The following is a 52,149-nucleotide window of genomic DNA, read 5'->3' on the forward strand; positions in this document are numbered from 1 at the left end:
ATTTTTTCCTTATAACTGATATAATTCTTGTTAAACTTCTATGCATTTTAATCCTATACTCCTCAACGATTTCAAAACCAACCTCATCTATCATTGGTTTTAAGTCAATGTAATGTGGAGATGCCATACATAAATAAGCGTCGTCTTTCATATTATCATAAATTGCATGGAAAAATTCTTTAAAAATTTCTTCACCATCGACATCGCCTGTGGAAGTAGAAATTCCATAAGGAGGGTCAGTAACTACACTATCTACCTTTTCATACATTTTAAGTTCACGAACATCTAAATGAAAGGTCCTATAATCAGCAATCCCATAATAATCTAAATTAACAGCAGTCCCATTTTGCATTTTCCAGTAAACATCGGATCCTACCAGTTTACATCCGATTAATCCTGCTTCAATTAATATCCCTCCAGTTCCACAGAATGGATCTAATAATAATTGACCTGGTTTAATTCTAGATAGATTAACCATACACCTAGCTAATTTCGGATTCATTGAACCTGGATAGAAAAATGGTCTTTTATGAGGTTTACTATTTTCAAAATGTTTTTTATTTAATTTCATTCTCTCAATAGCAATATATAAATCATCGCCATGGGCAACTACTCTTATAAGTGTTTTAGGTTTGGATAATGATACTTTAATATTTTCACAATTATCTAAAATCAATGTTCCAAGTTCCCTTTCACAACCTACAGTGTCTACTTCGGAACGAATTCTTTTAACACGCACTGCAAATGTTTCGTCAATATATTCAGACCAATCAATACTTTCAACGTCACTGCCTAAAGTAGCTGCATGAGATTTAATAATCATTTCATGGATTTCATGAGTATAACCTAATCTTCTTGTTAAGATTTCATAGTAGCCATATAGCTTTTCGCAAGGAATATTTCTTAAGATTACTATTCCTTCAGTTACATCATCAACTTTAGCTTCAATATTTTCACATTCCATTACCGCTTTTAATTCAGCCAATGGCAATTCAGGATGTTCTTGTGATTGTATACATAATAATTCCATTAAAATTCACCTAAATCCAAATATATTCACTACTTTTTTAAAAAGAAATTTTGGAATAATCTTAAATATTAAACCTCTTTTAATAAATTCCCGAACAAGCACAGACTGATTGTCCATATCCCCATATTCAGATATTATTCTTTCACAATCATTTTTTTTTAGTTTATCAAAAAAGTAGTCAATGTCCTTAACATCTAATAAATTAAGTGTCTTTTGCACTTTAAACTGATAGTTAAATTCTTTTGAGTATTTTTTTCTAAATTCATCTTCATATCCTTTTAATATACTAAGGTCATCTTTTAAAATTGCATCGACAATATATTTGCTGGCTATTTTGCAGCTGTCAAATGCCATCAGTAATCCTCCGCCGGAGGTGGGTTTTATCTGAGATGCTGCATCACCTATTAAAAGTGATCTAGATTTAACTAATCGATTTTTATGATCATATATTGGAATAAAACCTTTATATTTTTCAATTATTTCAAATTCTTCAAAATTTTCATTTAAAAACTCATATAGAATTTCATCCTGCCTCTTGTGAGATTGACTGAAAAATAAACCTACACGATAGAGATTATTCTTTAGCGGAATAATCCATAAAAATCCCGGCAGAATATTTTCCAGCAAATAAGTATCTACATAATCATTTATCTTTTTATCTGATTTTCTGAAATTATTCATATTTTCATCGTCTATTCTAACAAGCATCTGTGATGCGGGATAGCTTTCTTGTTTATTTCCTATAATTTCAGATATTTTGGAGTCATATCCATCGCAACCAATGATGATTTTTGAAGTTATGCAATCTTTTTTTGAAAAATATACTATTCCATTTTCAATATCTCCATCAACCACTTTTCGAGTGACTAATTTTGCACCATTTTCTATAGCTCTTTTTAATAAAAATTGGTCATAAGCAATCCTGTCAATTATATATGCAACATTTTCATCTTTTTTAACATTTAAAATATGATTTTGAGAGTGAAGAAATGCTCCCTTAACTGTGTTTAATATTACTTCATCAGGTAATTCATTATACTCAAAAATATGCATGCTTAAGATTCCTGCACATTGTAGAGGATAACCAATTTGTTTTTTCTTATCTAAAATAGCTACATTTAATCCGTTTTTAGCTAGGCAATATGCTATTGTTGAACCTACAGACCCTGCTCCAACTACCACTACATCAAAATCGAAATTCATTATAATACCTTATTTCTTAAATTTATCAAAATGTCTTCGGATGACTTTTTCGGAAGAGTCTGCATCTTCTGCATCATTTGTAGCAGGTTCTTCAACAACTTCGTCATAATGAATTTCGTTTTCATTGTTTTGGTAGTAATCTTGACTACTATAAGAATAATCATCTCTTATTTGATTATAATAATCATCTTGTTGAGAAGTGTTTAGAGGTTTGCCATATCCTGTATCATAAGGTTCATATTCATACCTATGCGGCAAAGGCTCATTGTTTTGAAAATCTTCTGGGTAATAGTCATATTCCCTTCTAGGAGAAACATTTCTCTCATGAGTTATCGGAGTAATCGGTTCGTATTCATCATAATAATAGTCTTCATAATGTTCCTGTTGAGGAAATCTTTGTGGTGGAGCTTGGAAATTTCTTGCCTCATTGATTTGGGAAAATATTATATCTTCAACTTCTGAAGGGTTTGAGATATTTTTTAACTCCAATAAGTTGTTATCATAAGCACTGAATACCTTTATTGATCCAATATTGAAAATTTTTGCAAAAATGCTTTGAGAAGTATTTAAGTCCTGAATGGTTCCATAAGGCATGTAATTTTTTTTAGTGGACAATACTCCAGATTTAATAATGATTTTGCTATCGGTTAAAATATATTCCTTTGAGTACCATCCAACTAATTGCCAAATAATATAAATAACATCAATAAGAATAAGAAGAAAAAATGCAATGGCTGCATATCTAGTTAAGGAAAGCTTAACATAGGATATTAAATATACTTGCATTCCCCCTATAAACTCAATAACTGCCGGTGAAATGATTAAAATTAAAACTAGTATGATAATCCCATAAATAGCTTTTTTACAACCTAAAATCATATTAGGTTTAGTTTTATAAAGGACCCTATCACCAGATTGTCCATCATTATTAAATAACATAATTATAGATTATAATTTATTTTAAATAAATGTTTAGGGTCTGTCAAAATTTAATTGCAGAATAATGTTTATTGAGCAATTTAGCATGAAAAGATTTAATATTCCTTTAATGCTCAAAAAATTGGAAAAATATTATGCTGAAATTCAGAATACCTAATACCGCTAGTGAAAAAAAGATTTTAAAATAAGCCTCAGCTCGCCCATCATTCATCACATATCAGAGCTCATAGGGTTCATCATAGGCCTATTATTTTTAATTAAAGTTATCCGAACATTACGCCAGCTTCTGTTTTGAACAATTCGTCTTCTTTAGTTTTACTCATGACCTTATCGATAGCATCCATAAAATCATCTATAGTAACTTTATCACGTTTTTCACGAATTGCAAACATACCTGCTTCAGTACATACTGCCTTTAAATCTGCACCAGATAATTCATCAGTTAACTCAGCAAGCAAGTCAATTTCTGCTTCATCATCTAACGACATGTTTTTAGTATGAATTTTAAGAATTTCACGTCTTCCATCAATATTTGGAAGGGGAACTTCAATGAATCTGTCAAAACGGCCAGGACGTAATAATGCAGGGTCCAGGATATCCGGTCTGTTGGTTGCACCAATAATTCCGATATCTCCTCTGGATTCAAATCCGTCAAGTTCTGCTAAAAGTTGCATTAGAGTTCTTTGAACTTCTCTGTCTCCACTAGTGGAACTTTTAAGTCTTTTAGCTGCAACAGCATCTAATTCATCTATGAATATGATTGCAGGAGCTTTTTCTTTTGCAAGTTCAAAGACTTCACGAACAAGTCTTGCCCCTTCTCCAATGTATTTTTTGACAAATTCGGAAGCTACAATCTTAATAAAAGTAGCATTGGTTTCATTGGCTACTGCTTTTGCAAGCAAAGTCTTACCTGTTCCAGGAGGTCCATATAATAAAATTCCTTTAGGCGGTTCAATACCGATTTTTTCAAATAGTTCAGGTTCTGTTAAAGGAAGTTCAACAGTCTCTTTTACTTCAATAATCTGTTCCTCTAAACCACCGATTTTTTCATAAGTTATATCCGGTTTAGTTTCAATTTCCATTCCAGAAACATTTGCATCTTTTTCAGACGGTAAAACTTCAACAATACCGAAAGTTTGTTGATTTAATGCTACTCTAGAACCCGGTACTAATAATTTTTCATCTAAGAATTTTGAGTAGTTAACAAGAAAACTAGGCCCAGTACTGCTTTTTACAGTCATTCTATTATCATCTAAAACTTCAGTTATAGTAGCCAGTACTAAAGGGGGAGATCTAAATCTATCTACTTCAGAACGTAATGATTTAGTTTCTCGTTCTAGTCTAATTTTTTCATTTTCAATTAGGACTTTATCCTTTTCTAATTTCCTAACTTTCCACATTAAGTTACTTTTAGCTTTGGATTTATCTTCTCTTAAAGAAACTATCTCCTCTTGTAGAGATTCTACTTTTTCGATTAATTGTTCTTTTGACGAATTTTCCAAATCATTAAAATCATCCATGTGAATCATCTCCAGTTAGTTTAATTTTTATACAACATGTTACTTTAATAACAATTAGTAACTTTAAAGTATTTAAAGGTATTCATTTTTACTGATACTAACAATCATTATATAAGACAATTAATATATAATTAATTAAAAAATATGAGGAACTGATTAAGATGGAATGTGAAATCTGTGGCAAACCTGTACCTGAAAACAATCCGATAAAAGCAAAAATTGAAGGATCAGTTATGATTGTTTGTAAAGAGTGTGCGAAACTTGGTAAAATCCAAAAAACACCTCCTAAACCAAAATTTGCAAAACAAAATAAAGCAAAAAGACCTGCAAAAAATAGAAATAAATCATATGCTAAAAGTGAAGAATCCACTGAAGAGTTAATTGAAGACTTTAGTATTGAAATTAGAAAGGCCAGAGAATCAAAAAATTGGTCTCGTGAGGATTTAGGTAAAAAAATCAATGAAAGAGTTTCTGTTATTTCAAGAATTGAAACCGGCAAAATGACTCCTGATAATAAACTAACTAAAAAACTAGAAAAAACATTGGATATAAAATTACTTGAAAAAATAGACAATATCGATTTAAATCAATTTATTAACAGTTCATCTGGAGAAAGAAGTTTAGGAAATATTATGAAAATTAAAAGAAAATAGCTATTTATAGCTATTTAATTTATCATTTTTAATGTGCCTTTCTTTTTTATTTACTTTATAATCAATCATCCCATCATTAACGGCTTTGTGTGAATGATATCCCTGGAAATCTTGAGCATTATTCAAAACATATTCCAATTTAGAATAAGCACCATATTCATGACTTACAACTACGACATGAGCGGGAGGATGGATTTTTTTAACTTGTATAATGCTTAAAGTAGTATCTTCTTTTACAAAAAATGCAGCGGCAACATTAGAGGTTGTTTTAAGTTTTGAATTTAAAATTCCTTCTACTAATGAATCTGCAAAAGCAGCATCAACTACTTTAGGCTTTGATGTTAAATTCAAATTACCATGACGTTCTATATCTGCAATTGCATTAAGTAATTTAGAATTATTTTCACCACGAATCAATATTAACGCCATAATAATCACCTATTTTGGAAAGATTTCAACAACCTTGATCTGAATACCACTAACAATATTAAAATAATACCTACTGCAGTTTGAATGCTTCCAAGAATATTTAATATATTACCATCAATTGGCAGGTCCCAAACCGGAGCAGACCGGTCTCCTGGAAGTGCAGTATAGTAAACACCAACTGCTTTAGATCCTTGTTTTACATTAATATCTTTAGGTTCCACATGATCAACGCCCATTAAAAGACCATTATTAATACCTCTATTAATAGATCCTGCAATAGCAGATGCATCATAACCATATTTTGCAACAGATGCTTCTACAATTTCAGTAGTAGTAGATGCTAATCCCGGCTTATCACTTCCATAAACTGACACACTAACTGAATTTTGACTTACGGTTAAGGCAGAACCTAGTGCTTCATATGCATAAACAGTTCTTAATTCTCCACCACAAACCGGACACTTATCATAAGCTTCCGCTGCAGGAAAACCCATAGCCCATCCACAGTCATCACAAACCTTGGAGTATTTTTCATCCATCGGATAACCTGATGTGTTCAAATCTTTAGGAGTGAACATGTCTGAAGTCGAAATTCCAGATACTAAGTTTACTCCACCACCACCATATTTTTCACCAGAATCTTTAGCTACTTCCCCCATAGCTTCAGAGAGAATTGTAGTGGCAGGATATCCATCTCGAATCATCTTTCCAATATTCATTGCAGTTTCTTTTCTAACGCTATCTGCAGTACCGTATAATGGGTTTCCTGCAGTATTCCTTAAGTGAATAATAGCTCCTTTTTCACCAGGCTGTAGTGTAGCTACACCACTAGTATAAGGAGTTACTTTAATTTCATTACTTGAATCATCTACTGTGATAACGTATGCATTAAATGATCCGCCAATAGCCGCCCCCATACTTGGACCGCCAACTAACAAACGAGCACCTTTGTATTGAGATGCTAATGAAGCTGCTGAAGCTGCAGATGCATTGTTTTCTAAACTTGCTACAGCATCCACAATAGAGTCCAACCTTGTATCAGAACTACCAGTACCTCCAGAAAGTACTGCAAAATGATTATTTTTAGACATTAAAAATGTTGACTGAAACATGTTGTCTGCAAAAGACATACTTCCTGCAGCAGCACCATTTGGATCTTCACCTGAAGGGTCAGTGATAACAATAATGTTACAAGTAGCCGCGACACTACTCATAGTCATTAATGCAATAATTAAAAAAACAATCGATACATGAAATGCCTTATAATTCATCCACTCACCCCAGTTGTTTTATTTTCTAATTCAACAGAAGAAAAGTCTTCTATAACTGTTACTGTAACAACACCCGTATTTTTATCTACTTGAACATCTGCAGCAGTAATTGGTTGTACAGATGTTCCGGGCACTGTTGACCGTGTTGCAAATTCCTGCGCCGTTTGTATCGCATCCTGCAGCGAAACTTCTCTTTTAGAAGTTTTTAAAATATCACCATAAATTACACTACCATCCCTAAAACCAGCTTGCATAACATTATATCTAATCGTATCTACAGGTACAATATCATTACCTTTGATAATTACACCAGAAATAGGAATTCCGTCATTAATATCCTCAGATGATGCGAATGCAACATATGTGATTAAACGACCACAAAGAATCAAAATAAACGCCAATAATAAAATTATTAATGTGTCTCTCCTAATCTTTATAAACATGATTATTTCCTCTTGTATCAATATTCTCAATAAAAGAATAAATTATACATTTATTATATTAATTGATATGATATTTAAATTTATATTATATTGTCTAAAAGTGACTTAGCCGGGTCCATTCCTTGAGCGCCAATTAATAAAATAATATCTTTTTTATCTGCTTTTTTATAAACTTCCAATAAACAATCATTTAAATTATCAAAATGAGTAAATTCAATGTTATTTTTATTTAAAGTATTGAAAAAAACTTCTCTCTCTTTTGGTTTGACAAAATTCGATTCATTTACTACATCATTACTGGAAGACAAGTACACATTGATATTTCCAGTCATTGACTCGACTAATGCATCGGCATTTAACTGATTGATTTCAACTCCTCTTGAACCTCTTATTGCACAAACTAATTGTAGTTTTTGGTTTTGAGGCAGTAATTTAAGAGTTTCTGAAATTGTTGCCTTAATCCCATCAGGATTATGTGCAAAATCATCATAAATCAATGGTGCATCATTTAATTTAGCAAAACGTCTGTTTAATGCCTTATAAGTTTTAACTCCCTCAACAATATCATCCATATCAATATTTAAAGATATGCAGGCACCAATAGCTGATAAAATATTTTGTATGAAATGATTGCCTTTGAATGGCAATTCATCTATGGATAAAATTGAATTATTCCTGTAAACTATATCTTCACCATCAAAGTAAACTGCATTCTCATCATCAATTTTAGACATTGAAGTATAAAATGGATTTTGAACCTCTAAACTTCTAACAAGTTCATCATCATGATTTAAAATAGTAATTCCATCCCCAATAGCTTTCGGAACTGCTTTAATTTCTTCAAAAACATCATCAATTGAGTTTACAAGACCGATATGATCCATTGCAACATTAGTTATCACACCTACCTGAGGGCTAATGGCTTCACTCATTAATGCAGCATGACTTTTCATTAAATTATTTAACCAACCCTGAACTTCAGACACCTCAATAACTAGATAATCCAAATCACCATTTTTAGATACTTCATCATATACCAATTTAGATACCATTGGATCAATTAGAGTATTGAATTCCGATTCACTATCAGTATTAGTGAGTACATGATAACCAGCATTATTTAAAATATGATAAATTAAATGTGAAGTTGTTGATTTTCCATTGGTTCCGGTTATTATAATATTTGTGGAACCCGGAGAATATTTTCCAATAGTATGTGCAAGTGCATAAGCATTTGCAAGTTCTATTTTATCAGTAATGATTAATGGGAAATTAAGTCGTTCTGCCAATTCAATAGCACCGTCCTTTGGAGTTTGTGTAATGAGACATGCAATATTTTTATTAAATGCCATTTCAACACCAACTGCATTAATCCAATGGCGTATGACAATGTCTCCAGTATGTGCTTCATTTAAGAAAGTAAATTTACCGGTAAAACCATCTATAGAAAAGAATTCATTATTGCCTATGATTTTACCATCAACATAATCCGCTAAATCTTTAATATATTTTAACTCTTCACTTCTTGTAATCTTCAGTACAAAGTTTTTAGCGACTTCCATATCTTTTATAACAATTAATGGGAAATTTAATCTTTCAGCAACTTCAATAGCTCCATTTCTAGGTTCAGGAGTTACAAGGCAGGCAATATTTCTATCGAATGCCATTTCAACACCAACCTGATCGATCCATTCCCTTATGACAATGTCACCAGTATGTGCCTCATGTAAAAAAGTAAATTTGCCTGTAAATCCATCAATTGAAAAAAACGCATCATTTCCATAAAGTTTTCCATTTATAGAATTGGTCAAATCTTGAATATTCATAAAAATCACCTATAAAAATCACCTAAATAAATTAGAATAAGTACATCTTTAAAAGAATACCTAAGATACATAATAATACTGTAAAACCTAAATAACTTGATACAATTTTTACCTCAGACATACCGTAATGGTTTAAAGTATGATGAAGAGGCTCAACTGGTAATTTAATAATATGTGCTCTGTGCAGCAAACTAACTACAACTGAAATAACCGGCACGCCTAATGCAAGAACACCGAAGTACGGTATATCACATACTAAAACAGCCGCGGCATAGCCAGTACCTAACACAAATGATCCAACATCCCCCATGAATATTGATGCAGGATGTTTGTTAAATACTAAAAATCCTAAACATAACCCTGCAATTATTAAAAACAGAGGTATGATTGTAGCCGGTCCAAATAAATAACCATAAACACAACATGCAATTGATGCAATTCCAACAATACCTGCGGCAAGACCGTCCATACCATCAATCAGATTAACAGAATTGATAGATCCTAAAACTGCAATAACCACGACAGGAATAGCAAATATACCTAATTCAAAACCACCCAATGTAGTTACGACACCAGTTAGTCCTAAAAATAATCCTAAAACAATTTGACAGAGGATTTTTTCTGATTCTTCAGGTTCTGTTTTAATTGGAACTTCACCAATTACCTCAACTTTACCTGATTTAAGCAAATCATCAACTTCGGCTTTTGCTTTAGGAGTTGCAACACGAACTTCTTCATTAGGTTCGACATCCAATCTTCCTAAAGTTATAACCTCATTAGACGTATTGACAACAATCTTTTGAATTTCTTTAACTTTTAAACCTATTAAGTCATCGACTAAACCAACAATTCCTCCAGCGAGCATGATGAATGATACTATTAATATTGGTGTATTTTGATAATAAAGTGCAATTATTAGAGAAATTGTGAATAAAAATGCTATACCTCCCATTGTAGGAGTACCACTTTTATGTCTATGTTCACTAACTATAGGATTATCTGCTATCCTTGCTTTCAACAATATCCTTTTAACATACCAAGTAAAGAATATTGTGGCACACAAAGTTATTAAAAAAAGAATTAACATATCTGTATTATTCATTATTATACCACATTCTACATATTTTTACATTATTAAAATATATATCCATAATAGTATATAATTATAACTTATAACACAGATTTAAGTCAATTTATCAACTAATTCATCAAGTTCTTCTTTTGAATTAGCTCTTGCAGTAACTCTCTGATATCCTTCCGGACCATGTACAACAAAATCATTATGTTCAAAAGATTTTATAGGTTCATTAGGTTTGGGACCCTGATAATTACCTACCGGAATTTCAGCTGAATAATAATATTGGAGTTTATTCGAAATATTAGCCAAGCTAAACTCACCAATAGCCATATTTACAAGTTCGCACAATGAGTTTACGCCACAAGTAGCTGTTGTTAAATATCTAGTTCCATTTGGACGAGTATTTACTTCAATGGCATACAATTGATTATTTTTCCTTGAATACATGAAATCCATTTCAAATATCCCATCTGAATCTAAATTTCTAGCTATTTTATAAGCCGTATGTTGAACTAGATTATTATCCAATCCTTCCACCATGCAAGGGCCAGATTTAATTTTATTTAATGGATGAGTTCCTTCTAATGTAGTTTCACCTTTATAAATTGGCGGCAAAGCTACAAATTCACCATTGAACCCCAATACTTCAACAGATATTTCCGCTCCTTCAATGAATTCTTCGCATAAAGCTTCATCAAATTCGTTGAAATATCCCTCCACCTCATCGATGTATTTAGCTACTTTAATATCTTTTCCACCCTGTCCTTCACCCTGTTTTAAAACGACTGGAAATTCAAGGGCCAATTCATCAGGACTGTGCAATATTTGATAATTTGGAGTTGCAACATCAATTTCTTCATAGAATCTTTTTGTTTTGATTTTATCAGAAGTTAACTCGACTGCACGCACACCCGCTGCAACAACCGGTATTCCATATTCCGCTTCAACTTCTTCTTTCATATGAGCAATATCAATTAAAGGAGGATCTATTCCAATTAATGGCACAATAGCATCTACTTTGTGCATTAATGCAACTTGTTTTGGACCATCCATCCCCCGAGGAACAATAAACACCTGATTAGGCAAATCAAGGTTGATAGCTTCCTCATTTGATTCTGTTAATATACTTTCAATATCCTTAGACTTAACATACCAATCTAAATCGTCATATAATCTTGAACCAATAAATAATACTTTCATAATATAATCCCTTTTAATATTTCTATAAACTCTTCTGCTGCTTTTCTAACTTCAAATGTTGGATTTTCACCCCAATCCATTGTTTCAGGTTCAATTCCAACGAAAATTATTTTAAATTCAGTGTCTCTCTCAAGATATCTTACAAAAAATGATAAAGACATTGAATGAGTTGAAATACCGATGCTTGCAAAGTTATCTTTATCAACAATTTGCATATCTCCAGGATGAGAATCCATCAAACATGCATCAACTATTATTAAATGAGTGGGATTTTCTTTTCTGATCTTGCCTGTGAAGTTTTCAGGTACGGTTTCGCCATCAATGAAAAACAGGTTTTCATTTTCGATGTTTTCTTCTTTAAGCTTCCTTATAATAAATGGGCCTATGCCGTCGTCACTTTTAAGCTCATTACCTACACCTAACACAATTAATTTTCCACAATCAGATAAAAAATTATCTAATTGAGATTCAAAGCTCATTATTCCACCTACAAATATTTAGTTTCAATAGTCTTAATCCCTTTTCCCATAATATATTTTAGTTCAACATGTATAAAGTCATTTACTTTTACTTTATGTTTTTCTAAAGGGATTAATAACGGCGGGTTGAGCATTGGTAAGGGTCCTGCAATAAGATTATCATTAAGTTTTGTGTAGGTGGTAATTTTCAATCCATTTGCCAAACCTGATCTATTTGCTTTTAAGGTTAGTTCTTTTATAAATTTAGGGTTAATCTCATCTGAGAAGTTAAATTGAGAGTAAACAATTTCATCGGAAAGTTCTTCATAGTTTGCACATTCATCCCAGTGAATATACTCTCTCTCAAGATTAACTAATTGTACAGTATTGATTATTCCTTGAGGAATTATTCTTCCATCTTTTTTAAGGAATTTTTTAGCATGATTTAAAACTGGGATTTCTTCTTCATCAATTAATGCTGTATCTAACATTTCACAAACTATTAAATCTGCTTTTTTTGTAAAATCATAATCCAAAACATTACTATTGACTACCTGAATATTTTCAAAATCCTCTAAATTTTCTTTTGCACAATTATACGTTTTCTGTTCTATTTCAAGTGATATTATTTCACTAAATTTTGAACTTAAAAAATAAGATAAAACACCACTTCCGCAACCTAAATCATATGCTAAATCAGTGCCTGAATCATATTCGTTTATAGCTTGGAAAAAAACCGCTAAACGATTATGATCTTTAAGCAGATCATGATGATACGGGGTGGTTTTAAATTTCATGAAAAAAAATAATAAAAAAAAGATTTAATGATTGTGAGTATGATTGTGTGAATATCCTGGCTCTTTAAAATCTTCTCCATTAGCAGTGCTTGTAAGTTTTACGTGTTCCACACCTTTAAGTCTCATTATCCTTTCAGTCAAATCACGTATATCAACAATATCTCCATTTACAACTACAATCTCCATACAATATTTATCAGTCATATGAATATGCATACTAGTAGTGATTTCATTTCTAAAATTATGCTGGATGTCTGCCAAGCTTTCCATAACACCAGTATAGTGGTGATCGTAGATAATAGTTATAATCCCTATTCTTTCTCCTTCCATGGAATTCATCCATTGATATCTTACAATATAATCTTGAAGTGCATCACGGATTCCTTTTGAACGAGATTGATAACCTCTCTCTTTTAATACTTCATCGAAATCAGCTAATAATTTCTTAGGTAGTGACATACTTATTCTCATCATAAAAAAACACATCAAAAATTCAATTATTATACTATATATTACATTTTAACTTATATAAATATTATGATGAAAATGTAAAATAATAATACTTAAATAATAAAAATTGTGTAAAAAATATTATTCGACAAGCAAATAATATTCTCCATCATCCCTATTAATAGTTTTTAAAAGCCCTTTATTCTGAAAAGACAATATAATATGGTACATTCTAAAATTAGTGAGTTGTAAATCTCCATATAATAAATGACCCTCTAAAGTATATTTGGAAATAAGATTTTTTTCATTAACCAAATGTTTAATTAATTTATATGAATCTTTCTCTTTTTGGTTTAATTCCAATTCTTCTAAGTCTTTTTTAGAATTAACAGTGTTGATTTGCTTTTCACTCTCAGATAAACTAGCCTTATTATTTTTAAAAATAATTAAATCCTTATCCTGGAGTTCTTCGAGAATCTGAACTAAATCATATTCATGAAATCCCAATTCCGATTTAAGTAGTTTAAGTGGAATTCCATCAGGATATTCAATATTGAAAATTTTTATCTGATTTAAAACAACTTCTTCATTACGAGTAATATTAATCATATAATCAACAATTAATTATAGTAACACATATTATTTAATATTTATGACAATTGCATCTCTTTTTCTAATGCTTCAGCTTCTTGTTTGTTTTTCTCAGCAATTTCTTCTGGAGTTAAATTAGAAGGTCTTGTAAAAAATAAATCAATATCATCAACAACCTGACAAATTGACATATGAACAAGTTCTTTTAAGGCCAAACTCTTTTGAACTCTGTTTAATGATTCATCAGCATAAATCTTATCATGGTCATCTTGATAATCGCTGAGGATTTTATCCTGGTCTAAATTAAGTTCAAGGAAATCTTTAGAGTAATCCTCTGTAAGGAGTAAAAAGTTAATCAGCTCTTCTTTTTCTTTAGTGAAATCTTTATCATTATTTTCAATTACCTCATAAAAATAGCTGCTTACAGATTGGAAAACATCCCTTGAAGCATTGCCTGTTATAATGTTCTCCATAAATAAATCGAAAGTGTCTGTAATATAATATTTGGCATTTTTCTCCCGCGTATTGAAAACTAGCTCATTTTCAACATTATCCACATATTGAATTATGATGATGTCTTGAGCCTTTTCAAATGTTTTGACATTAAACTTAGAATTTTTTAATTTATAACCGCTATTTACTTTTAAAGCATTTTCAACATTTTCAATATCTTCTTTTGAAATTTCAATAAAACCGCCAATCATTTTTAAACTCCTACCTATTAGTATATGTTTAAGTAATTAATAGTTTTTATTAAATATAATAAATTTTATAAATAATCATATGAAAGCTGAAAGCATATTGATTGAACTTAAAGAATTATCTAAAAATGATAAAGTTAAAAAATCAGAATTAATGACAATTCTTAAAAAATACGCCCGTATTATCTCAGTTCAAGATTTAATGATGGCTACAGCACATATGAGAAAAGATGGTGAATATGTTCAGGCAAATTACCGTGAAAAATATCTGAAAGTATACATAAAATATTTTATCATGCGTATGAAAGAAGTCAAAGAAAAAGAAGATTACACCGATTCAACAATTGATAAAAAATCTTTTGATGATTCCTTTCCAATGCTTAAAAAAACTTTTGAAAAAGAAAGATTGTCAAATAACAAAAAAGATAAATTTCCATTAATTTATGTCATTACAGCATTGTACACAACTTTTATTTTAGAAGAGCCGATACATCCAGTTGGAAGTGAATTTCCCGGAAGTTTATTTGTTGAAAAAAAAGGGGGGAAATTTCTATGTCCCGTTAAAGATAATCAGAAAGACAATACCAATGCGATTTGTCATTTATGCCTTGCAGAACAAACACCTGAAAATTAAAGTGATTAGATGAATATTTGCTTATATGGATCTGGAAGTAGAATTATAGATACGGTTTACACCAATGAAAATTACAAATTAGGTTGTCAATTGGCTAAAAAAGGACATACTCTTGTTTTTGGTGGTGGAGACACAGGAGTGATGGGAGCATGTGTGAAAGGAGTTCATGACAATAATGGAAAATCGATTGGAATTGCTCCAACATGGATTTGGGAGTTTGAACCGTTATGTGAAAAATGCAGTGAACTCCTTTATGTTGACACAATGGAAGAGAGAAAACAAAAGTTTTTAGAACATTCTGATGCATTTATCATATCTCCTGGAGGAATTGGTACATTAGATGAATTTTTTGAAATAATAACCCTTCGTAAATTAAAACAACACAACAAAGAGATAATTGTATTCAATATTAATCATTTCTATGATAAAATGCTTGAAATGCTTGATGAACTGAGTGAAAAAGGATTTTTATACAAACAGGAAGAGATATTCAAAGTAGCTAATACCATTGAAGAAATATTCGATATATTATGACTGATAAGATGATAAATGTTGCCGATACTCATTTAGAAGAAAGTTTACCTGCATTAAGGTTAACAGGTTTTCTTGGATTTGAAGCTGATGTATTGAATACAGCAATGCCTAGAAAATTTAAAAAAGGGTGCTAACAATGATAAGTGATGAAGAAACTTTAAAATTAACTAGAAAGTTAGAAAATGCCAATAATATTGATATTAAAAAAACAATAGAAAAAGCTATAACGGCAGGTTATCTCGGTGAAGAACACTTTTACTGCACTGTCATTGAAGAAGGCGGCTTGACACATACCATTCCTGAAGTTTTAGGAAACAGATATAAATCACAACCCTTGGATAACCTATATTTTGACATTATATCTAAAGCCCTTGATCTTGATGGAATTTATATTTCCTTAGGTTACTGTGCATCCAATTTAATTGTCCCAGATGAAGATTGTGCTGAAATAATAGAATATGATGATTATGACCTTGATGAAGATGAATATGAATATTTAATAGAATATGCTTTGATAACCGCAGATGGCGTTAAAAAGTTCAAGGTTTATGGAGAAGAAGGTATTGCTGGGCATGACCGCCTTGAAGATGTTGGACTTATAATAAACATTATTGATGGTGATTATAAAGCTTATTTTGCACTCAGGTCAACTGATCAATGCATGTCTAGTTTTAGAATCATGCCATTTAGAGAGGAATATCAAAAAGAACATCCGTTATCACTTAAAAATCCAATTAACAAAATTTTAATTGAAATGATTGATGAATCTGTTGTTTTAAAATAGATTTGAATAATAATTACTCTTTAAATATTTTTCTTAATTCTCTTCTAAGTAATTTCCACCCATTCACTCTTGGAAGTTCGTCAAGTGCAAATATTTTTCTTGGAACTTTATATCGGGATAAGTTTTCACGAGCAAAATTAATTAAACCTTCATCATCAGCTTCCCCCTCCCATACAACAGCGGCTACTGGGAGTTCTCCTCTGTGACAATCATTTATGCTAAAAATAGCTATTTCTTTAACTTCAGGATATTTAATTAATACTTCTTCAACTTCCGTTGGATAAATTTTCCATCCGCTCATTACAATCATATCTTTTTTACGATCGGTAATGAATAAACGATTATCTTCATCAAGGTATCCAATATCTCCAGTTAAAAACCATCCATCTTCTAAAAATGAGGATTTAGTTTTTTCTTCATTTCCCCAGTATCCTTTTGCAATTGCAGGACCTCTAAGTGCAATTTCCCCTTGTTCATATTGTGGAAGGATTTTATCACTATTGTGTTCATCTACAATTTTAACTTCTGAAAAACAAACCGGATGACCTACACTTTCAAATCTATCTGCTTCACGATAATCTTCAGGCCTAATGACAGTTCCTGTTCCTATTACTATTGTTTCAGATAATCCATAAGCATTTATAATTGGTACTGCATAAGTTTCATGGAAATCTTTCCAGATCTTTTTATGTAATGGCCCTCCACCTGAGATGATTTCACGAACAGTTTTTAACTCTTCACGTTTGTCCATTGTAGTTAAAGAGTGTATTACAGGAGGCATTCCAGTCAAAACTGTTACTTTTTCTTTTTTGCATAAATCAAGGTATTCGTCAATGTTAAATTGTTCCATTAAAATGTAATATGCTGCGGCTCTTAAAGCGGCTATTGACCATGAAAGACCAACATGCGCCATCGGATAAATTCCCAAATAAACATCATCTTGTTTTAATGTTAATACGTCACATTCATTGTGAATTGCAGTAAAATAATTTCCATGAGTTAACATTGCACCTTTAGGTTGACCAGTAGTGCCTGAAGTGTATTGCAATTGGCATAAATCATCCCAATCAGTATTTTCCGCTTCAAGCACATCACATTTTTTAAAATCACTTATGTTTTCCGGAACATATGTTGTTATATTAATCATATCCTTTGCTTTTTCATCAGTAATCATTAATTTGGCTTTAGAGTCACTTACAATATAGTTAAGTTCAGAAGTGGTGAAAATACGATTTGTTGGAATGGCAATAGCTCCAATTCTCCATATTGCAAATAATGAAAACAAGTATTTTTCTGAGTTATTTAAGTAAATTAAAACACGATCCCCTTTTTCGATTCCTGATTCTTTTAAATTCCTTCCAATTTCAGAAATTATTGATAATATTTCTCCTGAAGTGTATTTTTCACCACTTGTGGGGTTGTACAATACATTTTTATCCAGTCTTTTTGAGTTTGCATCCAAAAAAGTAGTAATGTTCAACATTATGTCAGCTCCTTAACAATTGCTTTTGTTACATCCATTGTAGAAGAATCTCCACCTAAATCAGGAGTTCTAATTTTACAGTCTGACATTACTTTTTCAACGGCATGTTTTATGTTATTTGATATGTCCCATTCTCCTAAGTAATCAAGCATCATGGAAGCAGACAGTATCATTGAACATGGATTTGCTATATTTTTTCCTGCAATATCTGGTGCGGAACCATGTACTGGTTCAAATAATCCATTATGATCTCCAATATTTCCAGAAGGTGCTAGACCTAGTCCTCCAACAAGTCCTGCACCTTCATCAGACAATATATCTCCAAATAAGTTACTTGAAACAATTACGTCAAAATTTTGAGGTTGAGTTACCAAATACATCGCCATTGCATCAACATAGCAGTCTTCAGTTTTGATTTGCGGATACTCTTCAGCTATTTTATAGAAGGATTCCTTAAAAACGCCATCTGTTTTTTTAAGCACATTGCTTTTGTGAACACAGGTAACCTTTTTCTCTTCCCTTTTGATACATAAGTTAAATGCTACTTTTGAGATTCTCTCAGAAGCGTGTCTTGTAATATGGCGTTCAGCAATCATTTTATTCTCATCACCGTATTCCACTTGTGAATATAATCCTTCTGTGTTTTCTCTTACAATAACAAAATCAATATCGTCGCATATGCAATTAACACCCTTGTATGATTTTATAGGTCTTATATTTGCATATACGTTTAATGCTTTTCTCAAGTTTATAATAGGGCTCGGTTGTCCGGGTGTTGATGTTGATGCTCCAAATAGTACCGCATCACTTTTATTTGCTATTTTTATTGTTTCTTTAGGCAATGTTGTTCCTATTTTGTTAAAACACTCAAAACCTGCTTTTCCATATTTGAAACTGAATTCCAAATCTAATTTGTCAAGCAAGTATTCACATGAGCTCATAACTTCTTGACCTATTCCATCTCCACCAATTACTGCTATGTTATACATTTAACTCCCTTAAAATTTTTTGTATATTAATAATTTATATTTATAGTATTTATGCATTTATAAATTTTGTTCGTATAATATCGAAATACTTTTATACTATATGGAATATAAAGGATATTAATTACATGTAAAAAGTAGTTAAATATCTTATTGAAAAAGAGGGATAAAAATGGAAAGAAGTATTGACGATTTAATTCAATTATTAAATGATGATGACGAATTTGTTATTGAAGATGCAATGGGAGAATTAGAATTAAGAGCTGATGAAGCAGTTGACCCATTAATTGATGCATTATCCAGTAGAAAAAAACAAATTAGATTAAATGCAGCAATATTGCTTGGTGCAATTAATAATTCTAAAGCAATTCCTGCTTTAATTGAAACTTTAAACGATAACAATAAATTGGTTAGAAGAGAAGCATCAACTTCACTTTCAAGAATGGGCGAACCGGCTGTTGATCCGTTAATTGAAATATTAAATGATGAAAATTGGAGAATAAGAGGAGCAGCTGCTTGGGCACTTGGAAACTTAGGCAATGAAAAAGCTATTCCTGCACTTGAAAAATTACTTGCTGATGAAAGTGGTTTTGTAAGGAAAGGAGCACAAAGTGCGATTGAATCAATAAATAAATAAATTTTTTATTTATTTTTTACTTTTCACTTGCATTTAATGGTTAATTTACAATTATTTATTGAACATTGCCCTATTTATTTTTTTAATTTGAAAGGGATAACTAGATTAATTTATATTTCACCCATTTTGAACATTAAATGAACCGTTTATAAATTAAAGACATCCCATATTCTATTAAAGCTCAAAAAATGAAAAAAAAAGAGAATGCTAAAAGAATAAATATCTTGGTGTTCTATCAAGATATTCTTTATATTCTTCACCGTATTTTTCCAAACAAAAATGCTCCTCTTCAACAATAGTCCAATGCTGTATTACGCATCCGATTATTTTAAGTATTATTATTAAATATGAAGAACACATAATACCAACACCTATCCATATGAAAAAATCACTAATATACTGAGGATTTCTTGATATTTTATAAACTCCTTTTTGAACAGGTTTGCCCACAGGAGTGCTTGCATAATTAAATAAAGAAATTTCATAGATTATCATATTTAATATGAAAATAAATGCACCTAAATAAAACAATGAGGATTCATAATCCACAGGGACAAAAAATGAATAAATTATTATCCCCCACCATGATAAGGTTATTATTGAAAATTTGAGGGAATTAATAACCTTATTATTATCTTTTGTATAATCTGATTTTGATCCTCCAAAAAAGCGTTTCCAGGACTCTTTAGGAAATTTTAAGTAGATTGCAAACATTCCTAAGAGATATATGGTGCTAAAGTACCATGCAGTATAAAAAATCATTCTTCCTCCCAATTTTATGAAGTACTCCTGTTTTTAAAATTTTATCACTTAAAAATTTAGCAAGAGCTCCTCCCCAAATTGAACCACAGACAAAAGAAATGGTGAAATAGTATATGAGAAGAGGAATCGATACAACTCCCAGACCGATTACAAAATAACGATTAATAGATCCTAAAATACCTACTATTCCCCCAATTAACATAATATACCATAATTTTAGATTATTGTATTTTTTTATGATAAACATTATTTCAATAGGTAAACCTAGCAATAATGCAAAATAAAGCATTAAAACTCCATATGGCGTGAATGGTATTTGGATTAAAAATATTATGACTGCTGCAAAAAGTGCAGATCCTTTTTTTCTAATTAAATATCCCACCATAACTATGGGAAAATAATATGTTCCAGTTAAATATATGTCTAAAAATGGAAAATTCGTTGACCATCCTGCAAAATAAGTTAATGGAATGTATAAAACACCCAATGCAATAGATAACATTGCTGTTATCATTATATCATGTGTTGACCACTTTTTATTTTTATTCATAAAATCACCAAGTAGACGATATCGTCGGTTAATACTTATTATGAATAATTTATTATTATAGTATTTAAATATTGGCATTTTAATAAAATTCTGAAAGAATACTTAATTGAAAAAATTCTTGAAGTAATTTATTGTTCTCTTCAAAAGACTCATTTTTATTAAAAATTGTTGAATATAACTTTATTGAATGAAAAATATCAGATAAAAAGCTGATTTTTTTCTTAAGGATTGCTTTGTCAACCTCAAATAATGACAAATACAACTTATCAACTATAATGTCCAAATATTTTTTTTGAGTTTTTGAAGAAAATTCTTTAAATTTAGGATTGGACATAGCCTCTAGTAAAAACATTGGATATATCTTATTTTTTTCTTGAACATTATTAATAATCTCTAAAACGTTAAATACAAATGAATCTAAAATTTCCTTATTCGATCCTTTTAAATTTAAATTATTAATAAAATCAATGTTATTTTTAGTATCCTCTTCAAGAATCATTAAAAAAATATCTTCTTTATTATTAAAATAATAATAAAATCCTCCTTTAGAAAGAGAAGTTTCATTAATAATATCCTCCATTGTAGTGTTTGAATATCCTTTTTTTAAAAAAACTTTAAGAGCTGCATCCAATATCTCTTTAATTCTTTCTTCAGAGGTTTTTCTAATAAAATCTGTCAAAAAACCACCAATGATTATTTAGTTAATCATATTATATCTTATTAAATATATTTAATAAAAACCTTGTAGAAACCATATCAAAATTTATGGTAATATCGAATTTATTTAGTTGTTTTGTCTAAATAAGTCATATAAATTCTTTATTTTTAATTTTAACATGTTTTTCATTCATTATTATTTTTCACTTGAACATGTACTTAGCAAAAAAATTTTTCAAAAAATACTTAGATTTTGATTTTAGGCGATTTAATTACTTTAATTTTTTTTACACTTGAAATATAACTTACTATTATCCAAATAATGCGATAAATAACTATATATAGTAAAATGGAGAATATATATTAATATGTACAGAAAAATAAAATATTCTCCATATTATTATTTGAATTCAAGACAGTTAAACCTTTCGAATTTTGGACTTAAAATTAACAATGAAACTCAAGAAGAAAAACTATTTTCCATTGCTAAACATGAAAAATATGCTGTTAAATTTTGTTGAATTGACCTATAACTATTCCAAATGGATTTTTCCAAAGTATTTCCTGTGATTACAGGCAATCATTATGTAGAGGCAAATCACTAAAAAAGCTACATTAAAAACCAATATTGCAATCAATGTTGACACACGAATGATCCTAAATTACGCAGCAAATAAAAGTCCAAAACACGATACACAATTAACATTACCTTCAATTAGACAATTAATACCATACAAACCCCCATTACATACTAGCAGACAAAGCATATGATTCAGAAGAAATAAGAAAAATGCATAAAATGAAGAAGTAGGAACATTCGACCAAATACCATTAAAAAAAGGTGCGACAACAGGACATTATAGATTAAATAGCGCTACAATCTTCTGGCATGATGTCTATGCACGAAGAATGAATGTTGAAAGCGTAATTTCCGTGATAAAAAGAAGGATTTAATGGCGTTAATTTTAGTAGAAATACAAGACTACAGAATAAAGAAACAAAACTCAAAGATGTATTATATAACATTTACAGAGCCATACAAGTTTTTTAGAAGAGGGGTTTCTACAAGGTTAAATTTTTAGTGCATATTGGGCAATATCCTTATTATATGGGAATTTTCATAATTTATAGGTTTAGAGAATTAATATTTTCAGTACTTTCATGAAGCAAGTAATGAATTTCAATTTTAAATATCAATTAGTTTAAAACTCTTTAAAATTGATTTTCGCCATGATTTTAGTGGACAACTAAAAAATCATGGTTCCTATACCATTTGTCGTGAATATTTCTAAAAGTAAAGAGTGTTTTTTTCGTCCATCAATAATATGGCAAGATTTGACGCCATTTTCAATAGCTTTTACACAAGTTTCTACTTTTGGAATCATCCCACCACTAATAACTCCCTTTTCAATTAAATCCGGAACTTCTGAAATTTTAATTTTTCTAATTAATGAAGATGGGTCATTAGGATCTCTTAAAACCCCTGGAACATCAGTTAAAATAATCAACTTTTCAGCATTAACTGCACTTGCGACTTCGCCTGCTGCAGTATCTGCATTTAAATTAAGGCTTGTTCCATCTTTTGCAATGCCCACAGGAGAAATTACAGGAATATAATCATTATCTAAAAACATTTCAAGCAATTTAGAGTTAACTTCATCTACTTCCCCAACAAGACCTAAATCAATAATTTCTTCATCTATTTTACTGGCTCCTTTCTTATGAGCATATATTAAACTTGAATCTTTTCCAGATAAACTAATTGCATCACCATCATGTTTAATAAGTTCAGATACAATTTCTGTTGAAATTTTTCCAACTAACACCATTTCAATAATTTCCATGGTTTCTTCATCAGTTATTCTTAATCCTTTGATGAATTTTGGTTCTTTTCCTAATTTATCCATGGATCTTGAGATTTCTGGACCTCCGCCATGCACAATTAATGGTTTCATTCCAACATATTTAAGTAAAACAGTATCGCGAGCTGTGGAGGACTTTGCTTCATCATCTACCATTGCATGTCCGCCATATTTGATTAAAATTTTTTTATCATGAAATTTTTTAATATAAGGTAAAGCTTCGATTAAAACATCAATGTCCTTCATTTTATCACTACATTAACTATTTAATTTAAAGGTTTATATATTTTTAAATTATATTCAGTATTATGTCTGAGCCCAATAATATTCAAGAATATCTTATCCAATTAGGTGCAAGCAAAGTTGGTTTTGCTGATGTTAATGGATTAGCTAGCGAATTTATTGATTTGCCTAATGGAATAAGTATTGTTTTAAAATTGCCTAAAAAAACAATTGAATCAATTGAAGATGAAAATTATGAAAAATATTGGAAGTGTTTTCATAGCCAAATTGACAAATTAACTGAAATTGCTCTTAAAGGGGAAGAATATATTAAAAATATTGGATATGATGCTTTTGCTCTAACAATGACACGCAACGAATGTGATATGAAAAAATTACTAAGTATCTTACCTTATAAAACCATTGCTACTAAATCTGGTCTTGGATGGATTGGAAGATCTGCACTTTTTGTAACTCCAGAATATGGTTCGGCAGTTGCTCTTGGAGCTATCTTAACTGATATGCCTTTAGAATTTGGAAAGGCAATTACTGACTCAGAATGTGATGATTGCACAAATTGTCAGGAAGCTTGCCCCGTCGGAGCAATAAATCCTCAAAAATGGAATGACAGATTAAGTCGCGACGATATAATTGATATTGAAAAATGCAGCAAGTATATTATGAATCAATTTAAGGCAGGTTCAGGCTGTACAAAATGTATGAGCGAATGTAAACTCACAAAAGAATATTTGAAAAAAGAATAGAGGAAAAATACCTCTATAATCCGCATTTGAATTTGAATCTGTACTCTTGGTTTACAATTTCCATTCCTTCAAATGTCCCATTTAGTATATCAGCGACTTTTTGTAAGTCTTCTGCTGTAATTTGACTACCATTTGAGATAGGTGAGAAAAATGTAACCATATCATCAATTATAAGGTAGTTTAAAAGTCTTGTTTCGTCTTTTTGGTATTTTTCAACAATTGCCAAAATTTCTTCTTCAACAGATTTATCTAAATTAACCATTTTATCACCTTAATTGTAAATTTATTTATAAAGTATTTAAATTTTTATAATTCTAAGGGAGTATAGTCAAAATAAGGATGCGGCACAAAATTTTAAAAATAACTTTAAATAAACTGATTATACCCTATTAAATTATCAACTCATAATTTAATTTCTGAGAAGATAAATTCCAGCCGTGAAACTCCAAATTATTAATGTATAAACTGAAAGTCTCTCATAAACTGGCATGTAAATACTATTCATGCTGAAAAACATTATCCAAAAAACAATTAAACCAATGATTCCCAAACATATAGTTATTTTTTGAAAAACACCAAAATCATCCATAGATCTGGAAATTAAAACAAGCAACATATTTCCACCTAAAATTGCCATCACAGCTCCAAATGTGTGATAACCTGACGTTAAGGGATTGCCTCCATGGATTAATCCAACAATAATGACTCCGATAGATGTGATTAATGTAAAAATATAAAAAATAGTTTTATTTTTAATAATGAAATCTTTAAACTTATAAAAATTACCAGACAATAATGTCAAACCAATTAAAATAAAAGCCGAATCCATTAACCAAAATAAAGGTGAATTTGCATTTGGGATTCCAAGTTCTGAAATAGTATGGAAAATATAAGCATTAATAAAAGAAGCATTGAAAAAAGTTGCAGAAACAACTTCAACAATAATATAGTACAAACTTCCTATTAAAAATACAATTCCAGCAACTTTAGCTTTCATTTTTAAATTCCATAATTATTATTAATAAATCTTTCATTTAATTTAAGGTTAAGCTCCTCAATATCTGCACCATCAAGTGCCTTTTTCAATGTTTTAAATGCAGATTTTTTAGGCACATTAACATGTTTAATATGGGATTTATCCCATATCCTATCAAATCTTTTCTTTAAACTGCCAATTTCAAGTTTTTCTAAAACCAATCTTAAATTAGCAATGCTTGTTTCATTAATAAACTCATAATCTTCAAAAGTTATTTCATCCATAACCATTGGGTTTAAACCTAATATAAAACGTTGCAAATAATAATAAATGAAGGACTCGTAATCACCATCATATGCATAAACATGGGCTTTAGCATATAATGTATCGATAAATACTGTAAATTGATTGTGCACCAATGCTCTTGATATAATTTCATCACAGAATTTTAAAGCGGTTTCGACATTTCCCCAGGATGATTGGTTAACATAATTTTCATAATCTTCAAGCGGAAACATACAAGGGCAAACATGTATAAATCAATCCATCCATTTTCTTTTAAAAACTCCCTGGCTTTATTTGTGAACTTTAAATTAAACATTACAGGTTCATCTTTACCAGTATTTAAAACCGGCAAAGCCCTCTCTACTAATTCTTGTTTTTTACCTGAAACTTTCAAATCATTTTCTCTTAAAATATCCTTTAACTCGGCAACAGTGTATTTTTTAGATACCTCATCGGAAGTTACTTCTTCCCCTCCATCAGCAGACCTTTCTTTTTCAAAATAACCCTCATCAATTAAATAATGAACACATTCTTCGGCTGATGAAAAGGTTCCAAATTGACCTTCGCTTAAAATATCTCCAAGTTCATAACCCTTATTTAAAAAATTTAAAACATTAAATATCTCTAATTTTTGTTCATTCACATGAACACCTTTCTTATTTTGCTAGTGATTACTAGCTATAGAAATCAGCTTCCAATTATGGAAGCATATCCTAAAAAACATTATCAATTAAATATATTGCTTTTAATTAATTTAATATTTTGCTTATAAAATCCTACAATCTATCAAGATGTAGGATTTATGGATTGCATGCTTCATCAGCAGCTCCCATAACAACACTTACTTCATCAGATAAATTGATTTCAGATATTTTTTTAGGAGATTCTAGTTTACCGCCATAATATGCCTGTGCAAAATTCATAGTAACGAATAAAACATCTTTAAAATCAATTATAAAATCATCATCATCAATTTTATTTAAAATATTGATTAATTCCATTGCAATTTCACTTGATTCCAAATGTGTGCCAAACTCGGCACCTAAATTAATAAGCATTATAACACCCATAATTATATTTAAAATTTATAATTAATAAAATAAGTATATGATACGATGCCCAAAATGTGAAAGACAACTGAAAAAAGTATTTCATGACAGCTCAGATGACCTAGCTATTGAATCGATGAAAGGCGAAATAATAATTGGAAACTGCTGTGAAAGCGAATATAATTATTATTGTGAATATTGTGATGAATTTTTCCAGTTATAATCCTAAAATCTCTTTATCCGGATTAGAATTTTTATGTAAATTTATTTTTGTATCACTCTCCCATGTGGATTTTAAAAGACCTGCATGTATTGTTTTTAAATCTTCATCTGAAAAACCTTCAAGATAATAAATCTTACATTTTTCACCTACATTTACTAAAAATCTAAATAAATGTCTATACACCAATATAGAATGAGGATTATAGACTATAATGTCATCGGAGATGTATTCTACAAGCATTTCAAGTTCTAAAAAATCAGGTTGAATAACCTCTACATTACAATTGGGAAACTTTTCACTAATTATTGATTCATAATCCAAATTACCACCTTGTTAATTTTTATTTAAAGGAATATTAAAACTTAATCATCATTATATCCACCAAAATATCAGTCGAATATATTTTTTCTCTCTCAACATTTCTATACCATATTTTAGTTGGTTGGTTAATTAAATTTATGGCTAAAGATCTGATATTTCAGTAGGTTTATTATTTGTTTTATATAATAAAGATAATTTTGAAATGATTATTATGGGAATTGATGATTACATTAAAACCAGATTATTGAATAACCGTGTGGAACAGTATAACACCAAGTGCAGTTATTGGGTAGAATCTAAAAGACAACCCAGAACTGATGGGATCAACACTGGACCTTGACTTGCCAGATACACTTCCACCAGCAATCAATAAGACAATAGCTAATGCACGTTATGCTGTCAATAGAATTTTGAAACGACAGACATATGAATTCTGACAGTGCGCAAGGGATAATTGTCCAATAGGTATTGCCAGCATTTGAGCAGTTTATGTTTTACACGGAGATATTCGCATTTCAGGTTGTCGGATTCATCTTTTTATGCCTCTTCAAGTAACTCTTGAAGGTTCATAGCATAGAATTCATAATATTTCTCCATTACTGACATATTCACCTTTCATGTTGTGCGAATAGTTGTTTGTTATAAAAATATTTTCTAGTAGCTCGTCATTCCTACTTAACACTTTAATTTTTTGATTTAATAAAATGTTAAGCGAGAGCAAATGATAAGTAATTGATATCTTCTAGGGCGTCATCATTATTAATATTGATTTAACCTTGTAAAATTGCTTCAATTCATAACTTACAAATTTATAAAAGATTAAAACCAAAATAGAAAATACAAATTCAAATTTAAGAAGGTTAAAAATGAATAAGAAAGATTTTATTTTAAGAACAAAAATAATCAAAGAATCGTTTAAAGACGAAAGGCCTATTAAATGCCCAACCCCTTGTGAGATAAAAAAACTTGATGATAATGTCCATCCTGGAGGAGACATCTTTACAACAGAAGACGGGGATTTTATTGATTTTGAATTTCAGTTAAACGACTTTGACGAAGAAGAACTAGCAAAATATGTAGGATTTGCTGAAAGTTTATATGAAAAACACCACAAACATGTTGCAATTTACTTATTATGTCACCATGACATTGAGGTAAGTGTTAAAGAGATTGAGATAACTTCAGAAGCTGAATTTACAATCAAACTTGCATGTTCCAAATTCGATCCATGCCATATCATCCTTGAAACCGTTAAGGATAAACTTAAAAACAATATTCCTCTTGAAAGCGACGATATTGATGTTGTTCGGATACTTCCAGTGATGTGTAAAAAAAATGAAAGGAATTATTTTAGACTGGAAACATTGAAAATACTTAATCAAATCCAATGAATTATTTATTCCATTTTAAAATAGTTTTACCAAAGCGTGAAATATAATCTTTGTTAAATGCATCTTTTAAGTCATCTAACGTGTTTATTTCGCAAATATTAGTTATCAGCTTTTCTAGATATTCAAATAGTTGAGAATTTTGTTCGAAAGTTTTAACAACTCCAACAAAGTCTTCCCTATCAGATCTACTGTTTCCCTGAATAGTCAATCCTTTTTCTAAAACCATTCTTGTATTAATTGGTACTGGATATTCACTAACGCCAAATAAGTTTATAGTTCCTTGAGGATTGATTAAGTCAATGATTTGATCAATAGCTGATTGAGAAGCACTTGAACCAACACATTCAAAGGCATGATCAATTACTAAACCCTGAGGAACATTATGTATCTGGTAAATTGCATCTGCAAAGGAGAATGAATTTAAGTTTTCCAAATGCTTTCCAAAAACCATTATTTTAGATTCTGGAAATTTCTCTTTTAAAAATAATGCTGTAATAAAACCCAAATTGCCATCGCCCCAAACTCCTAAAACCTCTTTTGGAGTAATTGCAATTTCTGAAAACTTAGTTATTCCTTGATAAGCTACACTCATCAATTCAATGAATGCAGAAACATGCATATTAAAATCATCGGGCAATTTAACAAGACGATCAGGTTCTAATTTAACTAAATCTGATGTGAATCCATCAAAACCACTCCCTCTAAATTTGGATTTATATGAATAATTAGCCCTGCAAACATCTTCACCCTGAGGTGTGTTTGGAATCATTACAACCTTATCTCCAACATTGAAATTGCTTGAACAGTCAAATACTACCTCACCAATTCCTTCATGAATTAGAGCCATTGGCAATTTTTTTTCTAAAACCTCAATAGGCCTTAAACCTTGATAGTATCTTTGGTCTGCTTGACAAATTGATAGATATGTTGGCCTTACTATTACACCATCAAGTTCCATTTCATCAATATCCTCTTCAAAGAATTTTGGAGATTTCAATCTATAACTAACATTAATCATTTCCATCCTCAAGTATTGTATTTGCTAATTTTAAATCATAGGGATATGTAATTTTAATATTTGTCTGTTCACCCTTAACTAGATGTACATCTTCTTCCTTAAGTGTGAATATTTTACATGCATCAGTGAGAATATTAGTTTCAGCTTCTGTTAAACTATTAATCAAGTTAAAAAGTTTCTTTATATTGAAGCTCTGTGGAGTTTGGCCTTGGTAATAATAATCCCTCACAGGAATGCTTTCAATAGTTTCACCATTTACACTTTCAACGATAGTGTCGGTTGCCGGAACAACAGTATCGCAAGCACCATATTTTCTAGCAGCATCAATATTATCATTAATAATCCTATGGGTTACAAAAGGACGTACTGAATCATGAGTAATGATAATGGATTCATCATCAATACCGAAATTTTCCTCAATATATTTAATGCTATTCATTATGGTATCATTTCTTGTTTCCCCACCTTTAATAACTATAATATCCTCATTTTCACCAATATACTCTTTAATCAAATCATTTGTGTGATTTATAAATTTTTTCGGTATTAGCACAATGGTTTTATCAATATTCTTATTTATTACAAATTTTTCAATGGTATGAATAATAACCGGTTTATTTCCTAATGTCAAGAATTGTTTAGGAGTATCCATACCTCCCATTCTTGAACCTATCCCACCTGCCAAAATTGCTGCAAAAATCATGAAATTCTACTCCTTTTCAAATATTATTAGATAATGAGAGTTTTCATTACCTATATTTTCGTTTAAATGACTCCTTTTAAGACCATGATTTAAAAATAAGTTTTCTAACTCTTCAGGAGAACTTCTAATTTCAACTGGAGGACCCATAGACATTTCAATAGCTTTGAAATCAACAATAACAATCCTTCCTCCAGATTTGATAAGTTTTTTTAGAATTTCAATAACCTCGTCCATCTCACCAGATGCTTTAAATCCATGGAATACATTAACCATTAAAACAACATCAATAGACTCCTCATCGATATCTGAAACATTAATAATGTCAGATTCTATGCTGATTATATTTTTAATATCATATTCTTGAATATAATCCTCTAAACTCATAATTGATCCAACATGAGAATCAACTGCATAAACAACTCCTTTTGAAAGATATTCCCTTGCTGCTTTTATAGAAATATAACCTTCACCACAACCAACATCTAAAAAAATATCATTATCTTTGAGTTCTAATTCATCTAAAATATCATTAGCATTGAAAAATTTTGCACTTGATTTACCATGATGTATATGTTGCATAATTACACCTAACTAATAATCTTTAAAAAATAGTATTTAATGATTTTCAATAAATAAAAAAAGTTTTAAGAGAGTTTCAAACTCTCAATTAAAAAAATCATTCCTTTTCAAACATGATTAAAAAGTGAGATTTGCCTTCAGGAATGTCCTCACCAATTTCTTCGTTTAAATAACTCTTTTTAAGCCCGTGATTTAAGAACAATTTTTCCAGATCCTCAGGTGAAGATCTGAATTTTGTAGGAGGGCCATTTGGAACATCCCATGCTTTATAATCCATGATTGCAATCTTGCCGTCATTTTTAATTATTCTATTTAATTCAAAAACCACTTCATCAAGTTTTTTTGAAGCTTTAAATCCATGGAATACATTAACCATTAAAACAACATCAATTGATCCGTCTTCAACTCCTGGAATGCCTTCAGTGATATCCGCTTCAATATTGATTAAATTTTCAACATTATTCTCTTTTTTATATGTTTCCATATCCTCAATTGAAGCATCATAAATATCTACTGCATAAACAGTTCCTTTATGATTATAATCTTCAATTATCTTAATTGCATTATGACCATCACCACAACCGGCATCCATGAATACTTCGTCACCAGTTAAATTTAATTCCCTGATAATTTCATCGGAATCTAAAAAATTAGCACTTGAAAATCCATGAGCCCTATGTCCATTTTCTAGCATCATCATTTATCACCTAGAATAATAGATTTGAAAAAAATAGTATATAATTATTGTCAATATGAAATAATATAAATAACACTTAAAAATAGTTAATAATAAGAAAAAAAAGTTATAAGAGGATTATTTTTTCCAAGTTTGTTTAACTCCTCTCCCTCTTTTACTACCAGGTTTAGTATAACTTCTTTTTTGTCTGGTTCTTTTGTTAGTTCCTTTAATTTTTGCCATATTTTCCCCTCCTTAAAAATTTATTAATTACAGTATTAGAATTAAATCTATAACAAAAAAATATTTAGTTTTAAATATATTTAAATCTTTTCTTTAAGTGGTATATTCTGCATTAATTTTAACATAATCATATGTTAAGTCACAGCCCCAGGCAGTAGCTTCACCATTGCCCAAATACATCTCAATATTAACCCTGATATTTTTTGACTGCATTATCTTTTCAGCCCTTTTGAGATAAGGAGTATCTTCAAAAGCTAATATTTCGCCTTTTTTAACTAAGTTAACCTCATCTTCCCCATCAGCAATGGCTATTGTTACAATATCCGGGTTTAAATCACATCCAGAATATCCAATTGCAGAAACAATTCTCCCCCAATTAGGATCTCCACCAAATACTGCAGATTTAAATAAATTCGAAGAAATAATTGATTTTGCTGCCAGACGTGCATCTTCATCATCTCTAGCGCCCACTACATTAGCTTCAATAAATTTAGTAGCTCCTTCTCCATCACGAGCCATTTTACGAGCCAAATCAATGCATAAATAATTTAAAGCTTCCTGGAAATTTGAATCGATTTCGCCATCGCGAACAATATCAACACCTGATTGGCCGTTAGCCATCATTAAACAAGTATCATTAGTGCTTTCATCCCCATCAACAACAATCATGTTAAAACTGATATCAGCTGAGGTTTTTAAAGCTTTTTTAATATCTTCTGAAGCAATTACTCCATCAGTTACAATAAAAGACAACATGGTGCCCATATTAGGGGCAATCATTCCGCTTCCTTTAGTGATTCCGGCGATTTTAACTTTTTCACCTGTTTTTAAAGTAACTTCAACGGCACATTCTTTAGGAAAAGTATCAGTTGTCATTATAGCTTTTGCAGCGGCTAGAGAATTTTCAGGATTGCTTCCTAATTTAGATAAGGATTCATAAGCAACTTTAGAAATTATATCAATTGGCATTTCACGGCCAATAACTCCAGTTGATGAAATAGCTATTTCATCTTTAGGCAATTTCAAATCTTTCGCCACCAATTCAACTAATGTTTCACAATCTTTAAAACCCTGTTTTCCTGTAAAACAATTAGCATTGCCACTATTAACAAAAACAGCAGAAACGATACCTTTTTTTAAAACATTTCTAGTATAATCAACAGGAGCCGCAACTACTTTATTTGAAGTAAAAATCGCTGAAGCAGTACTGTTTGGACAAAAAATAATACTGACGCCATATTTACCTTCACGAGCCCCGGATACCTTTAGATTTTCAATTACTGAAAATCCGCCATCTAGCTCTTTAATAAAATTCATAAATATCACAAAAAGTTAGTTCTCACTAGTTTGATACTGATTAATCATTGGGGAGGTGTTATTTTCGTTGAAATCAACACTATCCAATGTTTTATCATAATAAACCTCATCAGTATCATTTAAATTATTTGTCATTTCTTTAGTAACATTTTTAAAATGAGGTCCATCCGCATCACCATTATCATCAAAACTTAAGGAGACACCCATTCCAGCACCGATAACAAATGCAATCAATGCAATAATCATGATTAAAACAAGAGACATGTTAGTTTTTCTTTTATGTCTATTTCCCCTATCACTATGTTGTCTAACCGGAGCAAATTGACGAGTATTACTTTTATTCCTTCTTAGTTTTCCTCCAGAAGTTTGCTGGCGACCATTGCCTGATCGCAATACCCTTTTATTCTCTTTTTTTCGTCTCATATTATCTCATATTAAATTTAATTTAAGCTACAAAAGCATATAACAATACTAGAATAATACCAATAAAACTAAACATTCCTAATCCTAAAATTGACAATAAGTAAGCAAATATAAACACAAATAGAAATACACCAATTAATTTTGGTTTTTCATTTTCAACTAAATTGATTAAAGTTCTTGTAAATTCAGATGGAATATTATAAGCATATAATCCATTAGCTAACTCAAAAACAACTAATGATAATGGAGAAGTTGATTCTAAATCATCAACCAGTTGAGCTCTTTCACCAGCTTCACGTCTACTTCTTCCTATCCCTGCTCTAATTTTAGCACCATTATCTAATGCAAACCAAGCTGCATCAAGTCCCGCACGGATTGCTAAATCTTTTGATGGGAATCTTGCAATAAAATCATCCCCACCTTCACGATAACCCTCTACTTCCCCATCACATTCTGTTTCAATGAAATTTTTAATGCCAGTCATCAGCTCAACCAATCGGTTCCTACCATTTTTACTGATGAATTTAGTAGAATCAATTAAATCGATGAATAAGTAATTTTCCAAATCTACTGGCCGGGATTCTTTAAGTAAGAAAGGCGAATCAAATACCAATGCATATTCCCCACCTAATTTTGTAAACGCAATACCTGGAAAACTTCCAACATTTTGAGTATAGTGAATTGCACGTTCTATTGAAGCAGCACCAGTCATTCCAACAGCGGATATTACCTGAATTCCTTCTGATAATCCAATGCCGATTAATTCAATAGCTACACGTATTGCATCATTTTTACTTAACATTCTTGCAACAAGTTCCGTTGCTGTTTTTTCCACAATTTCACCCTTCTCATTTTCAATAATCTTAACAAAAATGTCAATTAAACGGGAAGGATGTGGAAGTTCAATGTAAAAGTAGCGATCACTTCCCATGATAATGTTGCTCACTAATGCATATTCTTCGATTTTATTTTCTGCAGGTTTTAATTCATGAAATGTATAATTGTCTGGAAGATTTTCAGCACCGACATCACGAACAAGATTTTGTAAAATAGTATCTGAGGTAATTTCTGCTTTTTCAAGTTCAAAAAGAATGGTTTGAGTATAATTAAATAACTCCACATATTCTGTTTCTAAAGAATTTGTTGGGAAAAACTTAGTTCCAATAGCAATTGGAGTGAGTTTAGCAGCGGATTTGATAATTGATTTGGTTAATAAATTAACCATCTAAATTACCTCCTTTTTCCAGCTCAATTTCAAAATCCCCCGGTTTTTCTAAAAGCATATCTGGTTTTACAGAAACAAAAGGGAATTTCCAAGATCCAAGTCTTCCGGCAATAGTGCTTGCAATATTTCTTGAATTTCTTTTAATGAAAACTTCATCATTTTCACTTACGCGAATCAATATGTTATATGGAGCGGTTTCTGTAACCTCATCTGCTAATAAAATATTCAATTCAAAAGTGCCGGGTTTTGTAAATAAATCATTACGCACAGCGATTAAAGGTTTTTTCTCAAGCCCTAATCTATCTGCAACAGTAACAGAAATGTTTCCTGCATTTTTAACAGCGATTTTATAATCTTTAGGATGAACCAATACAAAAATCACATATGGAGCTGCTATTTCAACATCATCAACCATTTCTACAATTTTATTAAACATTGGTATTTTTGCAAAAATATTCTCCAGCCTAGATTCTGTATTATTTTCATTATCAATACGTATAATTGATTGTTTAGCAATATTTAATGGAGAAATCTCCAAACCTTCTTTACCAGTGTAAATTTCCCATTTTTTGAAGTTTAATTCTTTAATGATTTCATCACAAATATGTTGTAATATGTTCCTATCCTTTTTAGGTTTTTTTGGTTTTCCAAAGGTGAGTCTGCCGTTATCAATAGTGAAAGGTATTCTAATTGATGAAATATTCCTAAATTCAGCAGCATAATCTCTGAATTTATCATTTGACAATACTTTTGCTTTTTCACGAGTAGCAATTTCTAATATGAAATGGTCTGCATCATTTCCAGAGGGAACCTCTTCCACATTTTCACTTTCCAATAACTTTAAGAATTTTTCTTTATCATCAATATCATGACGTAATGATGCATCGGCAATAATTACAAATTCATCTTCACTTTCTTCTAATGCTTTTACTACAGCAAGAATATTAGCCATTTGAGGTTGTCCGTTTTCATTTTTAACATTATGAGCTACATTAGAAGCATCAACGACCACTTTCATAATATCACCTAAACAATTAATTTAATTCAGTTTGTTATATTTATTTTATTCAATATTTAAATTTAATTTATATTGCATTTCTTGGATACTTTCCAAATAATAATTTTTCACCACTAACTTCATTAAGGAAAATTTCGATTTCGTCTTCTGTAATATTGTAAACATTGTATGAATTTTTATTTTTACCTCTGAGTTTAGTAGAACATAGTGAACCTGCATTTACAATCACAGTATTGTTTATCTTCCAAACATTAGGCACATGTTTGTGACCGGATAAAACTAAATCTACCTCATGAGTTGTTAAAGTTTTTAATATATCCCCTGCATCGGATAAAACATTACGTTCACGGCCGGTTTTAGGAATCGAGACAACATGATGATGTAATGCCACTATAGAAAATTTCTCATTAATTACGCATTCATCTAATTGATGTTCCAACCACATATGCTGAGGCGTTCCAATATGACCACTATTCTCATCAGGAGAACTGCTGTCAATGCCCATTACAGTAAAATCATCATCCATAGTTAATTTCCAACTTTTCTCACCGATTAGCTCTTCAAAAGTCTGATAACCTAAATTACGGGCATCATGGTTTCCTGGAACTGCAAATAATGGAGCATCAAACATTGCCAAATATTTAGTTGCTTGCTGATACTCCTTATAATAACCATTATCTGTAATATCTCCAGTTAAAATAATCATGTCTGGCCGTAGATGATTGATTTCAGTTACAGCATCCATAAATACTTTTTCGTCAAATGAATCCTTGGATATATGCAAATCAGAAATATGGGCAATTACTATCATATTATCTATTGGTTTAATTTCATAATAGCTTCAGCCAAGTCCCCTTTGCATTCTTCAAGAGCCTCTCTTGCTTCATCTTGGGACACATTAGCACTATTGGCTACCATCTCAATATCTTCATCAGGAATTTCAATTTTATATTCTAATTCAACTTCACGAGCTTTACCATCAATCTGATAAGTTTCTTGTCCCATTACATTCATTAAACTTACATTAGGATTGTCAATAATTAATTCCTTATCTTCAAAACGGATAATGACCTCAATAGCACCTGGAAGATCCTCCATTTTCATACCCATTTTTCTCATTTGTCTTTCCATTTGTTTCATTTGTTTTTTGTTCATACCTGGTATCATATTTAATCCTCAAATAAAATAACTATTTATAATTATATTAGTGATTATTATTAAAATTAACTTAATTTTGGCATTCCTAGAAACTTAAGATTTTTTATTTTTTTTATCATTGTTTATTCATTGAAAATTGCTAATTTTTGATTTATTTTGCTTTAATCCGTTATTATTTATTTTAATACTTTATTAATTAATATTAATTTATTTATATCTAATTTTAATAATTATTAATAGTTTATTTTAAATATTATTAATTATATATATTTATATAAGTAATTAAAGTTTTTTAATCATGAATTTATTTGATTGGGGGTTGGATTGATGTATTCTTATGATAGATTTGTCAAAGATTTTTTCAGTTTATTTGATGTTTTTATATCTGAAAAATATGTAACTGAAGATAATAAGTTTATTAGAGATAGAAAAATGACTCAAAAAGAGTATACAACATTTATTCTTTCTCAAAGAAGCTGTACATCTTATATTGAAACGATTAGATTTTTCACAATAGGATTGAATAAGAAGTTTAAAACAATTTCTAGCCAAGGAATTGGAAAACAAAGAATGTTCATTGACCCAAAAGTTTTTATTGATATGAATGAATCTTTTATTGACCAATTATATGGCAAATATTCTGGATTTTTTCAAAATTTAAAGGATATATTGTTAGTGCTTGTGATGGAAGTATTATTGATCTTCCCAATGTTACTTTAACACGTGAAGAATTCCCTGTTGGTGATGAAAACCTGTTAAAAGAAAAAAGAATTCGTGCAAGAGTTTCATGTCTTTTAGACATTCATTCTAAACATATTTTAACAGCAAAAATTGTTGAAACAACAATAAATGAAGTAGATTTAGCAATTGAACATTTAGAGAACTTAAAACAAAGATTAAACATTACAAAATTAATTACCATTTACGATCGAGGATATCCATCAATCGAACTCATGGCAAAAACAATTGATTTAAACTCTAAATTTTTAATAAGACTACCAAAAAATGTATTTAGACATTTAATCAAACAAATGAAGACTAATGATGAAATTATAAAAATAAATTTAACAAATAATAGATTAAGTCATTTTGATGATGAAAATTTAAAAGAAAAAGCAAGAAAGATGGGGCGATTAGAAATTCGCATAGCATTAGTAGATATTGGTAAGAACGAACCTGAAATACTTGCAACAAATTTAACATCTGAAGAATTCTCAACAGAAGATTTAAAAGAATTATATGGTAAAAGATGGTCAGTTGAAACTGGATTTGACAGATTAAAAAATTTAATCGAAATCGAAGATTTCAGCGGAATTCGAAGAACAATAATCGAACAAGATTTTCACGCCCACATATTCGTTTATAACCTAGCAATGACAATTAAAAATCATGCAGAAAACAATATAACAAGAATACCCAGAAATAAAGATGAAAAAATAATTTATCAGTCGAATTTCGCAAAAATAACGGGAAACATCTATTTATTCTTATTTGACCTAATATTTGAAACGCAAACGAAAAGAGAGCAAATAATCGATTTTATAGTAAAAGAAGCATCTAAAGAACTAATACAATATAAAGAAAATCAATACAATAATAAAGAACGAAAAACCCCCGGATGTTTATAATAAACATCCAGGAAACAAGAAAAAAACACACACTAATCAAATAATTTCACCAAAAAGTAGTGAGTTTTCACATCTTGTTTAATAGTTCTGTTCACAAATCATATAAAAAACTTACGAAAATCAAATCCTAATCCCAAAATAATATAACAACGTTATCAAATAAACAGAATTAATAAAAAATTTCACATGAAAAATCTTAAGTTTCTAGGAATGCTTTTAATCTTCCATGAATTTCATAGTATTCAAGCCATTCTTTAATTTTATATTCGCTTATGTTTGTCTTTTCCATCAGTTGCCTTATTTGTTTTGAATAATTCAACTGAAAACATTCAGTATTAACTTAATTGGAGAACATTATGTTTAGAAGAAGGATTTCCAATTAGAGTAAAAATTAAACGATATTTTTGCCACGATTGCGGAAAAAATCTCAAGCAGAGTTTACAGGATTCTATGATAAATTCTGTAATTTATCCAATGATTTCAAAAATAAAATAATTAATGCCCGTGAAAACAGTTGGATATCTCTAAGAAATATATTAAAAGACTCATTAAAGACTGGTTTGGAATTAAAGTGTCTCATGAAACCATAAGAAAAGCTTTATTGGTCGAAGGTGAATTTTATTATTTCAACGATGAGTTGAAATTGTCTGGATATTACGGATATGACGAACAGTGGGAGAGAGTTAACGGAAACTGGGTTTACTACCTTGTACTCTTTGATTTAGTCAATAACGTACCTGTGGCATCGATGCTAACTGAAATATTAAATGAGAATGTAATTGAAAATTTTATTTATATGAGTATTCCTTTTAAAGACCGTGCTGCAATTGTTACGGATTTAAAAACGGAATATGATAAAATAATGAGCAAATTAGGATTTATTCACCAACATTGTACTTTTCACTTGGAAAAAAACATTAAAAGTAACATGGAAAAGAAAATAAACAAAAATATGACTAATTATCACTTTAAATTAAAAAATACTCATCCTAAATACTCTGATGACAATCTTGATGAAATTATAAAAAAGAAAAAAGAAAGAAGTAAAAAAAGAAATATGGAAATATATTGCTGAATTTATGAAATTATTTAAACAACCAACCTTTGATGAAACAATTGAGTATATAAAATTTTTAAAAGATGAAATAAAATATTATCCAGAACATTTGGCCAAGTATCTAAAAAAGAATTTTTTCCCAGAATACAGAAAATTCCTAATATTCCTTGAAGATGATTATAAAAGACATTTAGAACCAACAAATAATAAATTAGAAAATTTCAATGGCAATACAATGCCAAAATACGAAAAAAGAAGTTATAGGACTATGCAAGGATTATAGAGTGCATTAATGCATAAAAACGATGGTTGGACAAAAAGAAGAAATGAAGACCTAACAAATTGACAGTCCCGGATTGATTCAGAACAGTTAATTATTTATAGATGATTGTATAGAATCATTATTAATTATTTAAATATTATATTGATTCAATTTCATTTAATTATGAAAATATTAAGATCCGGAGGATTGATATAAAATGGATTAAGAATTTAAATAAAGTTATAATAGTGTTTTTATTTTTAATATTTTTATCTATTTCAGCTGTTTCAGCACAAGACAATGCAACATCTGAAATAGATTTAAGTGAAAATACTACAATTTTAGAAGTTGAAGATAATGATAAATTAAATGTTGAAATGAACAAAAGCGATTTAAAAGGATCTACTTCAACATTTACTGATTTGCAAAACATAATCAACAAAGCACCTATTGGTGGTACAATAACTCTAACTAAAGACTATACATATGTATTTGGAGATAATGCGATAATAATTAATAAACCTTTAACTATTGATGGTAAAAACCATGTACTTAACGGAAGATTAGCTACACGAATATTCTGGATAGGTGACAATCAAGTCACATTAAAAAATATAAGATTCATAAATGCTAATAATACTCAAACAGATTGGGGTGGTGCCATTGACTGGTTTGGAGATAATGTTAATTTAGAAAATTGTTACTTTGAAAATAACCACGCACGTAAACTTGGTGGTGCTATTTACTTACATGGAACACACGGCAATATAAAAAACTGCACTTTTAACAATAACCATGCAGAAAAGGGTGGTGCTGTTTATTGGAATGGTAATAATGGTAAATTAAGTGCTTGTTCTTTTAATAATAATCATGCAGATGGGTATGGTGGTGCTGTTGATTGGTATGGTGATAATGGTTTTTTAAGTGCTTGTTCTTTTGTTAATAACCATGCTAAATGGGATGGTGGTGCTGTTTCTTGGTATGGGGTTAATGATAAGGTAATGAATTGTTCTTTTGTTAATAACCATGCAGAGTATGGTGGTGGTGCTGTTTATTGGCATGGTGCTAATGGTTTTTTAAGTGCTTGTTCTTTTGTTAATAATCATGCATATAATAGGGGTGGTGCTGTTTATTGGTGGGGTGCTAATGGTACTTTAAAGGATTGTTCTTTTATTAATAACCATGCAGATGCTGGTGGTGCTGTTTGTTGGGATATTGGAGCTAATGGTTTTTTAAGTGCTTGTTCTTTTGTTAATAACCATGCAGATGTTGGTGGTGCTGTTTGGTGGACTGGTGCTAATGGTTTTTTAAGTGCTTGTTCTTTTGTTAATAATCATGCAGATGCTGATGGTGGTGCTGTTGATTGGTATGGTGATAATGGTTTTTTAAGTGCTTGTTCTTTTGTTAATAATCATGCAGATGTTGGTGGTGCTGTTGATTGGGCTGGTGATAATGGTAAATTAAGTGGTTGTTCTTTTGTTAATAACCATGCTAAAAAATTTAAAGGTAATGCTATTTACTGGTATAATCCAGGTGATATATTTGCTTGTACTTTTAGTGTATTTCGTCCTAAAAATACAAACACTGTTACTGTTAATAACTTAATTTACTACAAAAATAATAATTACAATGTTAATTACTATGAAAATGGTAATAAAATCCTTAATAGTGGGATAAATAAGAATATTACTTTTTTTAATTTAAACAGTGGAAAACACACTATTAAAATTTGATTTATAAAAAAGACGGTAATGATTTGACTAATGATTTAATTATTACTGGTGATTCTTATTTAAATTCTAATAATGTGTATATGTTTTATAATGATGGGACAAAATATAAGGTAAAATTAACAGACTACCAAGGAAAACCTTTAATTTATAAAAATCTTCAAATCACAATCAAAAATAAAAAATACAACCTAAAAACAGACAAATATGGCTATGCTACTATACTTCTCAAACAAAAACCTGGACAATACTCAATAATAGCTAAATTCAATGGAGATAAAGATTATGGTCCAAGCACATTTAAATCCATGGTAAAAATCTTAAAATCCCCAATAACAAAAAATAAAAACATGAATATTTATTTCATGGGTGGAACATTTAAAGTACAAATAATACATGCAAATGGTAAAAATGTAGGCGCTGGAAAAACAGTAAAATTCACAATATCAGGAAAAACATACAGTAAAAAAACAGACAAAAATGGATATGCAAGCCTAAAAATCACACAAAAACCAAAAACACACACTATAACCACAAAATACACCAAATTCATCACAAAAAATAAAATCACAATCCAACCACTACTAACAGCAAAAAACATCATAAAGAAAAAAACAAAAACAACAAAATTCCAGGCCAAACTAGTAAACACAAAAGGAAAACCACAAGCAAAAAAGAAAATAACATTTAAATTCAAAGGAAAAAAATACAAAAAATTAACAAACAAAAAAGGAATAGCCACACTAAAAATCAAAAACCTAAAAAAAGGCAAATACAACATCTACACACAATACACCAAATCAAAAATAAAAAACACAATAACAATCAAATAAAAAAAAAGATAAGGAACCACCAATACTTCCTTATTTTAACCTTTTTTTAGTTTTGAATAATTCAACTGAAAACATTCAGTATTAACAGAAAGAGATTGTTACTTATGGGGGAAATAAGTTTTTAAGCATAGAAGCGGGGTCGGGTGTAGGCAAAACCCGTGTTTTAATTGAAAAAGTTAATTATATGGTAAATGAGTTAGGGGGTGGATCCTAAATCATTGCTAATTGTCACTTTTTCAACTAAAGCTGCAGATGAACTTCGAGAGAGATTGTCTGAAGGTGATTTGTTAAAAAGTGATGTTCAAAAGATGCATATATCAACTATTCACTCTTTTTGCGAAAAGATACTTGAAGAAAATGGTCATGTTGGTTTAAATATCATTTCAGACGATGCCGGTGAGAAAAACTTGTTGTTCATTGGAAAGCATATGGAAGAGCTTGGATTTGTTAAAGAATGTTACATGTCAAGTAGCAACATCAAATATATTGCCAATAAATATAAATGAATATTGCTCTTTCAGTGTTGACACAGATAAGTTAATTGATTATATCACAGAAAATAGGCCAGTCAGCGAGGGATATGTCCACTTTTGTCCGTGAGCGAATGGAATTAAATGATGGAGAATATCCTCATGATGAAGTTCGAAAAAATGATGAGTTTAAAGAGTCCAAGTATAATGCACAATACATCTGCAAATCGCCAAATCCTATCCGATTTATGAAAAATATCTTAAAGCGCGAAAAAGCAATTGACTTTGCACATCTACAAAAGGATGCATTAGAAATTGTCAAAAAAGATGGATTTAAAACACAGTTCACCAACATACTAATTGATGAGTTTCAAGATACAGATCCTATGCAGATGGAATTGTTTGAGTATCTGATGAAACAAGCAAAATCATTTACAGTAGTAGGTGACATTAATCAAAGCATATATGGATTTAGAGGTTCAAACATTAATCCATTTACATATTTAGCTAAATATCATAAAGATAAATTCGAGTTTAAAAGCCTGACCACTAATTATCGCTCCACTCATGAAATCATCGATGTGTCTGAAGATTTCATTAAACATCAAAGACCAGTTGAATCCGCACTTGGAAAGGCTCAATGTGGTCGTGATGTAAAATAATCATGTTTATTATTCTTTAAATAACTATGATGCTAAAAATAAATCGACTAAAGAATCATCAATTGATAGTGAAGCTGAAAACATTGTAAATATCATTAAATATTTGATTGAAAATGAAAAAATCAATAGATTGTCCGATATTGGCATTCTATTTCGTTCTCTTTCAAAAAGTACCTCACGATGTATCGGACCATTGCTTGAAAAATTAGAAGCGGAAAATATTAAATTTCAGGTCAATAACAATGATTTAATCAGTCAGGATGAAATTAAGTCAATTTTAACACTCTTTCACCATCTGGTTTCAGATGATGATCCTCACAGTCACAGGTTTAATAGATGGGAAAAAGACTGGCTGAATTTAAAGGCATATGCCAATCAGATCTTGTTCAATTTATCTGATGAGACAAAAGAGATACTGATTAGCTTGCAGAATAAATTTGAAGAGGATGTTGTCAGGGCTGAAAATTATTTTTGGCTAAAAGACCATAATAAAGGAGGTAAAAAATCCTTCAAAACAGTATTTGCCCGTGATGAGGAAATGCTCATTTAAAATATTTAATAGTGTTACAAGGCCGGTTTTAACAAACGATAACCTAATTGAATATGGTATTGAAAATGAAGATGATTTGGAATTCTTTAGAAAATTAAATGAATTTAAAGACTCATTGTACTCTGAGGATGTTAAATTCTACGACAGGTCAACAGTTTCTGAGGTTTATTTAAAACTATTAACTGATGTTACCGGTTATTTGTCTGAAGATTTAATCTTAAGTGATGAAGGAGATATTATAATTAACAACCTCTCAAAAATTACAGGTTCTCTTCAAACATTTGTTGACGTTAAGTTCAACCGGGACATTAGAGGTGCATTTTGGTTTGTATATAGAACCATTGAAGAATGGTCTGTTTTACAAACCCCTGCCGAATCTACCGCATTTTGGTTTGTATATAGAACCATTGAAGGACATTCGGCTTATTCTGATGAAAGTGATGCCATTCAAATAATGACTGTCCATCAGTCAAAAGGATTAGAATTCCCGGTTGTTATTATTCCCTCTCTTGAAAAAAGACAATTTCCCAATGAAATATATCGATCCAAATCCAGATAATGGATGGATTTTTGGCCAGCCCGTTTATTACACTCCTGATGACTGTTTAAATTATCCCAAATTTGATAAGGAATTCGGGCCTGAACTGTCTCATAATATGGAAGAGGAAAGAGTTATTTATGTTGCAATGACTCGTGCAGAGGATACATTAATATTGTCTTCATTAGTGGAGGATATGAACCAGTCAAATCAAATCGCAATTGAACAAAGTGAATTTGAAAGACTTCCAAAAGGTCCGGACTGCATAGAAAAATGCAATTAATGAAAACTTAAATAAATGCAAATTAATTGACCCTGAAGATATGGACATCAATGTGGTGTATTGCAGGAAGGATGAAGAGGATGATGAATACTGTGTTGATTTAAGCTTCACTGCTTTGGAAAATTATAATAATTGTCCATTTAGATATAAAACTAGCTAACGGAGTTAATTTCACCATATCATTGAAAAACAGGAGATTGATGATGGGATTTTTGCCCACTATACACTTGAAGTTATCAACAAAAAAATAATTAATAATGGCAATGTCTTTATTGGTGAGGATGAGGTTGTTAAAACAATAGAGGAATTATTTGAAAATTCAAATGATGAGTTAAAAGAAGAGGATCCTGTTGGGTATGAAAAACAACTTAACGAAATAATCGGCAACATTTATTCATTATTATAAAAATTACGGTAAAAATATAAAAATACTTGATAGTGAATATCCCTTCTATTTAAAAGACAGAAACTATGCCCTTAATGGAGTCATTGATTTAATCTATGAAATTGATGGTAAATTGGGCATTATTGATTATAAGAATACTCGCTTAGAGGCCAAATACAAAGATAAATTTAAAAAGCAACTTCATTTATATGTATTGGCATTAAGGGACCAAAATCATGAATATGAAGGTAAGGAAATTAGCGAACTTAAAGTTTACACTATTATAATTACTAACCAAACTTTGTTATTATTATAGATGACTGACAAATTATAAAATATGTCTGGAAAATCTAAAATTGATGTTTTTAATAAAATGACTAAAACCGCATTAGATGAGGAAATCAGCAATTATGTGGCTTATCATAGGTATTATCAAAGATTGATTGCTGTTAAAATTGTTAGTGAAGGCAATACAATAACTGATGCTGCGAATATTCTAGGAAAATCATATCAAACAGTTCACAGATGGATTAAAACATGTGAATCTGAAGGATTGGAAGGTTTAAAACCTTCTTTTGGTGGTGGAAGGCCATCAAAATTAACTTATGATCAACTAATTGAATTAGACAAAATCATTGAAAAAACACCAAATATGTCAATGAAAGATGTACATCTTCTTGTTAATGAAAAATTTAATGTAGATTACAGTTTAAAACAAATAGGAAAAATTGTAAAGAAATTAGGATACAATTACAGCAAAGCATATCCTAAATTTTCAAAATCCCCTGAAGATGCTGAAGAACAGTTAAAAAAAACTTTTAGAAGAACATAACGTAACAACACGATATTATAGTCTTATTTGATGAAGCATCATTCCAAAATGAACCCTACACTCAAAAATCACTATATAAAAAAGGAACCAAACACACACAAACTGTAAATCCATACAAATTCAAAATCAACGCCATTGGATCACTAACAATAAATGGAAATTCGACCATCACAATCACAAATTCATCAACAGCACCAGAAATTGCAATAGCACTTCTAGAATTAAGAATAGCAAATACAAACAACAAAAATACAGTAAAAATATTAAATAAAATAATATTCGATGTTAATCTAACTGATGAAGATATAGATAAAATATTAATGAAAAACAACAAAGATAATGAAGTTTTCGCAGCAAAAATTTTAAAAACATTAGAAAAATATAAGGACAATACCACCTCAACAATCGCTAGAATCATTGGAAAACACTGCAATAGAGAATCACTCAACAATGTGAAAAAAAGAAGAGAAATAAGACGAAAAATAAACTTTAAATCTGTTACAAAAAGAAGACATTAATAACAAAAATGCAAACCGAACAAAGAATATGTTTAATTCTAGATAATTATAGCGTCCACAAGTCTGCATTCATCAAAAAATAGCATTACATCTTATTGAATTAATATACCTCCCACCATACTCTCCTCACTTAAATCCAATTGAACAAATATGGAGACAAATAAAAAGAAAAATAAAACATTATTATCTTGAATCAAAAGAATTTCTGCGAGATTTAACAATAGAAACGTATAATGAATCGATTTCTGAAACAAAAGTTCATGACAAATGGCTCGAAACATTTATACCAAAAATTTGGTAATTAACTATAATGTGAAAAATCTAATCGATTTAATATGATCATGTTACATCTTCTTTGAGAAAGAATATAATCCATATAATCTTTCTAAGTCATTTTTCTTTCCCTAATGAATCTATTGGCTTCGGCAATATATTTTTTTGACACAAAACAATCAAAAACTTACTTTAAAAAGTTCCATGATGAATCTATAAAAAGTACATCACCTCACCTCAAATTAACTTAAAAACCTTAATCATAATATTAATATTTGTAGCTAATAAACTATGATTGATTATTAAAATTAACTATAAGTTAATTAAAACTATTTAATAAAGTATCAGAATAAGTAAATGTGGAATCAATTAAAATTAAGAACAAAAAAAGAAGAAAAAACCTTAAGTTTCTAGGAATGTAATTTTGGTTCTTTCAAAAACTTGTGTGATTTAAATATCTTCAAGTTTTTTATTAAAAACTTTTTCTTAATATTTGGAGTTATTTTTATAATTTAAAGCTAATTAATCCGTTATTTTGAAAAATTTAAATGAATAGATTAATCGAAAAAATTAATTATCATACAAGTTTTTGAAAGTGCCTTAATTTTAAAAACCATATCCTTCAGTTTCAAATGTCTTTGCAACATCTTTTAAAACTTCAGGGATGTCGATTTGTTGTGGGCATTCTTCAACACACATTTCGCACTCAACACAATCAGAAGCTATTCCAACATCAGGAAGTTTTGAATAATTTAAATAAGCATTACCTGCTTGTGACCAACCTTCATTGCCCAGGAGTTTATCTTTATTGTACAAATCAAAAATTTTTGCAATATCAATCTCTTCGGGGCATGCATCAATGCAATATCTGCATTTTGTACAGTCAACAGTAATGTTGCTGTTAATTATTTCAGAAACTTCTTTAAGAATTTCAAGTTCCTCATCATTTAAGGGGTCTGCATTTTTGATTTCTGAAATATTATTCTCAAGTTGTTCCAAATTACTTGTACCCGTGAATATGACCTTAATATCTTCAAGATTAGCTACAAATCTCATGGCCCATGAAATTACTGATTTATCAGGATTATAATCCTTCATTATTATTTTGGCTTCTTTAGGAACATCTGCTAAAAATCCGCTTTATATGGTTCCATAATCATGATTTCTTTATTATATTTTCTTGCAACTTCCCAACATTTTTTTGATTCAATTGCTTCATCTTCCCAGTCGATATAGTTGATTTGAAGCAATACAAATTCAATTTCAGGATGTTCGACTAAAATGCCTTCCAAAAATTCAGCATCCCCATGGGTGGACAATCCAATATGTTTAATGTATCCCTCTTCTTTTTTCCTTTGAATGAATGAATATAAATCAACATTTTTCCAAGCGGTTTCTGTATAACCACTTACATTATGAAGCAGATAATAGTCAAAATAATCAACACCGCAATTTTTAAGCTGCTCTACAAATAATGGTTCTAATTGAGATTCCTTTGTAATTACAAATAAGGGCAATTTAGTTGATAACATAAAGGAATCACGAGGATATCTCTCAACTACTGATTTTCTAAAAGCTTCTTCCCCAACGCCTTCATGATAAACATATGCAGTATCAAAAAAGTTGAATCCGCTTTCCATGTAAGAATCTACCATTTTATTTACTTGCTCATAATCAATACTTTTAAAGTCATTTTCATCTAAAAGGGGAAGTCTCATCATCCCCAAACCTAATTCTACCATAATTTACTCTCCATCCCCTATCTTATAATTTATTTTAAACCACTGCCCATTTTTAAAATTGGAATATTAGTAACCAACTACCTCCAACAATCATTGCAGAAGATAACGGGAAACATATAAATAGATTTTTATAAATCCAAAATATAAATACCCATTGAAATATAATGTGAGAAATAAATTACAAAACTAAATGAAATTGACATTGCAATATTTTCCAATAGGTTGCTCTTTCAGGTTTAAATGTCATGAAATCATTTTTACATCTTCATATTTAAATTCATGATTTTGAATATACACTCCCTAAAAAGCCCGAACTGGAGAGAAATTAAATATCCATCTAAAATAAAATTTTATTTTTTCAGTAGCAAAAAATCAACTGCATATAAAAAATATAAACAAATTGCAACAACAAAAGATATTTTGAACCAAAAATCGCAATATTCCTGAATAAAACTGTTTTAATACCGAATTAATAAATAAACACCCAACAATGACCGGATAATTCTGACAAATCCTATAACCAAATATTATTTCAAAACAATAGTTTAAAATTCAATGAAAAAAAGATAATGTGAATTAATCTTCTAATAAGATTATATTATTAGGATCTACTTTTAAATACTTAGGAATTTCAAATTCATGATCATGAATCTGTTTATCACATTTCCACCACAGACCATTAGTTAAAATTATTTCCCATTCAAAAGGCATTTCTAATTTTTTCGCATTTTTGGTATCAAACACATTAACATCATCTTTCTCAGCAGGAGAAAAATCATGTGCCCTTATTCCAATATGAGTAATATTAGGTGAAATCTTTTCAGATACTTCAAATACCACTCCCCAATCTAAAGTTTCGAGATGATACTCATCAATAACTTCAATTTTAGAAATATTTTTACAGCCGGTTAGTCTAGCAACCTGAACTTTTCCCGGATTTTCAAATAATTCATGAGTATCTCCTTTCGCTATAATTTTGCCTTTATCCAATATTAAAAGTTCATCACAAAACTGGAACACCTCATCACGATCATGAGTAACCAGAATAGAAAATCCATCAAAGTCCCTTAGTAAATTAACAAGTTCAATACGTAATTGTTCCTTTAAGAAAGTATCCATAGCACTGAATGGTTCATCAAGCAATATAACATCAGGATTATAAGCCAATATGCGAGCTAAAGCTACTCTTTGCTGTTGACCTCCGGACAATTGTCGAGGATATCTTTTTTCTAATCCTTCTAAATGAAAACGCTTAATCATTTCAGATACAATGTTGATATCATCATCCTTAGATAAACCGGCAGCCACGTTTTCTTCAACAGTCATATTTGGAAATAAAGCATAATTCTGAAAGAGATAACCTACATTTCTTTTTTGAGGTTTTAAATTAATTTTTTTATTAGAATCAAAATAAACAGTTTCTTCATTGGAATCTAAACTTACAACACCATTATCCGGATTAAAGATGCCTGCAATAAATTTAAGTGTCATACTTTTACCACAACCAGAAGGACCTAGAATACCTAAACACCCCTGTTTCAATTCAAAATCAACATCCAAATCAAATTCTTTAAGTTTTTTTTGAATATTCACTTTTAATTTATTGCCCATAATCCTTCACCAGTAATACTCTAAAATATATTTTTAATTGTCTCTAATTAATAAATTACTTCCATCGTTTTTCCTTACGTATAGAAATAAAATCCATAATAAAAATAGCTATAAATGATATAATAACAATGAATATTACGTAATTAAAAGCATCTCCCATATTACCTGCAGCTACTTCAGAATAAACTGCCATAGGTAGAGTTCTAGTTTGTCCAGCAATATTACCTGCAAGCATAGCTGTAGCACCGAATTCACCTAAACCCCTAGCATAAGAAAGAATTCCACCACTAATAATTCCAGGAAATGCATTTGCAAATAAAATTTTCCAGAAAATTTTCCACTCCGACATGCCTAATGTACGGCCAGCATCTAATAAGTTGGAATCCACCTGTTCAAATGCGCCACGAGCAGAACGATACATTAAAGGAAAAGACATGACTACTGCGGCAATAACAGTTGCAGGCCATGAAAAAGCTATTTTGACAGCGAAAAAATCTATAAAAAACATGCCTATAGGTCCCCTAACCCCAAAAATATACAATAAAAAGAACCCTACTACAGTAGGAGGCAACACGATTGGAAGTGTGAAAATACCATCAAGTACAATTTTTATTGTGTCATTTTTAATTTTAACAATGCCCCAAGCAACAATCAAACCTATGAAAAAGGTTATCAAAATTGATAAACTTGCGGTTTTCATTGAAATAAAGATAGGGGACCAATCAGTCATGCCATTATCACCTTTAATATTCTTAATTATTCAAAAAAAGAATAATCAATGTTTGAGTTTATTCATGAATTGTGAATCCATATTTAACAAATACATCTTTAGCTTCTTTAGTTTGTAAGAACTCGACAAATTTGTTTGCGGCATCTGCATTTTTTGAATCTTTAAGTACTGCTACAGGATAAATAACAGAAGTGTTTAAAGAATTTTCAGGAGCTTCACAAACTACTTCAACATCATCAGTGGATTTGGCATCAGTAGAATATACGATACCGCATTCTGCAGATCCTTGGGCTACCTGATTTAACACAGCAGTTACATCAGTGCCTAAAGATAATTTAGATTCAACATTATCCCATAGTCCAAGGTTGGTTAATGCCTCTTTAGCATATTGTCCCGCAGGTACTGATTCAGGATCGCCAATAGCAATAGTGCCATTAATATCTTTTAAATCATCAAATGAGGAAATATTAGCATTTGAGTCTTTAGGTACAATTAAAACAACTTTATTTTCTAAAAATTGAACATTAGTATCATTATCAATTAATCCTTCATCAACTAAAGCATCCATCTGTTTATTAGCAGCAGACATGAATACATCTGCTTCTAAACCATTTTCAATTTGAGATTGCAAATCCCCACTTGAAGCATAAGTTGGAGTGATTTTTACACCAGGATATTTCTCTTCAAACATAGGAATTAAATCTTTATCATATGCATTTTTTAAACTAGCAGCTGCAGCCAAATTAACTTCCTGTCCATTTAGTTCAGTGCTAGCCGCATCACTACTTCCAAACCAGCCCGCAGCATAGGCACCTACACCAATGACTACCACCAAAGCTATAATAACAATAATTAACCATTTATTCATAGATTTCATGTTATTCTCCTCTTCAAATAATTTATACTCTCAGTATCAAATACATAATCAAAGATTAATGAAAAGACAGTGAAAAATGAATAATTTTATTCATCCATA

67 protein-coding genes and 1 pseudogene (1 of these 68 running past the window's edge) are annotated in these 52,149 nt (G+C 30.2%); 25 read left to right on the forward strand and 43 right to left on the reverse strand.

Features of this window, described 5'->3' with window-relative positions:
• From Q9969_RS09545 to Q9969_RS09560, 4 genes are all read right to left on the reverse strand, one after another.
• Positions 1-1,030: the 5' portion of a TIGR01177 family methyltransferase gene (locus Q9969_RS09545; protein WP_305557184.1), read on the reverse strand. 8 nt of this gene lie to the left of the window's left edge; only the first 1,030 of its 1,038 coding nucleotides appear in the window; the start codon lies at positions 1,028-1,030; its stop codon lies beyond the left edge, outside the window.
• 6 nt (positions 1,031-1,036) lie between these two features.
• Positions 1,037-2,233, reverse strand: coding sequence for an NAD(P)/FAD-dependent oxidoreductase (locus Q9969_RS09550; RefSeq protein WP_305557187.1), 1,197 nt, complete (start codon positions 2,231-2,233; stop codon positions 1,037-1,039).
• A 9-nt stretch (positions 2,234-2,242) separates the two neighbouring features.
• Entirely contained in the window at positions 2,243-3,172 is a 930-nt protein-coding gene (locus tag Q9969_RS09555) for a PH domain-containing protein (RefSeq protein ID WP_305557190.1), read from the reverse strand.
• Between the two features lie 263 nt (positions 3,173-3,435).
• Positions 3,436-4,674 (reverse strand): proteasome-activating nucleotidase, encoded by a 1,239-nt coding sequence (locus Q9969_RS09560; protein WP_305512588.1) that lies wholly within the window; start codon positions 4,672-4,674, stop codon positions 3,436-3,438.
• Positions 4,675-4,853: 179 nt separating this feature from the next.
• Between Q9969_RS09560 and Q9969_RS09565 the strand changes: the two genes are divergently transcribed.
• Positions 4,854-5,345, forward strand: a complete 492-nt coding sequence (locus Q9969_RS09565; RefSeq protein WP_305557204.1) for a multiprotein bridging factor aMBF1 — start codon at positions 4,854-4,856, stop codon at positions 5,343-5,345.
• Here the strand turns inward: Q9969_RS09565 and Q9969_RS09570 are convergent, their stop codons facing one another.
• From Q9969_RS09570 to Q9969_RS09620, 11 genes are all read right to left on the reverse strand, one after another.
• Positions 5,346-5,774, reverse strand: a complete 429-nt coding sequence (locus tag Q9969_RS09570; protein WP_305557206.1) for a DUF356 domain-containing protein — start codon at positions 5,772-5,774, stop codon at positions 5,346-5,348.
• Positions 5,775-5,779: 5 nt separating this feature from the next.
• Positions 5,780-7,045, reverse strand: a complete 1,266-nt coding sequence (locus tag Q9969_RS09575) for a hypothetical protein (RefSeq protein ID WP_305512350.1) — start codon at positions 7,043-7,045, stop codon at positions 5,780-5,782.
• Positions 7,042-7,488, reverse strand: a complete 447-nt coding sequence (locus tag Q9969_RS09580) for a hypothetical protein (RefSeq protein WP_305512352.1) — start codon at positions 7,486-7,488, stop codon at positions 7,042-7,044. The genes Q9969_RS09575 and Q9969_RS09580 overlap by 4 nt, the downstream gene beginning before the upstream one ends.
• Positions 7,489-7,568: 80 nt before the next feature.
• Positions 7,569-9,050 (reverse strand): Mur ligase family protein, encoded by a 1,482-nt coding sequence (locus Q9969_RS09585; RefSeq protein ID WP_342766074.1) that lies wholly within the window; start codon positions 9,048-9,050, stop codon positions 7,569-7,571.
• A gap of 295 nt (positions 9,051-9,345) precedes the next feature.
• A complete protein-coding gene (locus tag Q9969_RS09590; protein ID WP_305557213.1) occupies positions 9,346-10,416 on the reverse strand; it encodes a phospho-N-acetylmuramoyl-pentapeptide-transferase in 1,071 nt (356 codons plus the stop codon).
• Positions 10,417-10,497: 81 nt separating this feature from the next.
• Complete coding sequence (locus Q9969_RS09595; RefSeq protein WP_305557216.1) at positions 10,498-11,592, reverse strand: ATP-grasp domain-containing protein; 1,095 nt, start codon at positions 11,590-11,592, stop codon at positions 10,498-10,500.
• Entirely contained in the window at positions 11,589-12,071 is a 483-nt protein-coding gene (gene hycI / locus Q9969_RS09600; RefSeq protein ID WP_305512360.1) for a hydrogenase maturation peptidase HycI, read from the reverse strand. Before hycI ends, Q9969_RS09595 begins: the two co-directional genes overlap by 4 nt.
• Positions 12,072-12,079: 8 nt before the next feature.
• A complete protein-coding gene (locus Q9969_RS09605) occupies positions 12,080-12,847 on the reverse strand; it encodes a methyltransferase domain-containing protein (protein ID WP_305512362.1) in 768 nt (255 codons plus the stop codon).
• Positions 12,848-12,871: 24 nt separating this feature from the next.
• A complete protein-coding gene (gene nikR, locus Q9969_RS09610; protein ID WP_305557320.1) occupies positions 12,872-13,318 on the reverse strand; it encodes a nickel-responsive transcriptional regulator NikR in 447 nt (148 codons plus the stop codon).
• A 120-nt stretch (positions 13,319-13,438) separates the two neighbouring features.
• Positions 13,439-13,906, reverse strand: coding sequence for a hypothetical protein (locus tag Q9969_RS09615; RefSeq protein ID WP_305512366.1), 468 nt, complete (start codon positions 13,904-13,906; stop codon positions 13,439-13,441).
• Positions 13,907-13,947: 41 nt separating this feature from the next.
• Positions 13,948-14,592: a hypothetical protein gene (locus Q9969_RS09620; protein ID WP_305512368.1), complete on the reverse strand. Its 645-nt coding sequence runs from the start codon at positions 14,590-14,592 to the stop codon at positions 13,948-13,950.
• A gap of 79 nt (positions 14,593-14,671) precedes the next feature.
• Here Q9969_RS09620 and Q9969_RS09625 point away from each other — a divergent pair, with 79 nt between their 5' ends.
• The 4 genes from Q9969_RS09625 to Q9969_RS09640 are packed head-to-tail and all read left to right on the forward strand — an operon-like array spanning position 14,672 to position 16,541.
• On the forward strand, positions 14,672-15,223 hold the full coding sequence (locus Q9969_RS09625) for a DUF2115 domain-containing protein (protein ID WP_305557219.1): 552 nt from the start codon (positions 14,672-14,674) through the stop codon (positions 15,221-15,223).
• Between the two features lie 9 nt (positions 15,224-15,232).
• Positions 15,233-15,757, forward strand: a complete 525-nt coding sequence (locus tag Q9969_RS09630) for a TIGR00730 family Rossman fold protein (protein ID WP_305557222.1) — start codon at positions 15,233-15,235, stop codon at positions 15,755-15,757.
• The gene (locus Q9969_RS09635) at positions 15,754-15,891 is read left to right on the forward strand and encodes a hypothetical protein (protein WP_305512376.1); all 138 of its coding nucleotides are present in this window, start codon (positions 15,754-15,756) and stop codon (positions 15,889-15,891) included. The genes Q9969_RS09630 and Q9969_RS09635 overlap by 4 nt, the downstream gene beginning before the upstream one ends.
• A gap of 2 nt (positions 15,892-15,893) precedes the next feature.
• On the forward strand, positions 15,894-16,541 hold the full coding sequence (locus Q9969_RS09640) for a hypothetical protein (protein WP_305512378.1): 648 nt from the start codon (positions 15,894-15,896) through the stop codon (positions 16,539-16,541).
• 13 nt (positions 16,542-16,554) lie between these two features.
• Here Q9969_RS09640 and Q9969_RS09645 read toward each other — a convergent pair whose 3' ends face one another.
• Both Q9969_RS09645 and aksF read right to left on the reverse strand, forming a co-directional pair.
• Complete coding sequence (locus Q9969_RS09645; RefSeq protein ID WP_305512380.1) at positions 16,555-18,024, reverse strand: AMP-binding protein; 1,470 nt, start codon at positions 18,022-18,024, stop codon at positions 16,555-16,557.
• Complete coding sequence (aksF, locus tag Q9969_RS09650; RefSeq protein WP_305557225.1) at positions 18,024-19,013, reverse strand: homoisocitrate dehydrogenase; 990 nt, start codon at positions 19,011-19,013, stop codon at positions 18,024-18,026. The genes Q9969_RS09645 and aksF overlap by 1 nt, the downstream gene beginning before the upstream one ends.
• Positions 19,014-19,182: 169 nt before the next feature.
• On the opposite strand from aksF, the gene Q9969_RS09655 reads away from it, so the two are divergent.
• A complete protein-coding gene (locus Q9969_RS09655) occupies positions 19,183-19,647 on the forward strand; it encodes a HEAT repeat domain-containing protein (protein WP_305512383.1) in 465 nt (154 codons plus the stop codon).
• Between the two features lie 207 nt (positions 19,648-19,854).
• Here the strand turns inward: Q9969_RS09655 and Q9969_RS09660 are convergent, their stop codons facing one another.
• From Q9969_RS09660 to argB, 4 genes are all read right to left on the reverse strand, one after another.
• Complete coding sequence (locus Q9969_RS09660) at positions 19,855-20,409, reverse strand: methyltransferase (RefSeq protein ID WP_305512385.1); 555 nt, start codon at positions 20,407-20,409, stop codon at positions 19,855-19,857.
• The gene (locus tag Q9969_RS09665; protein ID WP_305557228.1) at positions 20,381-20,959 is read right to left on the reverse strand and encodes an ECF transporter S component; all 579 of its coding nucleotides are present in this window, start codon (positions 20,957-20,959) and stop codon (positions 20,381-20,383) included. Before Q9969_RS09665 ends, Q9969_RS09660 begins: the two co-directional genes overlap by 29 nt.
• Positions 20,960-21,038: 79 nt before the next feature.
• A complete protein-coding gene (locus Q9969_RS09670) occupies positions 21,039-21,638 on the reverse strand; it encodes a TetR/AcrR family transcriptional regulator (RefSeq protein ID WP_305557231.1) in 600 nt (199 codons plus the stop codon).
• 1,225 nt (positions 21,639-22,863) lie between these two features.
• Positions 22,864-23,724: an acetylglutamate kinase gene (gene argB / locus Q9969_RS09675; RefSeq protein WP_305512389.1), complete on the reverse strand. Its 861-nt coding sequence runs from the start codon at positions 23,722-23,724 to the stop codon at positions 22,864-22,866.
• Positions 23,725-23,786: 62 nt separating this feature from the next.
• Here argB and Q9969_RS09680 point away from each other — a divergent pair, with 62 nt between their 5' ends.
• Positions 23,787-24,464, forward strand: coding sequence for a reductive dehalogenase domain-containing protein (locus Q9969_RS09680; RefSeq protein ID WP_305557234.1), 678 nt, complete (start codon positions 23,787-23,789; stop codon positions 24,462-24,464).
• Between the two features lie 13 nt (positions 24,465-24,477).
• On the opposite strand, the gene Q9969_RS09685 is transcribed toward Q9969_RS09680, so the two are convergent.
• The 5 genes from Q9969_RS09685 to Q9969_RS09705 all read right to left on the reverse strand — a co-directional run bounded on the left by Q9969_RS09685 (position 24,478) and on the right by Q9969_RS09705 (position 26,783).
• Positions 24,478-24,726, reverse strand: coding sequence for a hypothetical protein (locus Q9969_RS09685; protein ID WP_305512395.1), 249 nt, complete (start codon positions 24,724-24,726; stop codon positions 24,478-24,480).
• A gap of 147 nt (positions 24,727-24,873) precedes the next feature.
• On the reverse strand, positions 24,874-25,461 hold the full coding sequence (locus Q9969_RS09690; protein WP_305557237.1) for a DUF998 domain-containing protein: 588 nt from the start codon (positions 25,459-25,461) through the stop codon (positions 24,874-24,876).
• 2 nt (positions 25,462-25,463) lie between these two features.
• Complete coding sequence (locus tag Q9969_RS09695; protein WP_305557240.1) at positions 25,464-25,958, reverse strand: hypothetical protein; 495 nt, start codon at positions 25,956-25,958, stop codon at positions 25,464-25,466.
• Complete coding sequence (locus tag Q9969_RS09700) at positions 25,889-26,368, reverse strand: SAP domain-containing protein (RefSeq protein WP_305557243.1); 480 nt, start codon at positions 26,366-26,368, stop codon at positions 25,889-25,891. The genes Q9969_RS09695 and Q9969_RS09700 overlap by 70 nt, the downstream gene beginning before the upstream one ends.
• A 157-nt stretch (positions 26,369-26,525) precedes the next feature.
• Positions 26,526-26,783: a hypothetical protein gene (locus Q9969_RS09705; protein WP_305557247.1), complete on the reverse strand. Its 258-nt coding sequence runs from the start codon at positions 26,781-26,783 to the stop codon at positions 26,526-26,528.
• Positions 26,784-26,832: 49 nt separating this feature from the next.
• Between Q9969_RS09705 and Q9969_RS09710 the strand changes: the two genes are divergently transcribed.
• On the forward strand, positions 26,833-26,997 hold the full coding sequence (locus Q9969_RS09710) for a hypothetical protein (RefSeq protein WP_305512401.1): 165 nt from the start codon (positions 26,833-26,835) through the stop codon (positions 26,995-26,997).
• Here the strand turns inward: Q9969_RS09710 and Q9969_RS09715 are convergent.
• Positions 26,992-27,318 (reverse strand): hypothetical protein, encoded by a 327-nt coding sequence (locus Q9969_RS09715; RefSeq protein WP_305512403.1) that lies wholly within the window; start codon positions 27,316-27,318, stop codon positions 26,992-26,994. The two genes, Q9969_RS09710 and Q9969_RS09715, sit on opposite strands and share 6 nt — an antisense overlap.
• A 211-nt stretch (positions 27,319-27,529) precedes the next feature.
• Between Q9969_RS09715 and Q9969_RS09720 the strand changes: the two genes are divergently transcribed.
• Positions 27,530-27,658, forward strand: a complete 129-nt coding sequence (locus tag Q9969_RS09720; RefSeq protein ID WP_305557249.1) for a hypothetical protein — start codon at positions 27,530-27,532, stop codon at positions 27,656-27,658.
• 526 nt (positions 27,659-28,184) lie between these two features.
• Complete coding sequence (locus Q9969_RS09725; protein WP_305512412.1) at positions 28,185-28,709, forward strand: hypothetical protein; 525 nt, start codon at positions 28,185-28,187, stop codon at positions 28,707-28,709.
• Between the two features lies 1 nt (position 28,710).
• On the opposite strand, the gene Q9969_RS09730 is transcribed toward Q9969_RS09725, so the two are convergent.
• From Q9969_RS09730 to Q9969_RS09775, 10 genes are all read right to left on the reverse strand, one after another.
• Positions 28,711-29,733: a zinc-binding dehydrogenase gene (locus Q9969_RS09730; protein WP_342766072.1), complete on the reverse strand. Its 1,023-nt coding sequence runs from the start codon at positions 29,731-29,733 to the stop codon at positions 28,711-28,713.
• Positions 29,720-30,430 carry a 2-C-methyl-D-erythritol 4-phosphate cytidylyltransferase gene (locus tag Q9969_RS09735; RefSeq protein WP_305512416.1) on the reverse strand — a complete coding sequence of 237 codons (711 nt, stop codon included), beginning with the start codon at positions 30,428-30,430 and terminating at the stop codon, positions 29,720-29,722. Before Q9969_RS09735 ends, Q9969_RS09730 begins: the two co-directional genes overlap by 14 nt.
• A 6-nt stretch (positions 30,431-30,436) precedes the next feature.
• Entirely contained in the window at positions 30,437-31,009 is a 573-nt protein-coding gene (locus Q9969_RS09740) for a methyltransferase domain-containing protein (RefSeq protein WP_305557255.1), read from the reverse strand.
• A 97-nt stretch (positions 31,010-31,106) separates the two neighbouring features.
• A complete protein-coding gene (locus Q9969_RS09745; RefSeq protein WP_342766073.1) occupies positions 31,107-31,709 on the reverse strand; it encodes a methyltransferase domain-containing protein in 603 nt (200 codons plus the stop codon).
• Positions 31,710-32,021: 312 nt separating this feature from the next.
• The gene (gene argJ, locus Q9969_RS09750; protein WP_305557261.1) at positions 32,022-33,245 is read right to left on the reverse strand and encodes a bifunctional ornithine acetyltransferase/N-acetylglutamate synthase; all 1,224 of its coding nucleotides are present in this window, start codon (positions 33,243-33,245) and stop codon (positions 32,022-32,024) included.
• Positions 33,246-33,260: 15 nt separating this feature from the next.
• Entirely contained in the window at positions 33,261-33,668 is a 408-nt protein-coding gene (locus Q9969_RS09755) for a hypothetical protein (protein WP_305512425.1), read from the reverse strand.
• A 22-nt stretch (positions 33,669-33,690) separates the two neighbouring features.
• A complete protein-coding gene (locus Q9969_RS09760) occupies positions 33,691-34,893 on the reverse strand; it encodes a hypothetical protein (RefSeq protein WP_305557264.1) in 1,203 nt (400 codons plus the stop codon).
• Entirely contained in the window at positions 34,886-35,911 is a 1,026-nt protein-coding gene (locus Q9969_RS09765; protein WP_305557268.1) for a Zc3h12a-like ribonuclease, read from the reverse strand. The genes Q9969_RS09760 and Q9969_RS09765 overlap by 8 nt, the downstream gene beginning before the upstream one ends.
• 67 nt (positions 35,912-35,978) lie before the next feature.
• Positions 35,979-36,722: a metallophosphoesterase family protein gene (locus Q9969_RS09770; RefSeq protein ID WP_305512432.1), complete on the reverse strand. Its 744-nt coding sequence runs from the start codon at positions 36,720-36,722 to the stop codon at positions 35,979-35,981.
• 5 nt (positions 36,723-36,727) lie between these two features.
• Positions 36,728-37,078, reverse strand: a complete 351-nt coding sequence (locus Q9969_RS09775) for a nascent polypeptide-associated complex protein (protein ID WP_305512433.1) — start codon at positions 37,076-37,078, stop codon at positions 36,728-36,730.
• Between the two features lie 318 nt (positions 37,079-37,396).
• On the opposite strand from Q9969_RS09775, the gene Q9969_RS09780 reads away from it, so the two are divergent.
• The 13 genes and pseudogenes from Q9969_RS09780 (at position 37,397) to Q9969_RS09840 (ending at position 46,299) form a co-directional block, all read left to right on the forward strand.
• A complete protein-coding gene (locus Q9969_RS09780) occupies positions 37,397-37,789 on the forward strand; it encodes a hypothetical protein (protein WP_305557271.1) in 393 nt (130 codons plus the stop codon).
• Positions 37,765-38,697, forward strand: coding sequence for a transposase (locus Q9969_RS09785; protein ID WP_305557323.1), 933 nt, complete (start codon positions 37,765-37,767; stop codon positions 38,695-38,697). The genes Q9969_RS09780 and Q9969_RS09785 overlap by 25 nt, the downstream gene beginning before the upstream one ends.
• 514 nt (positions 38,698-39,211) lie before the next feature.
• Positions 39,212-39,772, forward strand: coding sequence for a hypothetical protein (locus tag Q9969_RS09790; protein WP_305557274.1), 561 nt, complete (start codon positions 39,212-39,214; stop codon positions 39,770-39,772).
• 4 nt (positions 39,773-39,776) lie between these two features.
• Positions 39,777-40,037, forward strand: a complete 261-nt coding sequence (locus tag Q9969_RS09795; RefSeq protein WP_305557277.1) for a hypothetical protein — start codon at positions 39,777-39,779, stop codon at positions 40,035-40,037.
• A 227-nt stretch (positions 40,038-40,264) separates the two neighbouring features.
• A complete protein-coding gene (locus Q9969_RS09800) occupies positions 40,265-41,749 on the forward strand; it encodes a hypothetical protein (protein ID WP_305557280.1) in 1,485 nt (494 codons plus the stop codon).
• Complete coding sequence (locus tag Q9969_RS09805) at positions 41,746-42,579, forward strand: hypothetical protein (RefSeq protein WP_305557283.1); 834 nt, start codon at positions 41,746-41,748, stop codon at positions 42,577-42,579. The genes Q9969_RS09800 and Q9969_RS09805 overlap by 4 nt, the downstream gene beginning before the upstream one ends.
• Before the next feature lie 203 nt (positions 42,580-42,782).
• Positions 42,783-43,085, forward strand: a complete 303-nt coding sequence (locus Q9969_RS09810) for a UvrD-helicase domain-containing protein (protein ID WP_305557286.1) — start codon at positions 42,783-42,785, stop codon at positions 43,083-43,085.
• Between the two features lie 74 nt (positions 43,086-43,159).
• Positions 43,160-43,711 (forward strand): UvrD-helicase domain-containing protein, encoded by a 552-nt coding sequence (locus tag Q9969_RS09815; RefSeq protein ID WP_305557289.1) that lies wholly within the window; start codon positions 43,160-43,162, stop codon positions 43,709-43,711.
• A gap of 52 nt (positions 43,712-43,763) precedes the next feature.
• A pseudogene (locus Q9969_RS09820) lies at positions 43,764-44,261 on the forward strand (3'-5' exonuclease); the annotation flags it as partial.
• Positions 44,242-44,820 carry a 3'-5' exonuclease gene (locus tag Q9969_RS09825; RefSeq protein ID WP_305557292.1) on the forward strand — a complete coding sequence of 193 codons (579 nt, stop codon included), beginning with the start codon at positions 44,242-44,244 and terminating at the stop codon, positions 44,818-44,820. The pseudogene Q9969_RS09820 and the gene Q9969_RS09825, both read left to right, overlap by 20 nt.
• Positions 44,792-45,082: a hypothetical protein gene (locus Q9969_RS09830; RefSeq protein ID WP_305557295.1), complete on the forward strand. Its 291-nt coding sequence runs from the start codon at positions 44,792-44,794 to the stop codon at positions 45,080-45,082. The genes Q9969_RS09825 and Q9969_RS09830 overlap by 29 nt, the downstream gene beginning before the upstream one ends.
• A 428-nt stretch (positions 45,083-45,510) precedes the next feature.
• Positions 45,511-45,783 (forward strand): PD-(D/E)XK nuclease family protein, encoded by a 273-nt coding sequence (locus Q9969_RS09835; protein ID WP_305557326.1) that lies wholly within the window; start codon positions 45,511-45,513, stop codon positions 45,781-45,783.
• A 21-nt stretch (positions 45,784-45,804) separates the two neighbouring features.
• Complete coding sequence (locus Q9969_RS09840) at positions 45,805-46,299, forward strand: helix-turn-helix domain-containing protein (protein WP_305557298.1); 495 nt, start codon at positions 45,805-45,807, stop codon at positions 46,297-46,299.
• Positions 46,300-46,360: 61 nt separating this feature from the next.
• Here the strand turns inward: Q9969_RS09840 and Q9969_RS09845 are convergent, their stop codons facing one another.
• A complete protein-coding gene (locus Q9969_RS09845) occupies positions 46,361-46,546 on the reverse strand; it encodes a hypothetical protein (protein WP_305556707.1) in 186 nt (61 codons plus the stop codon).
• A 73-nt stretch (positions 46,547-46,619) separates the two neighbouring features.
• On the opposite strand from Q9969_RS09845, the gene Q9969_RS09850 reads away from it, so the two are divergent.
• Positions 46,620-46,817 (forward strand): hypothetical protein, encoded by a 198-nt coding sequence (locus tag Q9969_RS09850; RefSeq protein ID WP_305557301.1) that lies wholly within the window; start codon positions 46,620-46,622, stop codon positions 46,815-46,817.
• A gap of 94 nt (positions 46,818-46,911) precedes the next feature.
• Positions 46,912-47,118: a transposase gene (locus Q9969_RS09855; protein WP_305515709.1), complete on the forward strand. Its 207-nt coding sequence runs from the start codon at positions 46,912-46,914 to the stop codon at positions 47,116-47,118.
• A 578-nt stretch (positions 47,119-47,696) separates the two neighbouring features.
• Here Q9969_RS09855 and Q9969_RS09860 read toward each other — a convergent pair.
• From Q9969_RS09860 to modA, 5 genes are all read right to left on the reverse strand, one after another.
• Complete coding sequence (locus tag Q9969_RS09860; RefSeq protein WP_305557304.1) at positions 47,697-48,188, reverse strand: 4Fe-4S dicluster domain-containing protein; 492 nt, start codon at positions 48,186-48,188, stop codon at positions 47,697-47,699.
• A 29-nt stretch (positions 48,189-48,217) separates the two neighbouring features.
• Positions 48,218-48,832 (reverse strand): aldo/keto reductase, encoded by a 615-nt coding sequence (locus Q9969_RS09865; RefSeq protein ID WP_305557307.1) that lies wholly within the window; start codon positions 48,830-48,832, stop codon positions 48,218-48,220.
• A 576-nt stretch (positions 48,833-49,408) separates the two neighbouring features.
• Positions 49,409-50,443, reverse strand: coding sequence for an ATP-binding cassette domain-containing protein (locus Q9969_RS09870; RefSeq protein WP_305515764.1), 1,035 nt, complete (start codon positions 50,441-50,443; stop codon positions 49,409-49,411).
• A 55-nt stretch (positions 50,444-50,498) separates the two neighbouring features.
• Complete coding sequence (modB, locus tag Q9969_RS09875; protein WP_305515767.1) at positions 50,499-51,173, reverse strand: molybdate ABC transporter permease subunit; 675 nt, start codon at positions 51,171-51,173, stop codon at positions 50,499-50,501.
• A 58-nt stretch (positions 51,174-51,231) separates the two neighbouring features.
• Positions 51,232-52,050, reverse strand: a complete 819-nt coding sequence (modA, locus tag Q9969_RS09880) for a molybdate ABC transporter substrate-binding protein (RefSeq protein WP_305557310.1) — start codon at positions 52,048-52,050, stop codon at positions 51,232-51,234.
• Between the last annotated feature and the right edge of the window lie 99 nt (positions 52,051-52,149).

It is taken from the genome of Methanobrevibacter sp. V74 (assembly GCF_963082495.1).
Lineage (GTDB): Archaea > Methanobacteriota > Methanobacteria > Methanobacteriales > Methanobacteriaceae > Methanocatella.

Bases quoted from the DNA above. Each gene is read 5' to 3' on its own strand.
- Q9969_RS09830 (WP_305557295.1), top strand. From the start codon at position 44,792: ATGAAATATATCGATCCAAATCCAGATAATGGATGGATTTTTGGCCAG.
- Q9969_RS09850 (WP_305557301.1), top strand. From the start codon at position 46,620: ATGAAAAACAACAAAGATAATGAAGTTTTCGCAGCAAAAATTTTAAAA.
- Q9969_RS09685 (WP_305512395.1), bottom strand. From the start codon at position 24,726: ATGGTTAATTTAGATAAATCTGTTGAAGAAGAAATTTTGGCAATTGTT.
- Q9969_RS09655 (WP_305512383.1), top strand. From the start codon at position 19,183: ATGGAAAGAAGTATTGACGATTTAATTCAATTATTAAATGATGATGAC.
- Q9969_RS09865 (WP_305557307.1), bottom strand. From the start codon at position 48,832: ATGGTAGAATTAGGTTTGGGGATGATGAGACTTCCCCTTTTAGATGAA.
- Q9969_RS09580 (WP_305512352.1), bottom strand. From the start codon at position 7,488: ATGTTTATAAAGATTAGGAGAGACACATTAATAATTTTATTATTGGCG.
- Q9969_RS09605 (WP_305512362.1), bottom strand. From the start codon at position 12,847: ATGAAATTTAAAACCACCCCGTATCATCATGATCTGCTTAAAGATCAT.
- Q9969_RS09840 (WP_305557298.1), top strand. From the start codon at position 45,805: ATGTCTGGAAAATCTAAAATTGATGTTTTTAATAAAATGACTAAAACC.
- hycI (WP_305512360.1), bottom strand. From the start codon at position 12,071: ATGAGCTTTGAATCTCAATTAGATAATTTTTTATCTGATTGTGGAAAA.
- Q9969_RS09680 (WP_305557234.1), top strand. From the start codon at position 23,787: ATGTCTGAGCCCAATAATATTCAAGAATATCTTATCCAATTAGGTGCA.
- Q9969_RS09765 (WP_305557268.1), bottom strand. From the start codon at position 35,911: ATGAAAGTGGTCGTTGATGCTTCTAATGTAGCTCATAATGTTAAAAAT.
- Q9969_RS09635 (WP_305512376.1), top strand. From the start codon at position 15,754: ATGACTGATAAGATGATAAATGTTGCCGATACTCATTTAGAAGAAAGT.
- Q9969_RS09725 (WP_305512412.1), top strand. From the start codon at position 28,185: ATGAATAAGAAAGATTTTATTTTAAGAACAAAAATAATCAAAGAATCG.
- Q9969_RS09710 (WP_305512401.1), top strand. From the start codon at position 26,833: ATGATACGATGCCCAAAATGTGAAAGACAACTGAAAAAAGTATTTCAT.
- Q9969_RS09640 (WP_305512378.1), top strand. From the start codon at position 15,894: ATGATAAGTGATGAAGAAACTTTAAAATTAACTAGAAAGTTAGAAAAT.
- Q9969_RS09625 (WP_305557219.1), top strand. From the start codon at position 14,672: ATGAAAGCTGAAAGCATATTGATTGAACTTAAAGAATTATCTAAAAAT.
- Q9969_RS09860 (WP_305557304.1), bottom strand. From the start codon at position 48,188: ATGAAGGATTATAATCCTGATAAATCAGTAATTTCATGGGCCATGAGA.
- Q9969_RS09550 (WP_305557187.1), bottom strand. From the start codon at position 2,233: ATGAATTTCGATTTTGATGTAGTGGTAGTTGGAGCAGGGTCTGTAGGT.
- modA (WP_305557310.1), bottom strand. From the start codon at position 52,050: ATGAAATCTATGAATAAATGGTTAATTATTGTTATTATAGCTTTGGTG.
- Q9969_RS09595 (WP_305557216.1), bottom strand. From the start codon at position 11,592: ATGAAAGTATTATTTATTGGTTCAAGATTATATGACGATTTAGATTGG.
- Q9969_RS09690 (WP_305557237.1), bottom strand. From the start codon at position 25,461: ATGAAAGCTAAAGTTGCTGGAATTGTATTTTTAATAGGAAGTTTGTAC.
- Q9969_RS09720 (WP_305557249.1), top strand. From the start codon at position 27,530: ATGGGAATTGATGATTACATTAAAACCAGATTATTGAATAACCGTGTG.
- Q9969_RS09705 (WP_305557247.1), bottom strand. From the start codon at position 26,783: ATGCTTATTAATTTAGGTGCCGAGTTTGGCACACATTTGGAATCAAGT.
- nikR (WP_305557320.1), bottom strand. From the start codon at position 13,318: ATGAGAATAAGTATGTCACTACCTAAGAAATTATTAGCTGATTTCGAT.
- Q9969_RS09870 (WP_305515764.1), bottom strand. From the start codon at position 50,443: ATGGGCAATAAATTAAAAGTGAATATTCAAAAAAAACTTAAAGAATTT.
- Q9969_RS09575 (WP_305512350.1), bottom strand. From the start codon at position 7,045: ATGAATTATAAGGCATTTCATGTATCGATTGTTTTTTTAATTATTGCA.
- Q9969_RS09620 (WP_305512368.1), bottom strand. From the start codon at position 14,592: ATGATTGGCGGTTTTATTGAAATTTCAAAAGAAGATATTGAAAATGTT.
- Q9969_RS09585 (WP_342766074.1), bottom strand. From the start codon at position 9,050: ATGGAAGTCGCTAAAAACTTTGTACTGAAGATTACAAGAAGTGAAGAG.
- Q9969_RS09780 (WP_305557271.1), top strand. From the start codon at position 37,397: ATGTATTCTTATGATAGATTTGTCAAAGATTTTTTCAGTTTATTTGAT.
- Q9969_RS09770 (WP_305512432.1), bottom strand. From the start codon at position 36,722: ATGATAGTAATTGCCCATATTTCTGATTTGCATATATCCAAGGATTCA.
- Q9969_RS09630 (WP_305557222.1), top strand. From the start codon at position 15,233: ATGAATATTTGCTTATATGGATCTGGAAGTAGAATTATAGATACGGTT.
- Q9969_RS09745 (WP_342766073.1), bottom strand. From the start codon at position 31,709: ATGATGATGCTAGAAAATGGACATAGGGCTCATGGATTTTCAAGTGCT.
- Q9969_RS09660 (WP_305512385.1), bottom strand. From the start codon at position 20,409: ATGATTTTTTATACTGCATGGTACTTTAGCACCATATATCTCTTAGGA.
- Q9969_RS09815 (WP_305557289.1), top strand. From the start codon at position 43,160: ATGTCCACTTTTGTCCGTGAGCGAATGGAATTAAATGATGGAGAATAT.
- Q9969_RS09665 (WP_305557228.1), bottom strand. From the start codon at position 20,959: ATGAATAAAAATAAAAAGTGGTCAACACATGATATAATGATAACAGCA.
- argB (WP_305512389.1), bottom strand. From the start codon at position 23,724: ATGAAGGACATTGATGTTTTAATCGAAGCTTTACCTTATATTAAAAAA.
- Q9969_RS09565 (WP_305557204.1), top strand. From the start codon at position 4,854: ATGGAATGTGAAATCTGTGGCAAACCTGTACCTGAAAACAATCCGATA.
- Q9969_RS09760 (WP_305557264.1), bottom strand. From the start codon at position 34,893: ATGGTTAATTTATTAACCAAATCAATTATCAAATCCGCTGCTAAACTC.
- Q9969_RS09795 (WP_305557277.1), top strand. From the start codon at position 39,777: ATGAAATTATTTAAACAACCAACCTTTGATGAAACAATTGAGTATATA.
- Q9969_RS09570 (WP_305557206.1), bottom strand. From the start codon at position 5,774: ATGGCGTTAATATTGATTCGTGGTGAAAATAATTCTAAATTACTTAAT.
- modB (WP_305515767.1), bottom strand. From the start codon at position 51,173: ATGACTGATTGGTCCCCTATCTTTATTTCAATGAAAACCGCAAGTTTA.
- Q9969_RS09590 (WP_305557213.1), bottom strand. From the start codon at position 10,416: ATGAATAATACAGATATGTTAATTCTTTTTTTAATAACTTTGTGTGCC.
- Q9969_RS09615 (WP_305512366.1), bottom strand. From the start codon at position 13,906: ATGATTAATATTACTCGTAATGAAGAAGTTGTTTTAAATCAGATAAAA.
- aksF (WP_305557225.1), bottom strand. From the start codon at position 19,013: ATGTATAACATAGCAGTAATTGGTGGAGATGGAATAGGTCAAGAAGTT.
- Q9969_RS09740 (WP_305557255.1), bottom strand. From the start codon at position 31,009: ATGCAACATATACATCATGGTAAATCAAGTGCAAAATTTTTCAATGCT.
- Q9969_RS09695 (WP_305557240.1), bottom strand. From the start codon at position 25,958: ATGTTTCCGCTTGAAGATTATGAAAATTATGTTAACCAATCATCCTGG.
- argJ (WP_305557261.1), bottom strand. From the start codon at position 33,245: ATGAATTTTATTAAAGAGCTAGATGGCGGATTTTCAGTAATTGAAAAT.
- Q9969_RS09735 (WP_305512416.1), bottom strand. From the start codon at position 30,430: ATGATTTTTGCAGCAATTTTGGCAGGTGGGATAGGTTCAAGAATGGGA.
- Q9969_RS09755 (WP_305512425.1), bottom strand. From the start codon at position 33,668: ATGAGACGAAAAAAAGAGAATAAAAGGGTATTGCGATCAGGCAATGGT.
- Q9969_RS09730 (WP_342766072.1), bottom strand. From the start codon at position 29,733: ATGGAAATGATTAATGTTAGTTATAGATTGAAATCTCCAAAATTCTTT.
- Q9969_RS09555 (WP_305557190.1), bottom strand. From the start codon at position 3,172: ATGTTATTTAATAATGATGGACAATCTGGTGATAGGGTCCTTTATAAA.
- Q9969_RS09825 (WP_305557292.1), top strand. From the start codon at position 44,242: ATGAGGAAATGCTCATTTAAAATATTTAATAGTGTTACAAGGCCGGTT.
- Q9969_RS09775 (WP_305512433.1), bottom strand. From the start codon at position 37,078: ATGATACCAGGTATGAACAAAAAACAAATGAAACAAATGGAAAGACAA.
- Q9969_RS09645 (WP_305512380.1), bottom strand. From the start codon at position 18,024: ATGTTGAACATTACTACTTTTTTGGATGCAAACTCAAAAAGACTGGAT.